This is a genomic window from Candidatus Pelagibacter sp. PS_43 (genome assembly GCF_059417795.1).
Genome location: NZ_CM182066.1, coordinates 57,672 through 114,572 on the forward strand (window position 1 = coordinate 57,672; position 56,901 = coordinate 114,572).

Annotated in this window: 65 protein-coding genes, 3 tRNA genes and 1 riboswitch (2 of these 69 running past the window's edge); of the genes, 37 read left to right on the forward strand and 31 right to left on the reverse strand. The window is 29.2% G+C overall.

The window, feature by feature from the left end:
• The 4 genes in view from AC5SLL_RS00280 to truA are tightly spaced (at most 26 nt apart) and all read left to right on the forward strand, a layout consistent with a single transcriptional unit that may run on beyond the window.
• On the forward strand, positions 1-237 hold the 3' portion of the coding sequence (locus tag AC5SLL_RS00280) for a hypothetical protein (protein ID WP_494586628.1). Its footprint begins 1,527 nt before the window's first position; 237 of the gene's 1,764 nt are visible here — the last part of the coding sequence; its start codon lies beyond the left edge, outside the window; it ends in the stop codon at positions 235-237.
• A gap of 26 nt (positions 238-263) precedes the next feature.
• Complete coding sequence (def, locus tag AC5SLL_RS00285; protein WP_494586629.1) at positions 264-782, forward strand: peptide deformylase; 519 nt, start codon at positions 264-266, stop codon at positions 780-782.
• Between the two features lie 2 nt (positions 783-784).
• Entirely contained in the window at positions 785-1,717 is a 933-nt protein-coding gene (gene fmt / locus AC5SLL_RS00290) for a methionyl-tRNA formyltransferase (RefSeq protein ID WP_494586630.1), read from the forward strand.
• Positions 1,710-2,450, forward strand: a complete 741-nt coding sequence (gene truA / locus AC5SLL_RS00295) for a tRNA pseudouridine(38-40) synthase TruA (RefSeq protein ID WP_271516934.1) — start codon at positions 1,710-1,712, stop codon at positions 2,448-2,450. Before fmt ends, truA begins: the two co-directional genes overlap by 8 nt.
• On the opposite strand, the gene AC5SLL_RS00300 is transcribed toward truA, so the two are convergent.
• The 11 genes from AC5SLL_RS00300 to rpmH are packed head-to-tail and all read right to left on the reverse strand — an operon-like array spanning position 2,440 to position 10,068.
• A complete protein-coding gene (locus tag AC5SLL_RS00300) occupies positions 2,440-2,919 on the reverse strand; it encodes an SET domain-containing protein (RefSeq protein WP_494586631.1) in 480 nt (159 codons plus the stop codon). The genes truA and AC5SLL_RS00300 overlap by 11 nt on opposite strands.
• 31 nt (positions 2,920-2,950) lie before the next feature.
• Entirely contained in the window at positions 2,951-3,880 is a 930-nt protein-coding gene (locus tag AC5SLL_RS00305; RefSeq protein WP_494586632.1) for a histone deacetylase family protein, read from the reverse strand.
• Entirely contained in the window at positions 3,881-4,075 is a 195-nt protein-coding gene (locus tag AC5SLL_RS00310; RefSeq protein ID WP_011281728.1) for a hypothetical protein, read from the reverse strand.
• Positions 4,075-5,229 (reverse strand): succinyl-diaminopimelate desuccinylase, encoded by a 1,155-nt coding sequence (gene dapE / locus AC5SLL_RS00315; protein ID WP_494586633.1) that lies wholly within the window; start codon positions 5,227-5,229, stop codon positions 4,075-4,077. Before dapE ends, AC5SLL_RS00310 begins: the two co-directional genes overlap by 1 nt.
• Positions 5,230-6,057: a 2,3,4,5-tetrahydropyridine-2,6-dicarboxylate N-succinyltransferase gene (dapD, locus tag AC5SLL_RS00320; protein ID WP_494586634.1), complete on the reverse strand. Its 828-nt coding sequence runs from the start codon at positions 6,055-6,057 to the stop codon at positions 5,230-5,232.
• 29 nt (positions 6,058-6,086) lie between these two features.
• Positions 6,087-6,758 carry a pyrimidine 5'-nucleotidase gene (locus tag AC5SLL_RS00325; RefSeq protein ID WP_494586635.1) on the reverse strand — a complete coding sequence of 224 codons (672 nt, stop codon included), beginning with the start codon at positions 6,756-6,758 and terminating at the stop codon, positions 6,087-6,089.
• Positions 6,755-7,621, reverse strand: a complete 867-nt coding sequence (gene argB, locus AC5SLL_RS00330; protein ID WP_494586636.1) for an acetylglutamate kinase — start codon at positions 7,619-7,621, stop codon at positions 6,755-6,757. The genes AC5SLL_RS00325 and argB overlap by 4 nt, the downstream gene beginning before the upstream one ends.
• Entirely contained in the window at positions 7,622-9,298 is a 1,677-nt protein-coding gene (gene yidC / locus AC5SLL_RS00335; protein WP_494586637.1) for a membrane protein insertase YidC, read from the reverse strand.
• Complete coding sequence (yidD, locus tag AC5SLL_RS00340; RefSeq protein WP_271516911.1) at positions 9,298-9,549, reverse strand: membrane protein insertion efficiency factor YidD; 252 nt, start codon at positions 9,547-9,549, stop codon at positions 9,298-9,300. The genes yidC and yidD overlap by 1 nt, the downstream gene beginning before the upstream one ends.
• Positions 9,549-9,893 carry a ribonuclease P protein component gene (rnpA, locus tag AC5SLL_RS00345; RefSeq protein WP_271516908.1) on the reverse strand — a complete coding sequence of 115 codons (345 nt, stop codon included), beginning with the start codon at positions 9,891-9,893 and terminating at the stop codon, positions 9,549-9,551. Before rnpA ends, yidD begins: the two co-directional genes overlap by 1 nt.
• A gap of 10 nt (positions 9,894-9,903) precedes the next feature.
• Positions 9,904-10,068: a 50S ribosomal protein L34 gene (gene rpmH / locus AC5SLL_RS00350; RefSeq protein WP_271516905.1), complete on the reverse strand. Its 165-nt coding sequence runs from the start codon at positions 10,066-10,068 to the stop codon at positions 9,904-9,906.
• A 92-nt stretch (positions 10,069-10,160) separates the two neighbouring features.
• On the opposite strand from rpmH, the gene AC5SLL_RS00355 reads away from it, so the two are divergent.
• Entirely contained in the window at positions 10,161-10,880 is a 720-nt protein-coding gene (locus AC5SLL_RS00355) for a TVP38/TMEM64 family protein (RefSeq protein ID WP_494586638.1), read from the forward strand.
• Positions 10,881-10,882: 2 nt separating this feature from the next.
• Here AC5SLL_RS00355 and AC5SLL_RS00360 read toward each other — a convergent pair.
• A tRNA-Thr gene (locus AC5SLL_RS00360) sits at positions 10,883-10,956 on the reverse strand.
• A gap of 103 nt (positions 10,957-11,059) precedes the next feature.
• Between AC5SLL_RS00360 and AC5SLL_RS00365 the strand changes: the two genes are divergently transcribed.
• The 16 genes from AC5SLL_RS00365 (at position 11,060) to AC5SLL_RS00440 (ending at position 22,706) form a co-directional block, all read left to right on the forward strand.
• Complete coding sequence (locus AC5SLL_RS00365; RefSeq protein WP_494580001.1) at positions 11,060-11,257, forward strand: hypothetical protein; 198 nt, start codon at positions 11,060-11,062, stop codon at positions 11,255-11,257.
• Between the two features lie 100 nt (positions 11,258-11,357).
• Positions 11,358-11,915 (forward strand): dCTP deaminase, encoded by a 558-nt coding sequence (gene dcd, locus AC5SLL_RS00370; RefSeq protein ID WP_271516584.1) that lies wholly within the window; start codon positions 11,358-11,360, stop codon positions 11,913-11,915.
• A 2-nt stretch (positions 11,916-11,917) separates the two neighbouring features.
• Positions 11,918-13,171: a UDP-N-acetylglucosamine 1-carboxyvinyltransferase gene (gene murA, locus AC5SLL_RS00375; RefSeq protein ID WP_494586639.1), complete on the forward strand. Its 1,254-nt coding sequence runs from the start codon at positions 11,918-11,920 to the stop codon at positions 13,169-13,171.
• Positions 13,171-13,566, forward strand: coding sequence for a DUF2948 family protein (locus tag AC5SLL_RS00380; protein ID WP_494573243.1), 396 nt, complete (start codon positions 13,171-13,173; stop codon positions 13,564-13,566). Before murA ends, AC5SLL_RS00380 begins: the two co-directional genes overlap by 1 nt.
• A complete protein-coding gene (gene hisD, locus AC5SLL_RS00385; protein ID WP_494586640.1) occupies positions 13,566-14,852 on the forward strand; it encodes a histidinol dehydrogenase in 1,287 nt (428 codons plus the stop codon). Before AC5SLL_RS00380 ends, hisD begins: the two co-directional genes overlap by 1 nt.
• A 2-nt stretch (positions 14,853-14,854) precedes the next feature.
• Positions 14,855-15,070: a translation initiation factor IF-1 gene (gene infA / locus AC5SLL_RS00390; RefSeq protein ID WP_006997427.1), complete on the forward strand. Its 216-nt coding sequence runs from the start codon at positions 14,855-14,857 to the stop codon at positions 15,068-15,070.
• A 6-nt stretch (positions 15,071-15,076) separates the two neighbouring features.
• Positions 15,077-15,151 (forward strand) — tRNA-Phe (locus tag AC5SLL_RS00395).
• A 92-nt stretch (positions 15,152-15,243) separates the two neighbouring features.
• Positions 15,244-15,456 (forward strand): cold-shock protein, encoded by a 213-nt coding sequence (locus AC5SLL_RS00400; protein ID WP_271516577.1) that lies wholly within the window; start codon positions 15,244-15,246, stop codon positions 15,454-15,456.
• A 235-nt stretch (positions 15,457-15,691) separates the two neighbouring features.
• Positions 15,692-15,766, forward strand: a tRNA-His gene (locus AC5SLL_RS00405).
• Positions 15,767-15,770: 4 nt separating this feature from the next.
• On the forward strand, positions 15,771-17,165 hold the full coding sequence (gene hisS / locus AC5SLL_RS00410) for a histidine--tRNA ligase (protein WP_494586641.1): 1,395 nt from the start codon (positions 15,771-15,773) through the stop codon (positions 17,163-17,165).
• A complete protein-coding gene (locus AC5SLL_RS00415) occupies positions 17,143-18,195 on the forward strand; it encodes an ATP phosphoribosyltransferase regulatory subunit (protein WP_494586642.1) in 1,053 nt (350 codons plus the stop codon). The genes hisS and AC5SLL_RS00415 overlap by 23 nt, the downstream gene beginning before the upstream one ends.
• Positions 18,195-18,887: an ATP phosphoribosyltransferase gene (hisG, locus tag AC5SLL_RS00420; protein WP_494580013.1), complete on the forward strand. Its 693-nt coding sequence runs from the start codon at positions 18,195-18,197 to the stop codon at positions 18,885-18,887. The genes AC5SLL_RS00415 and hisG overlap by 1 nt, the downstream gene beginning before the upstream one ends.
• Before the next feature lie 178 nt (positions 18,888-19,065).
• On the forward strand, positions 19,066-20,163 hold the full coding sequence (locus tag AC5SLL_RS00425; protein ID WP_494586643.1) for a DNA recombination protein RmuC: 1,098 nt from the start codon (positions 19,066-19,068) through the stop codon (positions 20,161-20,163).
• 37 nt (positions 20,164-20,200) lie between these two features.
• A complete protein-coding gene (locus AC5SLL_RS00430; protein ID WP_494586644.1) occupies positions 20,201-20,887 on the forward strand; it encodes a hypothetical protein in 687 nt (228 codons plus the stop codon).
• A gap of 1 nt (position 20,888) precedes the next feature.
• Positions 20,889-22,316: an exonuclease domain-containing protein gene (locus AC5SLL_RS00435; protein ID WP_494586645.1), complete on the forward strand. Its 1,428-nt coding sequence runs from the start codon at positions 20,889-20,891 to the stop codon at positions 22,314-22,316.
• Between the two features lie 72 nt (positions 22,317-22,388).
• On the forward strand, positions 22,389-22,706 hold the full coding sequence (locus AC5SLL_RS00440) for a thioredoxin family protein (RefSeq protein ID WP_494586646.1): 318 nt from the start codon (positions 22,389-22,391) through the stop codon (positions 22,704-22,706).
• Here AC5SLL_RS00440 and AC5SLL_RS00445 read toward each other — a convergent pair.
• The 14 genes from AC5SLL_RS00445 to AC5SLL_RS00510 are packed head-to-tail and all read right to left on the reverse strand — an operon-like array spanning position 22,703 to position 35,114.
• Complete coding sequence (locus tag AC5SLL_RS00445; RefSeq protein ID WP_494586647.1) at positions 22,703-23,968, reverse strand: bifunctional folylpolyglutamate synthase/dihydrofolate synthase; 1,266 nt, start codon at positions 23,966-23,968, stop codon at positions 22,703-22,705. The two genes, AC5SLL_RS00440 and AC5SLL_RS00445, sit on opposite strands and share 4 nt — an antisense overlap.
• On the reverse strand, positions 23,922-24,851 hold the full coding sequence (locus AC5SLL_RS00450; RefSeq protein WP_494586648.1) for an acetyl-CoA carboxylase carboxyltransferase subunit beta: 930 nt from the start codon (positions 24,849-24,851) through the stop codon (positions 23,922-23,924). The genes AC5SLL_RS00445 and AC5SLL_RS00450 overlap by 47 nt, the downstream gene beginning before the upstream one ends.
• A complete protein-coding gene (gene trpA, locus AC5SLL_RS00455) occupies positions 24,848-25,645 on the reverse strand; it encodes a tryptophan synthase subunit alpha (RefSeq protein WP_494586649.1) in 798 nt (265 codons plus the stop codon). Before trpA ends, AC5SLL_RS00450 begins: the two co-directional genes overlap by 4 nt.
• 1 nt (position 25,646) lies before the next feature.
• Positions 25,647-26,879, reverse strand: a complete 1,233-nt coding sequence (trpB, locus tag AC5SLL_RS00460; RefSeq protein WP_494586650.1) for a tryptophan synthase subunit beta — start codon at positions 26,877-26,879, stop codon at positions 25,647-25,649.
• Positions 26,869-27,492 carry a phosphoribosylanthranilate isomerase gene (locus tag AC5SLL_RS00465; protein ID WP_494586651.1) on the reverse strand — a complete coding sequence of 208 codons (624 nt, stop codon included), beginning with the start codon at positions 27,490-27,492 and terminating at the stop codon, positions 26,869-26,871. Before AC5SLL_RS00465 ends, trpB begins: the two co-directional genes overlap by 11 nt.
• Entirely contained in the window at positions 27,493-28,170 is a 678-nt protein-coding gene (gene pyrF / locus AC5SLL_RS00470; protein ID WP_494586652.1) for an orotidine-5'-phosphate decarboxylase, read from the reverse strand.
• A 3-nt stretch (positions 28,171-28,173) separates the two neighbouring features.
• Positions 28,174-28,449, reverse strand: a complete 276-nt coding sequence (locus AC5SLL_RS00475) for an HU family DNA-binding protein (RefSeq protein ID WP_494586653.1) — start codon at positions 28,447-28,449, stop codon at positions 28,174-28,176.
• 3 nt (positions 28,450-28,452) lie between these two features.
• A complete protein-coding gene (locus AC5SLL_RS00480) occupies positions 28,453-30,183 on the reverse strand; it encodes a S1 RNA-binding domain-containing protein (RefSeq protein WP_494586654.1) in 1,731 nt (576 codons plus the stop codon).
• The gene (locus AC5SLL_RS00485; protein ID WP_494586655.1) at positions 30,183-30,836 is read right to left on the reverse strand and encodes a (d)CMP kinase; all 654 of its coding nucleotides are present in this window, start codon (positions 30,834-30,836) and stop codon (positions 30,183-30,185) included. Before AC5SLL_RS00485 ends, AC5SLL_RS00480 begins: the two co-directional genes overlap by 1 nt.
• Positions 30,833-32,161, reverse strand: coding sequence for a 3-phosphoshikimate 1-carboxyvinyltransferase (gene aroA / locus AC5SLL_RS00490; RefSeq protein ID WP_494586656.1), 1,329 nt, complete (start codon positions 32,159-32,161; stop codon positions 30,833-30,835). The genes AC5SLL_RS00485 and aroA overlap by 4 nt, the downstream gene beginning before the upstream one ends.
• A 3-nt stretch (positions 32,162-32,164) precedes the next feature.
• Positions 32,165-32,941, reverse strand: coding sequence for an ATP-binding cassette domain-containing protein (locus AC5SLL_RS00495; RefSeq protein ID WP_494586657.1), 777 nt, complete (start codon positions 32,939-32,941; stop codon positions 32,165-32,167).
• Position 32,942: 1 nt separating this feature from the next.
• Complete coding sequence (gene lptC, locus AC5SLL_RS00500) at positions 32,943-33,530, reverse strand: LPS export ABC transporter periplasmic protein LptC (RefSeq protein ID WP_494586658.1); 588 nt, start codon at positions 33,528-33,530, stop codon at positions 32,943-32,945.
• Entirely contained in the window at positions 33,531-34,502 is a 972-nt protein-coding gene (locus AC5SLL_RS00505; RefSeq protein WP_494586659.1) for a KpsF/GutQ family sugar-phosphate isomerase, read from the reverse strand.
• Complete coding sequence (locus AC5SLL_RS00510; protein WP_494586660.1) at positions 34,503-35,114, reverse strand: ribonuclease D; 612 nt, start codon at positions 35,112-35,114, stop codon at positions 34,503-34,505.
• A gap of 16 nt (positions 35,115-35,130) precedes the next feature.
• Between AC5SLL_RS00510 and AC5SLL_RS00515 the strand changes: the two genes are divergently transcribed.
• A complete protein-coding gene (locus tag AC5SLL_RS00515) occupies positions 35,131-36,099 on the forward strand; it encodes a complex I NDUFA9 subunit family protein (protein ID WP_494586661.1) in 969 nt (322 codons plus the stop codon).
• A 160-nt stretch (positions 36,100-36,259) separates the two neighbouring features.
• Here the strand turns inward: AC5SLL_RS00515 and AC5SLL_RS00520 are convergent, their stop codons facing one another.
• Positions 36,260-36,760, reverse strand: coding sequence for a GcrA family cell cycle regulator (locus AC5SLL_RS00520; RefSeq protein WP_494586662.1), 501 nt, complete (start codon positions 36,758-36,760; stop codon positions 36,260-36,262).
• A 124-nt stretch (positions 36,761-36,884) separates the two neighbouring features.
• Here AC5SLL_RS00520 and AC5SLL_RS00525 point away from each other — a divergent pair, with 124 nt between their 5' ends.
• The 3 genes from AC5SLL_RS00525 to argF are packed head-to-tail and all read left to right on the forward strand — an operon-like array spanning position 36,885 to position 39,799.
• The gene (locus AC5SLL_RS00525) at positions 36,885-37,697 is read left to right on the forward strand and encodes an ABC transporter permease (RefSeq protein WP_494586663.1); all 813 of its coding nucleotides are present in this window, start codon (positions 36,885-36,887) and stop codon (positions 37,695-37,697) included.
• Positions 37,698-37,700: 3 nt separating this feature from the next.
• Positions 37,701-38,867, forward strand: coding sequence for an aspartate aminotransferase family protein (locus AC5SLL_RS00530; protein WP_494573269.1), 1,167 nt, complete (start codon positions 37,701-37,703; stop codon positions 38,865-38,867).
• A 2-nt stretch (positions 38,868-38,869) separates the two neighbouring features.
• Positions 38,870-39,799, forward strand: coding sequence for an ornithine carbamoyltransferase (gene argF / locus AC5SLL_RS00535; RefSeq protein ID WP_494586664.1), 930 nt, complete (start codon positions 38,870-38,872; stop codon positions 39,797-39,799).
• On the opposite strand, the gene AC5SLL_RS00540 is transcribed toward argF, so the two are convergent.
• Entirely contained in the window at positions 39,791-40,330 is a 540-nt protein-coding gene (locus tag AC5SLL_RS00540; RefSeq protein WP_494586665.1) for a c-type cytochrome, read from the reverse strand. The two genes, argF and AC5SLL_RS00540, sit on opposite strands and share 9 nt — an antisense overlap.
• A 104-nt stretch (positions 40,331-40,434) precedes the next feature.
• On the opposite strand from AC5SLL_RS00540, the gene kdsB reads away from it, so the two are divergent.
• The 5 genes from kdsB (at position 40,435) to recR (ending at position 44,767) form a co-directional block, all read left to right on the forward strand.
• Positions 40,435-41,178, forward strand: a complete 744-nt coding sequence (gene kdsB / locus AC5SLL_RS00545) for a 3-deoxy-manno-octulosonate cytidylyltransferase (protein ID WP_494586666.1) — start codon at positions 40,435-40,437, stop codon at positions 41,176-41,178.
• Position 41,179: 1 nt separating this feature from the next.
• Complete coding sequence (locus tag AC5SLL_RS00550) at positions 41,180-42,010, forward strand: prephenate dehydratase domain-containing protein (RefSeq protein WP_494586667.1); 831 nt, start codon at positions 41,180-41,182, stop codon at positions 42,008-42,010.
• Between the two features lie 142 nt (positions 42,011-42,152).
• Positions 42,153-43,841: a DNA polymerase III subunit gamma/tau gene (dnaX, locus tag AC5SLL_RS00555; RefSeq protein ID WP_494586668.1), complete on the forward strand. Its 1,689-nt coding sequence runs from the start codon at positions 42,153-42,155 to the stop codon at positions 43,839-43,841.
• Positions 43,834-44,151 carry a YbaB/EbfC family nucleoid-associated protein gene (locus tag AC5SLL_RS00560; protein ID WP_494573275.1) on the forward strand — a complete coding sequence of 106 codons (318 nt, stop codon included), beginning with the start codon at positions 43,834-43,836 and terminating at the stop codon, positions 44,149-44,151. The genes dnaX and AC5SLL_RS00560 overlap by 8 nt, the downstream gene beginning before the upstream one ends.
• Before the next feature lie 4 nt (positions 44,152-44,155).
• Positions 44,156-44,767: a recombination mediator RecR gene (gene recR / locus AC5SLL_RS00565; RefSeq protein WP_271516506.1), complete on the forward strand. Its 612-nt coding sequence runs from the start codon at positions 44,156-44,158 to the stop codon at positions 44,765-44,767.
• Here recR and AC5SLL_RS00570 read toward each other — a convergent pair.
• Positions 44,754-46,940 carry a malate synthase G gene (locus tag AC5SLL_RS00570; RefSeq protein WP_494586669.1) on the reverse strand — a complete coding sequence of 729 codons (2,187 nt, stop codon included), beginning with the start codon at positions 46,938-46,940 and terminating at the stop codon, positions 44,754-44,756. The two genes, recR and AC5SLL_RS00570, sit on opposite strands and share 14 nt — an antisense overlap.
• 83 nt (positions 46,941-47,023) lie before the next feature.
• A riboswitch (glycine riboswitch) is annotated at positions 47,024-47,110 on the reverse strand.
• A gap of 89 nt (positions 47,111-47,199) precedes the next feature.
• Here AC5SLL_RS00570 and AC5SLL_RS00575 point away from each other — a divergent pair.
• Positions 47,200-48,306, forward strand: coding sequence for an acetyl-CoA carboxylase carboxyltransferase subunit alpha (locus AC5SLL_RS00575; protein ID WP_494586670.1), 1,107 nt, complete (start codon positions 47,200-47,202; stop codon positions 48,304-48,306).
• Here the strand turns inward: AC5SLL_RS00575 and secA are convergent.
• Positions 48,301-50,865: a preprotein translocase subunit SecA gene (gene secA, locus AC5SLL_RS00580; protein WP_494586671.1), complete on the reverse strand. Its 2,565-nt coding sequence runs from the start codon at positions 50,863-50,865 to the stop codon at positions 48,301-48,303. The genes AC5SLL_RS00575 and secA overlap by 6 nt on opposite strands.
• Positions 50,866-50,930: 65 nt before the next feature.
• Between secA and argJ the strand changes: the two genes are divergently transcribed.
• Both argJ and AC5SLL_RS00590 read left to right on the forward strand, forming a co-directional pair.
• A complete protein-coding gene (argJ, locus tag AC5SLL_RS00585) occupies positions 50,931-52,232 on the forward strand; it encodes a bifunctional glutamate N-acetyltransferase/amino-acid acetyltransferase ArgJ (RefSeq protein WP_494586672.1) in 1,302 nt (433 codons plus the stop codon).
• Positions 52,233-52,273: 41 nt separating this feature from the next.
• Positions 52,274-52,702 carry a DUF1178 family protein gene (locus AC5SLL_RS00590; RefSeq protein WP_494586673.1) on the forward strand — a complete coding sequence of 143 codons (429 nt, stop codon included), beginning with the start codon at positions 52,274-52,276 and terminating at the stop codon, positions 52,700-52,702.
• Here AC5SLL_RS00590 and ubiG read toward each other — a convergent pair.
• A complete protein-coding gene (gene ubiG, locus AC5SLL_RS00595; protein ID WP_494586674.1) occupies positions 52,699-53,421 on the reverse strand; it encodes a bifunctional 2-polyprenyl-6-hydroxyphenol methylase/3-demethylubiquinol 3-O-methyltransferase UbiG in 723 nt (240 codons plus the stop codon). The two genes, AC5SLL_RS00590 and ubiG, sit on opposite strands and share 4 nt — an antisense overlap.
• A gap of 67 nt (positions 53,422-53,488) precedes the next feature.
• Between ubiG and AC5SLL_RS00600 the strand changes: the two genes are divergently transcribed.
• The 4 genes in view from AC5SLL_RS00600 to prmC are tightly spaced (at most 3 nt apart) and all read left to right on the forward strand, a layout consistent with a single transcriptional unit that may run on beyond the window.
• Positions 53,489-54,700, forward strand: coding sequence for an aspartate kinase (locus AC5SLL_RS00600; protein WP_494586675.1), 1,212 nt, complete (start codon positions 53,489-53,491; stop codon positions 54,698-54,700).
• A 3-nt stretch (positions 54,701-54,703) separates the two neighbouring features.
• The gene (gene ispG / locus AC5SLL_RS00605) at positions 54,704-55,804 is read left to right on the forward strand and encodes a flavodoxin-dependent (E)-4-hydroxy-3-methylbut-2-enyl-diphosphate synthase (RefSeq protein WP_494586676.1); all 1,101 of its coding nucleotides are present in this window, start codon (positions 54,704-54,706) and stop codon (positions 55,802-55,804) included.
• On the forward strand, positions 55,804-56,877 hold the full coding sequence (gene prfA / locus AC5SLL_RS00610) for a peptide chain release factor 1 (protein ID WP_494586677.1): 1,074 nt from the start codon (positions 55,804-55,806) through the stop codon (positions 56,875-56,877). Before ispG ends, prfA begins: the two co-directional genes overlap by 1 nt.
• A gap of 2 nt (positions 56,878-56,879) precedes the next feature.
• On the forward strand, positions 56,880-56,901 hold the 5' end (the start) of the coding sequence (gene prmC, locus AC5SLL_RS00615) for a peptide chain release factor N(5)-glutamine methyltransferase (protein WP_494586678.1). It continues 821 nt past the right edge of the window; only the first 22 of its 843 coding nucleotides appear in the window; its start codon is at positions 56,880-56,882; its stop codon lies off the right edge, out of view.

Genomic DNA, 56,901 nt, shown 5'->3' on the forward strand with positions numbered 1-56,901 from the left:
AAATTTAATACTTTATATGAACCCAATGACTATGAAATGCCATCAGATATTCAAATATTTATAAATAGTGGAGATATGGCAGCAACAATACTTAGAGTTATTGAAGTTATTGGACGAGATGAACTAAAAAATATTGATGATGATACATTATATTTTATAATTAGTGCTCTTAACCAGCTAGATATTGATCCAATAAGAAATAAGATTCTGCTTAAAGTTCTTCCTTTAAAAGTTTAAAAATTATACTAAAATAATAGATAATTATGGCAGTTAAACAAATCTTGACAGAACCAAATAAATTTTTGAGGCAAATTTCAAAGCCTGTTGAAAAGGTGGGTGATGAAGAAAGAAAGCTAATGGATGATATGCTTGATACAATGTATGCAGCACCCGGAATAGGCTTGGCGGCTATTCAAATTGGTATTCCTAAAAGAATTATTGTTATGGATATTAGTAGAGATGAAAATAAAAAAGAGCCACTGTATTTTGTAAACCCAGTTATAAAAAATAAAAATGAAAATAAATCTAGATATGAAGAGGGATGCTTATCAGTACCAGATCAATTTGCAGAAATAGAAAGACCAAAAACGTGTGAGGTTGAATATTTAGATTATTATGGAAAAAAACAAATATTAAAAGCAGAGGGTTTATTAGCAACATGTATTCAACACGAAATTGATCATTTAGAGGGTATTTTATTCATAGACTATTTATCAAAACTCAAAAAATCAATGATTATAAAAAAACTTTCTAAATTTAAATCTAAAAGAATTATTGTTTAGTAATGACAAGGAAGATTGTCTTTATGGGTACACCATCTTTTGCTGTACCTATACTAAAAGCACTTCATAAAAAAAAATATTTGATATCTGCAACTTATACGCAGCCACCACAAAAATCACAAAGAGGGCAAAGATACAATAAATCACCCATACATGTTATTTCAGAGGAATTAAATATTGAATGTAGGACCCCTAGAATTTTAAAAGGTAATAATGAAGAATTTAATTTTTTTAAAAAATTAGATGTTGATATAGTTATAGTAGTTGCATATGGACAAATAATTCCTAATGATTTTTTAGATTTATCCAAAAAAGGTTTTATTAATATACATGCATCATTATTACCAAAGTGGAGAGGAGCTGCCCCTATTCAAAGGTCAATCATAAATTTAGAAAAAGAAACAGGTATAAGTATTATGAAAATTGGAGAAAAACTTGATACTGGACCTGTTTGTAATTCATATAAAATAGATATTAAAGAAAATGACAATGCAGAAACAATATCAACAAAACTTTCAATTTTAGCCTCAGAAAAAATATCAGAAAATATTGATGGTATACTTGATAATACTGTAAGATTTAAAGAGCAAGATCATAACAATGCAACCTATGCATCTAAAATTAAAAAATCTGAGGGTGAAATAAAATGGAGTGATAATGCAGAAAATATAATTGGTAAAATAAACGGATTATACCCAAGCCCTGGGGCTTTTTTTATTTTTAAAGAAGAAAGATATAAAATTTTAAAAGCAGAATTAGGTACTAAAAGTGGTGAGATAGGTGAAGTAATGACTAGTGACTTAGAAATTAGCTGTGGAGATCAAAAATCTATAAAAGTTATTGAAATTCAAAGACAAGGAAAAAAGCCTCAAAATATTAATGAATTTGTTCTTGGTTCTCAAATAATAAAAGGCTCAAGATTAACAAATGTTTAGATATCAAATTTTGATAGAGTATATAGGAACAAGTTTTGTTGGTTGGCAAATACAATCTAAAGGAAAATCAATTCAAAAAGAAATACAAATCAAATTATCAAAACTTTTAAAAGAAAAAGTGGTTTTGATAGGATCTGGAAGAACAGACGCAGGCGTTCATGCGATAGAGCAGTCAGCTCATTTTGACTGCAAAAAAGAAATTCAAAATTTAGATAAGTTATTAAAATCAATTAATCATTTTATAAATGATAAAGGTATTTCTATTTTAAAAATTAAAAAAAGAAGTCTAAAATTTCATGCAAGACATTCAGCCAAACAAAGAATTTATAAATATATAATTTTTAATAGATTAAGTAAGCCTTCTCTTGAAAAAGAAAGAGGTTGGCACATAATAAAAAAATTAGATATTGAGTTAATGAAAAAAGGAGCAAAAAAACTTTTAGGTACTAAAGACTTTTCTACTTTTAGAGCATCAAGCTGTAATGCAAAAAGTCCAATTAAAACTATGGAATCTGTTTTGATTAAATCAAATGGTGGAAGAATTGAATTACAATTTAAATCACAATCATTTTTACAACAACAAGTACGATCAATGGTAGGTAGTTTAAAATACTTAGCTGAAAATAAATGGAATTTAAAAAAATTTGAATTTGTTATTAAATCAAAAAAAAGAATTCTTTGTGCACCACCTGCACCTGCTGAGGGATTATTTTTAGAAAAAGTTATTTACTAGTTTTTTGTTGGCCAATGCTAAATTTTTTATTAATTCTCCATCTAGACTCTGCTCTAACAATATAGCCACAACAATTTTTTGACTTACATTTGCATGGAAATTGTTTGTAATCTTCATCATAGCCAAAACCATAATCAGCTGTAATTTCTTCACCCTTTTTAATATCTCTTATAGCAACTACCCATAACTTTAAACCTGTCCCGTTATAATCACAATTATTAGAGCAAGAGTGATTTATTAAACGTGCGGTATTCCAAGAAACATCTCCATCCAAGTCGTATTTTTTATTTAAATTAAACAAATAGATGGGCTTTGCATTATCAAACTTTTGTGATTCTTCTGTTTGTTTCTTAGTAATAATTTTGCCAACATAATCAATAATTCTAGTGCCTTCTTTGATGTCTTTTGTAGCATATAGCCCACGACCTTTTTTATCGATGTTAGATTTTTTAATTTTGTAAAGTTTCATTGTGAGTTCTTTAATGTGTATTAAGAAATTATCAATTAAATTCTAGTAAAGCTTTTACATGCATCTCAGTACTTTCTTGAAGTGCTAGCAGATCGTATCCACCTTCTAAAATTGATACTACTTTTCCATCACAATATTGTTTTGATAGCTCAAGTGTTCTTTTGGTAATGTTATAAAAGTCTTTTGACTCTAATTGAAGTTGTGCCAATGGATCATCTTTATGGGCATCAAACCCTGCAGAAAGCAAGATGAATTCAGGTTTAAATTCTTTAATTTTATTAAGAACAGATTCATAGGCATTTAAATATTCTTCGGAGGTTGTTCCTGCTGGCAAAGGAATATTTAATATATTGTTATGTTTTCCTTTTTCATCATTAGTGCCTGAGCCTGGGTAATAAGGGTATTGATGAGTAGATATGTATAGAACTTTTTCATTATCATAAAAAATATCTTGAGTGCCATTTCCATGATGAACATCAAAATCAATAATTGCTACTTTTTTAAGTTTGTATTTGTTTATAAGATAATTGGCTCCAACAGCCACATTGTTATAGATGCAAAAACCCATAGCTTTATTTTTCTCTGCATGATGCCCTGGAGGCCTGACAGCACAAAATGCATTGTTAAAATTTTTATTTTGAACACCATCAATAGCTGTAATGATTGAACCTACTGCATCTAATGTGGCATCCTTACTTCCTGGGGAGACAATCGTGTCTCCATCTAAAAAGGATAATCCTTTTTCAGGAAAAGATTTTTCTACGAAATTTATATAATCGGAATTGTGAGTTATTTCTAAAAGTGATCGGTTAAATTTTGAAGGTTTTTTCCAAACTAAATTTTTATTATCCAATTTTTTGAAATTATCAATAACTACTGTAACTCTATCAATTTTCTCTGGATGACTGTCGCCCGTATTGTGATTTTGATAAGTATCAGAGGTTATTAAACCAGTTTTCATTTAAGATAGATATTCTTGGTAAATAGTTTCTCGTTCTACTTTTGGCATTCCTTTGGTTCTTTCTACAAACTCATTACGTTGCTCTCTATTTTTAAAAACAAAAAAACAAACTGTATCTTTAGAGTGATAAATAGCTTTTAATTCATCATCAATATCATTCAGTTCTTTAGGAATATCTGTTTTAATGCAAATCATTAAAAGTAATTTTTAAGAATTTCAGAATATATCTTTGTTAACTTTTTTAAGTCTGAAATAGATACTGCCTCATCTACTTTGTGCATTGTTTTGCCCACTAAACCAAATTCTAAACATGGAGCAATTTTTCTAATAAATCTTGCGTCTGAAGTTCCACCTGTTGTAGACAATTTAGGTTTAATTTTTGTAATTTTTTTTATTACATCTTGAATCATGTAAGTTGTTTTATTGGGCTTAGTTAAAAAAGCTTCACCTGATACACGATAATCTACTTTAAAATTAGATTTATCCTTTTTAGTAATTTTTTTGAAAATTTTATTTAATCTATTCTTTAAGTTAGAAGATGTATGTTTATTGTTAAATCTTATGTTAAATGTAGCTCTTGCGAGCCCTGGAATAACATTATCAGCTGTATTATTTATATTAATTTTAGTTACTTCTAAATTTGTTGGCTGAAAGTCTTTTGTTCCTTTATCAAATTTTATTTCTTTTATTTCATTTAGTATTTTAATTAAAGAAGTTGATGGATTTTTAGCACGATGCGGATAAGCAACATGACCTTGAGTTCCAATTATAGTTAATTCAGCATTGAGACTTCCTCTTCTACCAATTTTAATCATTTCACCAAGTTTATTTGGGTTTGTTGGCTCACCAACTAAACAAAAATCTATTTTTTCTTTTTTCTTTTTTAAATAATCAACTACTTTTTTAGTACCATTAATTGCAACACCTTCTTCATCACCAGTAATTAATAAACTAATTGATCCATTGATTTTTTTATTATTTGATAAAAAGTTATTTACAGCAACAACCCAGCTTGCTATTGCACTTTTCATGTCGTTAGCACCTCTACCAATAAGATGATTTTTTTTAATAGCTGGACTAAAAGGCCTAATCGTCCAATCTTTCATATTTCCAGGAGGAACAACATCTAAGTGACCAGCAAACATAAAGTTTGGTTGAGAATTACCTAATCTCGCATATAGGTTTTTAACTGGTTTAGAATTTTTATCTTTAAACTCTAAAATCTTACATTTAAATCCAATAGCAGTTAATTTTTTAGCTAAGAATTTCATTACTCCAGCATCAACTGGTGTAATGCTTGGAAATCTTATTAGCTCTTTAGCTAATGTAATTTCATTATAATTTGGCATTTAGTCTCTTAATAAGTCGTTAATAGAGGTTTTAGATCTAGTTTTTTCATCAACTTGTTTAATAATTACTGCACAATATAAAGCAGGACCTTTACCATCTTTACTTGGAATGCTGCCCGGTACTATTACTGAGTACGGCGGAATTTTTCCATAGATTACTTCACCAGTTTCTCGGTAAACAATTTTTGTAGATTGACCAATAAATACACCCATAGATAATACAGATCCTTCTCCAACAATTACTCCTTCAACTATCTCTGAACGAGCTCCAATAAAGCAGTTATCTTCGATGATAGTAGGGTTAGCTTGCATTGGTTCTAATACACCTCCAATTCCGGCACCACCTGATATGTGACAGTTCTTTCCTATTTGTGCACACGATCCTACAGAAGCCCAAGTATCGACCATGGTACCTTCATCTACATATGCTCCAATATTTACAAAGCAAGGCATAAGCACTGCATTTTTTCCAATAAAAGAACCTTTTCTAACAGGTGAATTAGGAACCATTCTAAAACCAGCTTTTATATGATCTTCTTTTGTCCAACCTGACGTTTTACCTTTTAGTAAATGAGATTTGTCATACCAACTGCTATATGGGCCACTCAATGAGTCCATATCATGGGTCCTAAAACTTAGCATTATTGCTTTTTTAACCCACTGATTGACTACCCACTCATTACCATTTTTTTCAGCAACTCTTAGTTCACCATTATCAACAAGTTCAATTGTTTGGTTGATGGCATCTAATATAGACTTATCAGATTGACCATTTATGGAATCTTTATTTTCCCAAGCTGTATTGATAATGTTTTCAAATTCTTTCATAGTTTTTTTTTATCGTTAGTAGGTTAGTTTTATTGTGCTTTTAATACATTAATTTCTTGAAGAAAAGAAGGCAAGTTCTTAATCTTATAATCAATATATGGTTTATCCGCATCTTTTTTTGCAAATACTTCATCATTCTCAAGCCAGCAAGTTTTCATTCCCAAGTTTTTAGCTTGTTCTAAATTATGAGCAATATCTTCGATTAATATTGATTTTGTTGGATCAAGATTAAATTTTTCAATTATTTTTTTATAAGGTTCAATTTTTGGTTTAGGTATAAAATTAGCATCAACAATATCAAATGCTCCATCAAACAAACCATCTATACCTAGTTGTTTAGTTACATTTTCAACATGAGCATGAGAACCATTAGTAAAAATATATTTTTTTTCTTTAATTTTAATTAATTCTTCCCGCAGCAACTTATCTTTAGGAAGCCAGCTAATATCAATGTCATGAACAAATTCCAGAAATTCATGTGGATCAATTTTATCGTGAGTCATTAATCCTGATAATGTTGTTCCATATTCATAGAAGTATTCTTTTTGAATTTCTTTTGCTTTAATTAAATCCACATTAAATTTCTTTGAAATAAAAGAAGACATTTTTTTATCAACTTCAGAAAAAACCTTAGTTTGTCCAGAATACAAAGTATTATCTAAGTCGAATAACCAGTATTTAGTATTAATTAAATTTTTCATTCTCTTATTAAAGTTCCTGAACCTTTATCAGACAATAGTTCAAAAAGGAGTGAGTGATTTTTTCTTCCATCAATTATTACAACTGCCTTAACTCCTTTACTGGCAACATCTAGACAATTCTTAATTTTAGGTATCATTCCACCAGAAATTACTTTTTGATCAATTAATTCATTAGCTTTTTTAGAATTAATTTCAGGGATTAGTTTTTTTTCACTGTCTAATACGCCCTCTACATCGCTGATAATCATTAATCTTCTAGCTTTTAACTCAATTGCTATTGATCCTGCAGCAGTATCAGCATTTATATTAAAAGTTTGATTGTTTTCATCTAATCCTAATGGTGCAACAACGGGAACTTCATTAACTTTAATAATTTCTTTTAAAACATTAGTTTTAATCTGAGTGGGAGTACCTACAAAACCTAATTTGTCACTTTCAAGTTTTACAGTTATTATATTGTATTCTTTTGAAGTAATTCCTTTTGTTTCACAAGATTGCTCATTTAAAGCATTAACAATTTCTTTATTAAATTCAATCAATACATCTTCAACTATATTAATAGTATTTTTATCTGTAACTCTTAGTCCATTAATAAAATCACTTTTAATGTTAAGCTCATCTAGTTTGCTGTTTATCCTTTTCCCACCACCGTGGATAACTATGGGATTAAAACCAAGTTTTTTTAAAACAGCAACATCTTCAATAAAAATTTTAAATAATTTTGGATCAATTAAAACACTACCCCCGCATTTAATGACAATAAATTCATCATTATACTTTTCTAAATATTTTTTTACCTCTTTAACTGTTGGGCCGTCTTTAGGTAGGATGTTTGTTAATTCTTCTTCTTTTGACGATGACATTTATGTTGTTTTGATAGTCATTTTTCTTTGAACAATATATTGTTGAATCATTGTGAAGATGTTGTTAAAGCTCCAGTAGATAACAAGACCCGCAGGAAATGGTGCAAGAATTACAGTTAGAAATACTGGAAAAAACATAAATATTTTAGCTTGTATAGGATCAGGTGGTGTTGGATTAAGTTTCTGCTGAATCCACATCGTGATTCCCATAATTATTGGCCAAGCACCTATTAACAAGAAAGAAGGTGGATCCCAAGGAATCAAACCAAAAACATTAAACAAAGATGTTGGGTCTCTATCGCTTAAGTCATGTATCCATCCATAAAATGGCATGTGTCTCATTTCAATGGTTACAAATAATACTTTATACAACGCAAAGAAAACAGGAATCTGAACCAGGATAGGTAGACAACCACTCATAGGATTAACTTTTTCTTTCTTATAAAGAGCCATCATCGCTTGTTGCAATTTCATTTTATCATCCTTATGCAATTCTTTCAGACGAGCCATTTCAGGCGCTAATAACTTCATTTTCCCCATGGACTTAAAACTAAAGTTGGCAAGAGGGAAGAAAGCTAGTCTAATACAAATAGTGACAGCAATAATTGCTAAACCATAATTACCAAGTAATTTAAAGAAGTAATCCAATACAAAGAATAGAGGTTTTGTAATGAAATACATAAAGCCCCAGTCAATCGCTAGATCAAATTTATTGATATCTAAATTTTCAGCATAACCATCAATGACACTTACTCTTTTAGCTGCAACTATAATTTGAATTTTTTCTTCAATAGAGCTGTTTGCTTTAACTTCTATACCTTTAGTTGATATGTAGTTGGCTCTGAATTTATTTTTATAATCAAAAGTTGTTTTAAACTCTTTTCCTTTTGGTGGTATAACTGATGTAACCCAAAATTTATCTGAAATAGCAACAAATCCATCTTGTGCAATTTGAGTAAATTTCTTTTCTTGGATATCATCGTAATCTTCTTCAATTAATTGATCATCAAGTACAGATAAAAACCCTTCATGCAAAATATAAAAGCCAGATATCTCTGGTATTTTGTTTCTAATTATTTGCCCGTAGGAGTAAAAATTATAAGATTTATCTGATGAATTAATAATTTTTTCTTTTACAGTAAATAAAAATTGGTCATCTAGACTTATATGTTTTTCAAATGTGATGCCTTGAGAGTTGCTCCATGTTAGTTTCACAGGATTATTGTTAGTTAATCTTTTATTTCCAGAAATCTCCCAGACGGTAGAAGCATCAGGGATATCAATATTTTTATTAGTGCTTACAAAGCCACTTTCAATTAAGTAACCATCTTCAACATTTCTTGGGTTTAATAAGACTATTTTTTCATTTTTATTAAGTTCAACATTATATTCTTTAAAAGTTAAGTCATCTATTGTTGCACCTTTTAAAGAAATTGATCCAATAACACTTTCATTTTCAAATTGTATTCTATCATTTTCTTTTAAAGCATCTGTTCTTGATAGTTTTGCAAAGTTTTCATTTTTATCTAAGCTTGGAGTATCTGTATTGTTTTCAATTTTTTTTTGTTCAGCTAGATTTTGTTTTATAGCTGCAGGATCAGGCTGAAAAAAAAGAGAGTATAAAACAATTACAGCTGCTGATAAGGATATAGCTGCAATTACGTTTTTTGTATCCATTATTTCTTACCCTTTAATTCTTTAATTACTGGATCAAACCCTTCACCACCACCCAACATTTTAATGGGATGACACGAAAATATTCGTTTAGTACTTTTTGAGATCCCTTTAATAAGCCCATATGTTCTTAAACATTCAATTGTATATTCTGAGCAGGTTGGTAGATATCTACACGAAGGAGTTAAATAAGGACTAATAACTATTTTATAAAATTTGATCAGGCCAATTAAAATATTTGATATAATGTTCATTACTTAATCTTTTCTATGTCTTGGAATAAAGTATCTTTTATTATCGCATATTCATTGTTTAGCATAGTTATTTTCGCAATCACAAGGTAAGAATAATTAAAGTTTATAGACACTTTTTTTACAGCTTCGTTCATTATATTTCTTAATCTTCTTTTAATTTTATTTCTCTTTACAGCACCACGGATAAGTTTTTTTTTAACTACAAAGCTAATATTTAGTTTTTTATTATCCTTATCTGCGAGAGGACCAAAAAAAAGAGTGATATACTTATTTGAGACTTTCTTTTTCTTAAGTAAATTTTTGAAATCTTCGTTTTTAGAAAGAGCAACAATTTTGCTTTTCATTTAGTTTGAATTATTTACCCTGAGGTTTTTTTTGGGTAGATGATACTGTAAGATTCTTACGTCCCTTAGCTCTTCTTCTCTTTAGAAGTTTTTTTCCACCTTTAGTTGCCATCTTTGATCTGAAACCATGTTTCTTAAGACGTTTTCCAACTTTAGGCTGATATGTTCTTTTCATAGGATATATTTAATTTTTAATAAATTTCGCCCTTTATAGTAATTAAATGTATAAATAGCAAATAGAAGATTTTATATTACTTTAAGTAAATTATGGAAAAATCAAAAAAAGTTAAGATAACTTTAGGTTTATTTTATCTTCTAGTAGTTTCATCATTTTTATACTTTTTCTTATCAAAATTTACCCTTGAAGAATTAACAAGCTATGAATTTATTAAAAATAATAGAGATTATTTTTTTGGATTAAAACAAACCAATTTATTTTTAATTTCTTTAATATTTTTAATAGCCACAATAGTTTGGGTTGTTATGGCTGGATTTGGTTTACCAGCTGCGTTCTTAGCAGGTTTTATTTTTGGTAAGTGGCTTGGAACTTTTATTCTATTAATTGGAATGACTATTGGAGCAACAATTCTTTACATTATTGGAAATTATTTTTTTAAAGAAATTATTAAAGAAAAGTTTTTAAATCGATTTAAAAATTTAGAAGCTAAATTTAAAAAATCAGAATTTATTTATCTTTTAGCTTATAGATTTATCGGAGGGATTCCTTTTGCATTATCAAATGTGCTACCTTGTATTTTCAATGTTAAGACAAGTAATTTTTTTTGGGCGACATTAATAGGGTTAACACCACCTCTATTTTTAGTTGTATCCATTGGAAGTGGCCTTGAAAAAATTATAGAACAAAATTTAGAGGCTCCCAGTGTGACTGATCTGATATATTCACCAGACATCTACATACCATTGATTGCTTTTGGAGTTTTATTAATAGCCGCAATTATTGCTAGAAAAATATTTTATAAAAAATAATCTGGTGCCCCCACCAAGAATCGAACTTGAAATTTATCCTTACCATGGACACGTTATGCCATTTAACTATAGGGGCTATTTTGGTATTTATTGAGTATTTTTATAATAAATCATTTTTTTCAAAATATTGCCTTAATTTTTTTCATATAATGATTTATACCTAGTGAAGGAAAAATTTTATGGGAATTCATTACGATTATAAATCCACTAAAGGAAACAAGCTCATGGAAAAGCAAGCTAAGAGAGAAAAAAAGCTTGCAGAAAAAAGAGCAAAAAGAGAAGCTAAAGAAGGTCCAAAAGCTCAACAAGAGCCAGAGAAGGTTTTGGATGCTTCAAAACCTATCACATTAGATTTTCTAACTAATCCAGATAAATAATGAATGATAAAGAAAAAAATGAGAAGTTAAGTCTTGCTCTTAAAAAAAATTTAAAAAAAAGAAAAATTTTTCAAAAAAAAAATAAGAAGAAAAGTAAATAATGTCAGTACTTTCCGACAAATCTATAAGGAAGTTGGCAGTTGAAGAGGCAATGATTTCTCCCTTTATAGACAAACAGGTCAGAGAGGGTAAAATTTCTTATGGTCTAAGTTCATTTGGTTATGATGCGAGAGTAGGAGATGAATTTAAAATTTTTCACAATGTTAACTCCTCAATTGTTGATCCTAAAGAATTTACACCAGATAATTTTGTAACTAAAAAAAGCTCTGATTATATCATTATTCCACCTAACTCTTTTGCTCTAGGAACTACTATAGAGGTTTTTAAAATACCAAGAAACATCATGTGTATTGTTGTTGGCAAGAGTACTTATGCTAGAACAGGAATTATAGTGAACGTAACCCCTATTGAATCTGAATTTTTTGGAACTGTTACCCTTGAATTTTCAAATACCACACCGCTCCCAGCAAAGATTTATGCAAATGAAGGTGTTGCTCAATTTTTATTTTTGAAAGGAGATCAATCTCCTGAAACTTCGTACGCTGACCGTAAAGGAAAATATATGGGTCAAACTGGAGTAACTTTACCAAAAGTATAATCATGAAAAAATTGGAAGTCTTTGGAGCAGCAAAGCTCAAAGGACAAGTTAAAATTTCTGGCTCAAAAAATGCATCTCTTCCTATTTTAGCAGCCACATTGTTATCAAATAGAAAAGTATCTTTATCAAACCTACCAAAAGTAAAAGATATTGAAACCATGATACTTTTATTAAAATCTCTTGGTTCAGCTATTAATTATAATAAAAAAAATTTGATTATTAAAAATAAGAAGCAAAATAAAACTTTTGCATCTTACAATTTAGTTAAAACTATGAGAGCAGGAATTTTGGTTCTAGGTCCTTTACTTGCAAAATTTGGAAAAGCAAAAGTCTCGTTACCAGGTGGCTGTGCAATTGGAACTAGACCTGTTGATATACATTTACACGCTCTTTCAAAACTTGGGGTCAATTATAAAATCATTCAAGGCTATGTTTATGCTAATGCCCCAAAAGGATTAATAGGTGCAAACATAAAATTTCCAAAAGTATCAGTTGGTGCTACGGAAAATTTAATCATAGCCTCATGTTTAGCAAAAGGAAAAACTATTTTATCAAATTGTGCAATTGAGCCAGAAATTAAAGATTTAGTTAATTTTTTAATCACGATGGGATGTAATATTAAATGGATTGCAAAGAGAACTGTCAAAATTGAGGGCGTAAATATACTTAAAGATTTAAGTTATAAAATAATGCCTGACAGAATAGAAGCAGGCACTTATTTGATAGCTGCTGCATTGACTGAAGGAAATTTAAAAGTTATTGGAATTAATCCTGAAATAATTAATACTGAAATTAATGTTTTAAAGAAAATAGGATCAAAAATTATATTAAGAAAAAATGAAATTTTAATTAATGGAAGTAAGAAAATTAAAAGTATAAACATTAAAACATCTCCTTATCCAGGATTTCCAACAGATCTCCAAGCTCAAATGATGGTCTTATTATGCAAAGCTAATAAAAAGTCCTATATTAAAGAAGAAATATTTGAAAATAGATTTATGCACGTTGCAGAATTAAATAGAATGGGTGCTAAAATTTCTATTAATGGAAACAAAGCAATAATAGAAGGAAATATTAAGTTTGAAGCAGCTGAATTAATGGCGACTGACCTAAGAGCTTCTGTATCGTTAATTCTTGCAGCACTTGCTTCTAAAGGAAAGTCTATAATTAATAGAATTTATCACCTTGATAGAGGATATGAAGATATTGAAAAAAAATTAAAAAAGGTAGGGGTAAAAATAAGAAGGATTAATTAATGGATAAAAAATATTTATCAAAAATAATAGCCACAGATAATGAGGGATTACAGTTGATATCTGCATGTTGTTCTGGGGCCAAAGTTAAGATTGACAATATAAAATACCTTCCATTAAACAAAGTTTTTTTACTCTCGCTAAATAGATTAAAAATAGAAACAGATGAAAAAGATAAAAAAGTTAACAGTATTTGTAAGTTTGAATTTGTAGATAAAGTTAAGTCTAAAAATATAAAACAAAATAATTCAGATGAAGAATTAGAGTTAATTGGCATAGATTATTTAAAAAATAATGACAATTATGAAATAAATTTAATTTTTGAAAATAATGCATATATTGCATTGTCAGCTGAGATAATTGAAGTAACTCTAGACGACCAAAATAAAGCTAATTAATGATTAAAATATTAGACAGTAAAAATAAAAACTTTGATAATATTTTAGATAATTTATTATTTAAAAGAAAAAATAAAATTCAACTTAGTTCAGCTTCAGTTATTAAAATTATAAAAGATGTTAAAGCAAATGGTGATAAAGCTATTTTAAAATATGAAAAAAGATTTAATAAAAATAGTATAATTGCCCCAAATAAAGAAAAGATTAATCGACTTATTAAATCTCTAGATCCAAAAGTGAAGAGAGCAATTGATCTTGCTTATGATAGAATTTATAAATTCCATTCATTACAAAAATTTAAAAACATTTCTTATACAGACAAACTAAAAAATAAATTAGAGTATAAATACGTGCCTATTGAAGCGGTTGCTATTTATGTGCCTGGCTCTACAGCATCATACCCCTCAAGTGTTTTAATGAATGCGGTGCCAGCAATTGTTGCTGGGGTAAAAAGACTTGTCATGATTAATCCTGGACAAAAAGGGGTTCAAAATCCTGCAGTATTATATGCTGCAAAAAAATGTAAAATTAGAGAGATTTATTCCATAGGTGGACCTTCTGCTATAGCAGCTTTGGCATATGGCACTAAGAAAATTAAAAAAGTTGATAAAATCGTTGGCCCAGGAAACTCTTATGTTGCGGCAGCTAAGAAAGAAGTTTTTGGAGATGTTGGAATTGAAGGTATGATTGCAGGCCCTTCAGAAGTTACAATTGTTTGTGATAAGTTTTCAAATCCTGAATGGGTTGCAAGTGATTTAATAGGCCAAGCAGAGCACGATAGTCTTGCCCAATGCATATTAATTTCAAAAGATAAAAAAATTATTAAAAGGGTTAATGATGAAATTATTAAACAATTAAAAAAGTTGCCTAGATCTCAAATTGCAAAAAATAGTTTACGCAACAATGGAATTTTAATTCACATGCAGTCAGATCAAAAAATTATTGATACAGTAAATAAAATTGCGCCCGAACATTTAGAATTAAATATTAAGAGCTATAAAAAAATGGTAGGAAAAATTAGAAATTCAGGATCTATTTGCTTAGGTGAATATGCAGTCATGGCTATGACAGATTATAACGCAGGCTCCAACCACGTTTTGCCAACTAATTCTTCAGCAAGATATTCCAGTGGTATTAGTGTTAATGAATTTTATAAAAGAATTTCATATATAAACCTATCAAAAAAAGGGATTGAAACCCTTGGACCATCAGTTATAACACTTGCAAACTACGAAGGTTTAGTGGGACACGCTAAGTCAGTAGAAAAAAGAATTAGGAGAAAATAAATTTGTCAAAACAAGAAATGCTATCGTTCTCAGGAATTGTTGAGGATTTATTACCAAATGCAATGTTTAGAGTAAAGTTAGAGAACGGCCATATTGTAACAGCTCATGCGGCAGGCAAATTGCGTAAGAACAGAATTAGAGTACTTCAAGGTGATAAGGTTCAAGTCGAAATGACACCTTACGACTTAACTAAAGGTCGGATCACTTTTAGAGGGTAAACAAATGCCTCGGTAGCTCAGGAGTAGAGCAGAGCCCTGAAAAGGCTTGTGTCGCATGTGCGAATCATGCTCGAGGCACCATACCTTGAATATCCATTTTTTAATTTCCTATTGAAATGATTAAAAAAATAAAATAATTTTTTTCATATAAATAATAAAAGGATAAGTAAAAAATGAGCACGCTAAAAGGAACAGTAAAGTGGTTTAATGGCAAAAAAGGCTATGGCTTTATTGAAAGAGACGACAAAGAAAAAGATGCATTTGTTCATGCATCAGCTGTCAAAAATGCTGGTATGCGTTTTCTTAACGAAGGTGATAAGCTAGAATTTGAGATGGAGGATGGCCCAAAAGGCCCTTCAGCTATAAATCTAAAAAAAATAGATTAGTTCTTTAATTTCACATATTTAAAAGGGCGTTTTATCTTTGAAAAATAAGATAACGTCCTTTTTGTATTTAGGTATTGAAAATTATAATTTATTGTCTAAAAGATGCTCATGATTATAAATATTACATATAGAGAGACTTCAAGAAGTACTCATAGAATCTGTTTCCATAGCCTGTAGGTTATTTATTTATAATATAATTTTTAATCCACACAAAAATAATATAAAAACAAGGAATGCCTGGGTGGTGTAACGGTTAGCACGAAAGTTTGTGGAACTTTAAGTTTGAGTTCGATTCTCAGCCCGGGTACCAAAAAATGAATAAAGAAAATAAATTAGTTCCTGGATTACCTTCAGGATTTGAAGATCGTTGGGATAAAAAACTTCTTCTCAAAAAAAAGCTATTAAAAGCTATTGAGAATAATTTTATTAAGTTTGGAGCAGAAGCTCTTGAAACCCCTTCGTTTGAAATTAGTGAAAACATAGGATCTTTTCTTGCAGAAGACGATAGCAATCCTATGTCTGATGTATTCTCGTTCCAAGATGGTGAAAAAAGTATCACGCTTCGATATGATTTATCAAGCCCACTTGCAAGATTTGTAGCTGAAAACAATCAAGAACTTCCATCCATTTTTAAGCGGTATCAAATCCAAAATGTATTTCGTAATGAAAAAGCTGGAAATGGCCGTTACAGAGAATTTATGCAAGCAGACTTTGATATTGTTGGAAACGTTAATCCTGCTCAAGCTAATGCAGAACTTTGTAATTTAATATCAAGCACATTATCAGATTGTGGTTTAAACAAAGATCAATTTACAATCAATGTGAGTAATAGAAAAATTGTACAAGGTTTAATTGATGAATTAAAAATTTCTGAAGAAAAACAAATAAAAGTTATCAGAGCAATCGATAAATTAGATAAACCAGGGTTTGGCTTAAAGGGAGTTGAAGATTTATTAAAAAAAGAGAGAAAAGATCAAAGTGGCGCCATTACTAAAGGAGCTGAGTTATCTGATGATCAAGCAGCACAAATATTAAATTTTCTAAAAATAAAAGATTTAAAAGAACTAAAACAAACTTTAAAAAATCCATTATCCCAAGAAGGAATAAGTGAGTTAGAAAATGTATTTGAAGTACTTGGATATGGATCAAATTTAAATCGGGTTAAAACTAATTTTACAATCGTTAGAGGCCTTGCTTATTATTCTGACTTTATTGTAGAGACTAATTTAAATTTTAAAGTCTCAAACAATAAAGGCAAAGAAGTAGATATTGGAAGCATATGTTCAGGGGGAGCTTATGCAAAATTGATATCAAGATTTAGAGGTGTTGATATTCCAGGAACAGGAATAAGTTTTGGTGTTGACAGATTATTATTTGCTTTAATGCAACTAGATCAAATTAAAATAGAGGATCAAAAACCAGTTTTAGTCTGTGTAATGGATGAAAAATACCTAAAAAATTATTATGAATTAGTTGATCAGTTAAGAGATAATAATATTAATGCTGAAATTTTTTTAGATAGCAAAAAAAATCTAGGTAAACAATTAACCTTTGCAAATAAACGTAAATTACCAGTTGCGATAATTTGTGGAGAAAATGAGTTTAATGACAACACAGTCACTATTAAAAACCTTAAAGGTGTTAAAGGTGAAAATAATCGAACAATTCCAAAAGCTGATTTAATTAATGAAGTCAAAAAACTTATCTGAAAATATCCTTAGATCAGTAAAATCTAAAGGATTTAAGTATATTGATTTACCTTCAGTAATTGAAGCTAACCATATTGTTCAAAGATCAGGTGAAAACTTTAGAAAATTTATATTTTCATTCATAGATCAAAATGGAAGTGAACTTTGTTTAAGACCTGATTTAACCATTGCATCATGTCTTAGATATTTAGAAAATAATTTAAAGGGAAAAGAGAAGATTTTTTACAGTGGCCAAGCTTATAGAAAATCACAGAATAAAAAAGACTCTATAATTAGAGATCAAGTTGGATTTGAAATCATTGGGTCAAAAAATGAAAAGAATGATGACAAAGATATCATTAATACATCCTTAAAATCACTTCAAAATATAAAATATATATCAGGTACATTAACAATTGGCAATGTTGAAATTTTTAATTTGTTAATTTCAAAACTAGATATTCCAAAGCGATGGAAGTTAAGATTATCAAGGCATTTTTGGAGGGAGAAATATTTTAATGATCTTTTAAAAAGATTAGAGACTAACTCAGATGTTGATCCCACAATCGTTGAGATTGACAAAAAAAGATATTTTAAAATGGTAAAAGAGGGTCAGTCTAAAGTTATTGCAGGTCGATCAATTAATGAAATTTTAAAAAGGTTTGATAATAAAATTAGAGACCCGAGAGGAGCTAGTAAGGGTAAAAATATATCAAAGATTATAAAAGAGTTTCTTAAAATCAAATGTCCAATTAATAAAGCTGCAAATGAACTAAATAAATTTTTTAAAAAAAACAAGATTAATTTAGCAGTTGATCAAAAATATTTTCCAACTTCAAAAAATAAAATTTCAAAACTAAATGTAGTTTTTTCTGCTTCATTTGGAAGACAACTAGAATATTACACGGGCATGGTATTTAAAATTGATATTAAGTCTAAGTCAAAGAATAGAAATATAATTAACGGTGGAAGATACGATAAATTAATTTCTGATTTAGGTTCAAAAAATCAAGTAGCTGCAGTAGGAGCTGCCTTAAATTTAAATTACTAATGAAAAAAAATATAATTAATATTGGTATTCCAAGTAAAGGTAGACTTAGAAAAGATGTTCTAAAAATATTTAAAAAGAATAAATTTAATCTGATTTCTGAACGAGGAGAAAGAGATTTATTAGGATCGATAAAACAATTGTCTCACGTTAAAGCTTTATATTTACATGCACGAGAGATTATAGAGAGACTTGCAGATGGTTCATTAGACCTTGGATTTTCAGGTTATGATTTATTAAAAGAGAGTGAAGTAAATATTCAAAATAAAGTTAGCGTATCTAAAAAGTATAATTTTGGAAAAGCAACTTTAGTTGTTGCAATACCAGACCCATGGATAGATGTTCAAACCGTTGCAGATTTAGAAGAAATTGCATTTGAGTTTAAAGATAAGAAAAAGAAAAGACTAAGAGTAGCAACAAAATATCCAAATTTAACTAGAGAATTTTTATTTTCAAAAGGAGTTACTCAATTTAAGTTAGTTGGAAGTTTAGGGGCAACCGAAGCTTATCCTTTCACAGGATCAAGCGAAATTATTACAGATATATCTTCAACTGGTGAGACTTTAAAAGCTAATAACTTACGTATTTTAAAAGATGGTGAAATTTTAGAATCTGTAGCTTGCATGATGATATCTAAATCATCTGTAAAAAAACCAGAAGTTAAAAAACTAGTTAAACTACTTTCGAAGAATTAGATCTTTCCAATAAATCAAAATAATCTTAATAATATCAAGATTTCTAATTACAGCATAGGATGCAACGATAATTGCAATAATAAATATTATTTTGAATGCTAAGATTAAGTCCATAATTTAATTGTAAATATTTAAATATATTAATCAAATTTTTACTATAAAATAATATAAAAGAATCATGGATATAATCTTAGTAATTTTACTGATCATATTAGTTGGCATAGCATCTTCAATTCTTTACCTAAATTTAAGATCAAAACCTGATGATATAAGTGAAAATAAGGAAAATGAAGAAATAGCAAATTTAAAAACTGAAATCACCTCATTAAAAGATACCTTAAATACTACTATTAATACTTCACTAGGATCTATGTCGACCTCGTTTAACAATCTATCAACTGGGGTTACTAAAGATATGACAGAAGCTTTAACAAAAGTTGATGAAAAAGTTGGTAACTTCAATAACCAAGTAGAGTTATTAAATAAAAGCCAAGAAGGTATAACAAAAATTTTGGCTGGTGTTAAAAAATATGGTGTTTTGGCAGAATTCAGTTTGGATGCTTTGATAAGAGACTTATTGCCTGCTTCTCAATTCATGACCAATGTTAAGATGAAAGAGGACACAAGTGAAAATGTTGAATTTGCAATTAAGCTTCAAGGCGATGTTCTAGTTCCAGTGGATAGTCATTTCCCAGTAGAAAAATTTAAAGCTATTACCGATGGTTATGATGCTGATGATAAAAGAGCTGTTGCAGATGCTAGAGCAAAATTAGCCACTGCTTTTAAAGCTAAAGCTAAAAGTGTTAATGAGAAATATATTGTTCCTCCTAAGACCACAGATTTTGCAATTGTTTATGCACCAACTGAAAGTTTATATAAAGAACTAACTGAATACCAAGACCCAACTAGCAAAGAATTATTAACTCAAGAGTTAATGAAAAAACATAAAGTTGTAATTTGTGGACCAAATACACTTTCAGCATATCTGCAATCACTACATATGGGCTTTCAATCTCTAAAGGTTCAAAAAGGTGCAACAGAAATTTATGATCATTTAAAAACAATTAGCTCAAGATTTGGAAAACATTTTGAAAATATAGTTGCTTTAAGAAAAAAGTTAGAAGAAGCAATGATGGTTGTTGACAAGTTTGGGACAGACGCAAGATCAATTACTAGAACGTTAGAGAATATTAAAGATCCTGAACAAATCGAAAAAGCAATTCAAACAGAAAATGTAGAAAAATTTGTTGACCACTCAAAACAAGCCAAAAATTAATTTCTTTTTTTTCTAAATAACGCTTATAACAAAATATATGCAATGGAATAATAAATTTACTTATCCAAAATCTATGAGATCAATTGTAAGTGGTTCAAGAATGTATTCAGTTAATCAAGAAAAACTTCCATCGGTAACTTCCATATTACAAGCAACACAAAGTGAAGAAAAAAAAGCATCCCTTGCAAATTGGAAAGCAAGAGTAGGAGCTGTTGAAGCAAATAGAATTAAAAATGATGCTTCAAGTAGAGGCACATCGATGCATTCTTATTTAGAAAAATATTTATTAGGTCAATTAAATTTAGAACTATTAGAAGAAGAAAATAAATCTAAAAAAATGGCAGACGAAATTATTGAACAAGGAATTAAAAATAAATTGTCAGAGATTTGGGGTACAGAAGCTACGTTGTACTATCCAGGTAAATATGCTGGAACGTGTGATGCTTGTGGAGTGTATGAGGGGCAAGAAACTATCATTGATTTTAAACAGTCCAATAAACCGAAAAAAGAAGAGTGGATTGAAGACTATTATCTGCAATTAGGGGCTTATTCATTAGCTCATAACGTTGTTCATAACTCAAATATCACTCAAGGAATTGTCCTGTTATGCACGGTTGATAATTTATTTCAAGATTTTAGAATTCAAGGTGTTAAACTAGAGGAATATCAAAATAAGTTTTTAGAAAAAGTCGAACAGTACTATCACCAAAGGAATATGAACTAATATGAACCTTGCAATATGGGATATCGAATCTAGTAGCGCTAATACTTCATGGGGAAGCATTATTGAAGTAGGTGGCATTTTAGTTGACCCAAATTTTAAAGAATTAGATCGTTTTAATTTTAGATGTAGATTACCAGAGGGAGAGGTTCCTCAAGCAATGGCTTTAATAGTTAACAAAACTAGCGTTGATTTATTAACTAAGGGAAATTTAAGTCACTACCAAATGTTATCTCAGTTAGAAGCAACATTTAAAAAATGGAGTCCAGCAATGTTTATGGGTTGGTCAAATATTGGCTTTGATGATGAAATGATAAGAAATGAATTCTTTAGAGGAATTAGATATCCTTATATTACAAATGCTACTCCTAATAAAAGACATGATGGTTTAAACATTGCAAGAGGTGCTCATGCAGTCGATGAAAGTGTTGTAAAAACAGAAATAAATGCAAAAGGTAATCCAGTAATGAAACTAGAATCGCTAGCTAGAATGAATGGCTTTGAATCAAGTGGTGCCCATAGTGCTTTATTCGATGCAGAACTAACAGTTAAGGTTTTAGGATTAATTAAAAAAAATCAACCTCAGACTTGGAATACATTTTTAAGAACAGCAAACAAGAGTGATACTGAGACAATATTTAAAACTGAAAAAATGTTTACATTAGCTGAATATCATTTTGGTAAAAACTATAGATTTGTAGTTGCACCACTCCACCCAAAACATTGTATTCATCCAATCTATCAGTGGGGTCAAGCGTTTGATCTTAAAATTGATCCGATCCCATTATTTAATATGTCAATTTCTGAACTTAAAAGTGCTATTAAAAAATTAAAATTTCTAAGAACTATACGATCAAATAAAGCTCCTATAATTTTAGATGCAAGTTATGGACTGCAAGTTGAACCATATAGCAATCTTGATCCCGATCTAATTAAAGAGCGTGCAAAATTAGTAAATAGTAATGAAAAATTCTCTCAAAATGTTTTAACCGCATTACGAGAAGCTGCTGAAGAAAAAGCTCAATTTGACTCACAGGTTGATTTACTAGCTGAAGAAACTATTTATAAAAAATTTACACCTCAAAAAGATACAGCTTTATTTCCAAAATGGCATGCAGCATCATGGAAGGATAAATTAATATTATTAGATAAATTTGAGGATGAGAGAATGGTGAGTTTTGGAAAAAAAATAATATATCAAGAGTCACCAGAAACGTTACCACCAGATATGTATAAAGTGATTAAAAGAGGAATAGCTGAAAGAATTTTAAGCGATGAAAAAGAGAAATGGTGGACTTGCAAAGAATTTTATTATGAATGTGATAATTTAAGGGAAAGATATACAAATGAAAAAGATGAGGAAAAACTTAAGTTTTTGGATGAAATTAACGAATTTGTTGAAGGAATACAGAAAAAATATGAACAAGCATAACTATTTTGTGAATTAAACAAAAAAATACCTTTTTGATATTGAATTAATAGAATAAAAATTTATAAAACTAATATGCTAATTGACTTTCAAGACGAACAATTTGAAACTAAAATAAAAAATGAAGACGTTTCTATTGTGCAATTTTCTGCAGAATGGTGCCAACCTTGCAAAGCTTTAAAACCTGTAATGGAAAAGTTATCTGAAAATTATAAAGATAAAGCTAGTTTCTATTATGCCGATATCGAAAATGGTGGAATTAACACAGGTTCGGCTGCTGGAATAAGAGGAGTACCTACCGTTATTGTTTATAAAAAGGGTGTAGAAATCGACAGGAAGGTTGGAGGAGTGGCCGAAAGTCAAATGAAAGAGTTTTTAGATAAAAATATCTAATTTAAATTTAATACTTCAGCGGCACCATACAAAGATCCTGTAATTAATAAAAGATCACCTTCTTTTAAATCAATTGATTTAATAGCTTGCTTAATATCTGGTTGATATTGAATATTAGGCATATTTTTAAATTTCTCTTTTAAATCTTTTCCACTAATAGAGTTTGGTTGAGTTTTTAAATCTATGGTGGTTACAGATGAAACATCTTTAAAGTAACTGATGTATTTTTTGTGTTCTTTGTTTGCCATCATTCCAATAATAACATGTTTGTTACAATTTAAGGTTTGAAGATATTCATTTAATGCTCTAGCACCACCTTCATTATGGCTTCCATCAACTATTAATTTATTGTTTTTAACTAACTCTTTTAATTTACCAGATTTAATTTCCTGAAGTCTTGCTAAGCAAGATATTTTTGTAAGGCCTCTTTGGATATGTTCGTCTTTGATATCAATATCTAAAGTTCTTAAGGTCGCTATTGCAGTTGAAATATTTTCTAATTGATATTGACCAAGAACATTAGGCTTTGGAAGTTTTAATCCACCTAATTTATCCTCATAATAGAAGAAATCATTTTCATTAATTGAGTAACTAAAATCATCATTAAAAAATACTTTACTAGATAGGTTTTGAGAGATGGTTTTTTTAATACAATTCATCGTCTCTTTAGCGCTTTGTTTAGCCACAATAATATTTGAATTTAAAAGTGTAGATGTTTTTTCAAATATAATTTTTTCAATTGTTCTTTCATCTTTTGGTAACCAATCTGTGTGGTCAATAGAACACGAACATACAACACTAGCTAAGTTTTCTTTTAGTATATTAGTTGCATCAAACCGGTGAAATAAACCAGCTTCTATAAGGTTAATATTATCTGGGTATTGGACAGCTTTATAAAAATAAGATGCTGTTAATATTTCAAAAAATGTAATGGGTTTATTTTCATTGATACTTTCTACTTCTTCAAATAAATCAGCTAACTCATCATCACTCAATTGCTCATTATTGAAGACAAATCTTTCATTTATTTTTAGAATATGAGGACTTGTGTAAACATTACATTTGAAATTAGCTTCTTTTAAAATAGAAAAGATTGCATTAATTGTGCTGTTCTTACCATTGGTACCCACCACAGATATAGCTTTGATTTTGTCTTGGGGATTACCTAATTTTTTACAGAGTTCTTTAACACGATCTAAACTAAGATCTATTTCTTTAGGATGCAGCTTTTGTAAGTGTTCTACTATCTTCTGAAGTTTCATTTGTAGCTGAATTTATAGCAGAATTTTTCTTTAACAATATTGATAATAATACTCTAATTTTTTCTCTTAAATCTTTTCTTTCAACTATTAAATCTACAAAACCAGTTTTTTCAACATATTCACTTCTTTGAAAGCCAACCGGCAATTCTTCACGAACGGTTCCTTGGATTACACGAGCTCCAGCAAAAGCTATTAAAGCACCTGGTTCAGCGATATGTATATCACCGAGCATTGCATATGATGCTGTTATACCTCCAGCAGTTGGGTCCGTTAATACAACTATATAAGGAAGATTATTCTTTTTAAGTTCATTAATTGCCAAAGTTGTTCGAGTCATTTGACTTAACGAAATAAGACTTTCCATCATTCTCATCCCGCCACCAGAAGTAAAAACTACAAAAGGTTGTTGATTCTCGATAGCATGCTGAATACCATATAAAAAAGCTTCACCTTCAGCAGCGCCAATAGATCCACCTACAAAATCAAAATCAGATGCTATAACTGTCACTTTTATACTTTGAATGTTTGTGTTAATAACCATCATTCCACATTCCATTCCCGTTTTTTTTCTTGCGGATTTTAACCTATCTTTATATGGCTTTGAGTCATTCCATCCTAAAGGATCATCTTGAGGTATTGGAGTTTTTAAAACTTCATAATTATTTTTTCCAAAAATTATATCAAATCTTTGACGGGGGCTAATTCTATGATGTTTATTACAAGATGGACAAACCCATAAATTATCTTCTAAATCTTTTTTTAAAATTGGCCCTTTACAACATGAGGTCCAATCACTATTAGCAATTTCAGCTTTACTGGCACGTTGCTTAATAATTGTTTTTATTTTTTCACCAAAACGTAAAGTTTTTTTTATCCAATTCATAATATTTTATTCTTTAATCTTTTTACAATATTAGTTACATTTGTGACAGGATTTTGTCTTTTTTTTATTGAATTTGATATTTCCTTACATAAAGCGCTACCCACAACTAATCCATCGGCTTTTCGGAGAGATGCTATTGTTTTTTCAGTAATTCCAAATCCGATTACAATATTTTTATTTTTATTTAATTTTTTAATTTTATTATATCTATCTAGAATAGTTTTTGGTGAAACTTTAAGCTTGCCACCTGTTGTTGATAGCATACTTATATAATAGACCATATCATGTGAGTCTTTGACAATTTTTTTCATTCTGTTGGGAGATGTAGTTGGAGATACTAATTGAATAAAGCTAATTCCTTTTTTCTTACATTTTTTTGCAAATTCTTTATTTTCAGGATAGGGAAGGTCAACAACAATTAATCCATCAACACCAACTTTTTTACAAATATTTATAAAGTTGCTATCTCCATATTGATAGATCATATTATAGTAACCCATCAATATTACAGGTTTAGTTTTATTAAATTTTTTAAAGTCTTTTACAATTGAAAAAACATCTTTAATTTTAATTCCATTTTTTAAAGCTCTATAAGCACTAGATTGTATTTGACCCCCATCAGCAATTGGAGTGTTGTGTGGAAACCCTATCTCACAAATATCAGCATAAGCTGCAATTGACTTTAGTATCTCAAGAGATTTCTTTTTAGTGTTATCTCCAGCTACCGTATAAGTTAGTAATGCAGGTCTTTTTTCATTTTTAATTTTTTTAAATGCATGATTAATTAAAGACATACTATTTAATTCTCCCCAATCTTGCTTTTAAAATATCACGATCTTTTTTTGCATCCCCACACGAGTTTACTATAATAATTGTATCTTTACTTAATTTAGGAGCAATTTTTATAGCTTCTGCAAAAGCATGACTTGGTTCTAAACTAGGATTTATTTTTTCAAGTTTTGTGACTAATTGATAAGCATTTAATGCAGCCTCATCAGTTGCTGATGTGTATCTAGCTCTCTTGGTATCTTTTAAAAAACAGTGAATAGGTGATACGCCAGGGTAATCTAGTCCAGCAGAAATAGACGCAGTATCGTTAATCTGACCTTCATTGTTTTGACAAACATAAGCAGCCGCACCATGTAAAATACCAAGTTTAGCTCCGTTTGTTAAAGGAGCGGCATGTAGCTTTGATTTTTTTGGTCCACCAGCTTCAACACCTATTAACTCAATTTGTTTTTTATCATAGTCAATAAACTCACTCCAAAATCCATAAGCTGAACTTCCGCCTCCCACACAATTAATTAGTTTAATTTTCTTTGGAATTTTTTTGAATTCTGATTTAATTTGAATTTTAAGCTCTCTTGAAATTTGAGCAGTACTCCAACCACAAATTTTAACAAATATATTTGGACCAACAGTTGAACCAACACACATATGAGTATTATCACAATTTGAAACCCAGTAGCGCATACACTCACTTACAGCATCAACCAAAGTTTGACTTCCAGAGTAAACAGGCACCACCTCTGCACCGTTTTTTTTCATTGCATCGACATTTGGTTTTTGTCTTTTTATATCTTTTGCACCCATGAATATTTTACATTTAAGACCAAATTTTTTTGCTGCCATACTTAGCATTTTCCCAGCATAGCCCGCTCCAGTATCACCAACGACGTATTTTTTTCCTGCCTTTTTGGCAATTAGGCAGTGAACTGTTGCATTATAGATTTTATGCGCACCTCCGTTCGCCTCAGATACCATTTTAGCGTATATTTGAGCGCCTCTCAGATGATTAGATAAGTTTTCAAGTTTTACAAATGAAGTAGGTGAGCCTATATAATTTTTAAAATATAGATCTCTTTGTTTAAGAAACTGCTTATTATGTCTTAGTTTTTGAAATAATATCGTTAAGTCTTCAACAGGCTTTTTTAAAGTTTCAGGTATAAAGTTTCCACCAAATTTTCTTCCCCAAAATCCATTTTTATCATGTTGGTCTATTAAAGGAATTTTCTTTTTAAGTTTCATTATTAATTCGTTTTATTTTATCTAAAAAATTATTTATTTTTGAAATATCTTTTATTCCAGATGTTTCTAGGCCACCAGAAATATCTATAATATCAGCTATTTTTTTATATTTTTCAAGGTTATCCTCAACTTGAATATTTCCAGCTAACATCAATTCTTTTTTGATTTTAATATCTTGAATTAATTGATGATCAAAAGACAAGCTTTTTTCATAACCCTTGCTATCAAATAAAATTATATCCGCAATATCATAGTAGTCTAAATATTTCATCACATCTTCTTTACTGTTAATGGTTAGAGAAACAATAATTTTTTTTCTATATGTTTGTTTAATTAAATTAATTTCAGATGGGGTGGCGTCATAAATTTGGTAATAATCAAAAGGTAAATTTTTTATTTCTTCTAGAATATTTTCATTTGGTTTAACTAATACAGCTACATATTTTGATTTTTTTTTATCTACATTTAAAATTTGCTTAAGCTTTTCGTAGGGAACAAATCTTTTAGATTTTGGGTAATTGACAATAAAACCAATATATTGAGGAGGGTAAGAGTGATTTGTTAAATGAATTAATGTTTTAGAATCTGAGACTCCGCAAATTTTAGACTTCATTTATTTAATTGATGAAAGGATATTTTTTAAATTTTCTTTTGGGTTGCCTTTAGTAATAGGTCTGCCAATAATTAAGCAGTCACTACCTTCTTTGATTGCTTCATTAGCAGTAAGAGTTCTTTTTTGATCATCTTTTAAGTCATCCATTCTAATTCCTGGGGTAAAGCATTTAAGTTTTGGTGCAATAGATTTAATCATTTTTATTTCAAGTGGACTACAAATGACTCCATATAAATTTGCATCCATTGCAATTTTAACTAAAGTTTTTACTTGATCCTCAACTTTATTATTAAAACCTAATTTAGATAGGTCTTCATCTCCAAAACTTGTTAAAACTGAAACACCTAAAAGGTTTATATTAATATTTTTAGCAGCTAGATTTGCAGCTTTAAGAGCATCTAATCCATTCAACAAATGTACTGTTGCATATTTTACATTAAGTTCCTGAAGAGACTTAATAGACTCAACTAGTGTGTTCTTAATGTCAAAAAATTTACCATCATAAAATATAGGTTTATTAAATTTTGAAAGCTCTCTTATTTCATTGGGACTTCTTTGGGTGATATATTGAAGCCCAATTTTTATGCCAGATATATCTTCGTGAATTGATTCTAATAAATCTAATATTTCTTTTTGACTTGATACATCACAGGCTACAAAAATATTTTTATTCTTCATCGTTTAATTTTTTAAACATATCTTTTGCCATTTTAAAGTGAATTGTTTTTTTTTTGGGGTATTTACTTTTTCACCAGTCTTAGGATTTCTAGATATTCTTGCTTTTTGAATATTGGTAGAAAAAACCCCAAAACCTCTCAACTCAACTCGATCACCTCGTTTAAGAGCAAATTTAATCTCGTTAAGAATTATGTTAGTAAATTTTTCTAAGTCTTTTTTTAAAAAATTTGGGTAGTTTTTTGCTAGTTGTTTTAGAAGTTTTGATTTTACAATAGCCAATTTTTATTCGTCTTCTTTTTTCTTTTTCTCTAAGTCATCAGAAAGAGAAGAGAAGGGAAGATTTTTTCCTGATCCTTCAGCACCATATTTTTCTAATGCATCTTTTCTTTCGATTTCTTCAAGTAATTTGATACTAAGTGTTGCTTTTCTTTTCTCTAAATCTAGCTCCGCTATTGCGCAATCAATTCTTTCTCCACCAGTAAATCTAGCTGGTCTAGCGTCTGCAGCATTAATAGCTATTGCAGATTTTTTGATGATGAAATCCATTTCACAACCTTCGGGTCTTACAATAAGCCCTTTATTATCAGTTGAAATAATCTTAACTGTAATAGCTTGTTTAATTTTTTTATCATTAAACCAATCAAATGGGTCTGGCTGAGTTTGTCTTAGACCAACTCTAACTTTTTGTTCTGCAGCTTTTACTTCTAGAACTTTAACCTTTAATTTATCACCAATTTTATATTTAGCTAATTCCTCTTCACCATTATTTAAATATGTTAGGTCGTTGCAGTGAAGAAATGCATCAATATCTAATCCATTAATTTTTAAGAAAATTGAGTACTCATTTTTACTTGCCACTTCTCCTTCAACCTCAGATCCAATAGGATATTTATTTTCAAAAGTTTCAAATGGATTTTCAGTAGTTAAACGATGTGAAATCGCAACTCTTCTTTTTTCTTTATCAATTTCAGTAATTACACAATCTATCTCGTCACCCACTTTAAACATTTTTTTTGCAGATATATTTTTTTTAGTCCAACTTAATTCACTTGAGTGTAGTAAAGTTGATAAACCTTTTTCAAGTTCACAGAATGCACCAAAATCCATTAATTTAACTACTTTAACTTTATAAACTTTGTTTAGTTCATAGTTAGAAATATTTTCAAATGGATCTGGCGAAAGTTGTTTTACTGAACAACCAACTTGTAATTTTTCTTTATCAACTGAAATGACTAATAAATCATGTTTTTCACCTATTGTGAAAACTTCATCAGGATGATTTACTCTTGAATAAGATATTTCTTGCAAGTGAACTAGGACATCTAATTCTCCGTTAACACTGAAGAAACATCCAAATGAGCTATAGCCTTTTACTTCTGCACCTTTAATAATATCCCCAACTTTGAATTTTTCTATGATTTTAATTTTATCCTCTTTTTTGAAAGAAGAAATAATTTCTCTTCTTGAAACGCAAGCATTTCCTCTAACTTTATCTAATTTAATAAGAGCAAACTTTTGTGGCTCATTCATTAAGTGACTAATATCTTTTAGGGGTTTATCTGATATTTGTGAACCAGGTAAAAACATTAAAGACCCTGTATCTATGTGTTCAACGATACACCCACCTTTAACACGTCCTGTAATTTTTCCCATTATGGGCTCGTTTTTTTCATAAGCCTCAACAAGCTTATCCCATCCCTGAATTTTTTGTGCTTTAGAAGCAGAAACTAAGACTTCACCTTTTTTATCTTCTAATCTCTCAAGAAGTACAGAGATTTTTTCGCCTACTTTTGCCTTATCAAGCATACCCATGCTTTTTAATTCATTTATGTCTAGGATTGGTTCAGATTTTAAACCAGGCACTTCAAGAAAAACAAAGTTTTCAGTTACTTTGTTTACTACACCTGTGATTATTTTTCCCTCTTCAAGGTTTGCTGTTTTGGTAAACTGTGAGTTAAGTAGTTGTTCGAATTCTTTTGACGCGGGGTTTGAAAGGTCTTTATAAATTTCCATTAAGCTTTGAGTTTCCTATCCATAATTTGTTTAATTTTTAAAAAGCATGCTCTTTTAGTTAAATTTGTAGTATTAATCAAGATCGAATCTTGCGTTTTCTTTAATGGTGATATTCTCCTATTATAATCACTTTTATCACGTTTTTTAATGCTTTTTAATATGTCATTAAAAGATATTTTCTTATTAGAGCCCTTTAGCTCTTTATATCTTCTTAGCGCTCTTGTATTTGAATTTGCTGTTATAAAAAATTTAAAATCTGCGTCTGGAATTATTTTATAGGTAATATCTCTTCCATCTAAACATGAACCATTATACTTTTTTGGGGGATGATAAGCGCTCTTAATTTGAAAAGCATGAACAAGTTTTCTTATTTTCTTATCTTTGGATATAATAGAAGCTATAGTACCAACTTCATCAGATAAAAGTTTTTTGTTTTGTAAATCCTTCATTGTTAATTGGTTCATTTTTTTTTTAATTAATATGTGTCCATATTTTTTAGGCTGAGTTAATTTCATATTAGCAATTAATCTATAAATCTTTCCTGTGTCTAAATAAAACAAATTAAAATGTTTAGAAATTAATTTTGCCTGGGTGCCAGCTCCAGCAGCTGCTGGAGAGTCAATTGCAACTTTAATCTTTTTTTTTAATTTCATAGAGATTTACTATTTATATTTTTGATTAATTTTAAGAAAGATGGAAAAGATGTATTTATAGAGTCTTTATTATGAATTTTCCATATACCCCCACATGTTAAAGCTGCAATAGTACTCATCATAAAAATTCTATGATCTTTTAAATAATTCTTAATAACAATTTTTTTTGTAATTTTTAAATTTGGCTGTCCATAAATTTTTATTGAACTTTCAGTTAGCTTAGTTTTTACACCCATCATATTCAAAATTTTAGATCCCAAATTTAATCTTGGACTTTCTTTTTGATTAAGTTCAGATATATCCTTGAAATAAGATATCCCTTTTGCTTTAGCTGCAGCAATAAAAATAATTAGAAACTCATCTATAGTACTACTATTTAATTCTGATGGACAATTTATCCCTTTAAGGTTTTTTGAACTTCGTATTAGAATATCAGAAATTTTTTCACCTTTATAATTTCTTTTATTCTTTAATAAAATTTTAGCACCCATCTTTTTTAAAATAGTAATCACTCCTAATCTAGAGGGGTTAATATTTATATCTTTAATTAAAAGTTTTGAATTTTCAGACAGCATTGCAAGGACCATAAAAAAAGCACTAGAGCTTATGTCTCCTGGAATATTATAATTAAAAGCATTAATTTTTTTTGGTTTGATTATATTTATGAAATCATATTTTTTTGTTCTTTTTATTTTGATAGGCACTTTAAGATATTTAAAAAGTAATTCTGTATGATTTCTTGATTTTTTTGCCTTTATGCGTGTCGTTCCTGATGAGTTAAGCGCCGCCAACATAACACTACTTTTACACTGTGCAGATCCTTTGTTTTCTACATAATATATACCTTTTGAATTATTAGACCCTATAATTGATAAAGGGAGTTTATTTTTTACTTTATATTGAAACTTGGCACCAAATTTTTTAAGCGGTTCAGTTACTCTTGAAAAATCTCTTTTAGAAAGACTTTTATCACCTATTAACTTTATTTTTTTAGTTGATTTGATTAATAAGCCCAATATTAATCTTCCAAGTGTTCCAGAGTTTTTAGCATCTATTACTAAGCCATTTTTGTACGTAAAATTATTTAGACCTTTTCCAAATATTTCACAATATTTTTTTTTAATTATTACTTTTATTCCTAATTTTTTTATAGCATTTAAAGCAGCAACAACATCTTCAGACATCAATAAATTATAAGCTTTAGATTTTCCAATAGCTTGTGATGCTAAAAGAACCCATCTAATGCTTAAACTTTTATCTCCACTAACAGTTATTTTTTTATTAAATGAATTAATCTTTTTTTTAATTAATAGTGTTTTTGACATTGATTAATTAAATTTAAAAGAATCACCAAAGTAAGCATTTTTTGCCTCTAAATTATTTATTAAATCATTAGGAGATCCTTTAGCTACAATTTTACAATTAGATAAAATTATTCCTACATCAACACAAGAAAGTAAATCTCTAGCTTGGTGATCACAAATACAAATTGTTATATTATTTTCCGTTTGTAAGTTTACAATAACTTCTTGGAGCATTTTAATTGTAAGTACATCTAGTGCTGCAAAACACTCATCTAATAAAAGCACTTTTGGATCACTTAATAAAGAGAGAGCTATTACTAATTTTTTTTTTTGACCACCGGACAAGAACTTTGCTTTAATATCTCGTATGGCATCAAGTTCAAACTTAGCAATTAACTGATCAATTTTATGATAAATTAAATTTTTATCTTGAATTACTATTTCTCCAATTGCTTTGAGGTTTTCAAACAGTGTCAGATCACTAAAATATCCACCATATTGTGGAACATAACCTATTTTAAACTTAGTAGTTCTCAAATAAATTGGGTAATCAACCGCATCTATTCCATTAAATTTAATTTTACCATAATCAGGTTTTATTAAACCAGTAATTAAATTAAAGATTGTTGATTTTCCTACACCATTAGGTCCTAACATGCCTAAAATTTGTCCTTGATTTATCTTAAAGCTTACATTGTCTAAAATTTTTCGATTACCAAATGACAAAGATATATTTTCTAATGAAATAATAGGTTGAGGGTTTTTAAATGATTTTATCCGAAATTTTTTTATTACACCCATATTATTTTGCACCTTCTACTAAAACTTTTTTATTTTTATCATCCATAAAAATTTTTGTATCTTTTGTAGTAAGATTTATTTCAACTCTATCAGCAAATAAACTTGTTTTTTCTCCTTTATAAATAACATCTTTAGAGATAGTTCCAAGGTTTTTTAAAAATGAAAGATCTAAATATTCTCCTGTTATTTTGTGACCTGGATAGAGAATTATTACATTTTCAGAAAAAATAGTATCATAATTTTTTGAATTATATACGCCAAAATTTGAAGCAATCATAATAGTGTCAGAGTCTTTAGCAAAAATGTAAGCAACCACATTTTCTAACAACATAATATCTGGGTTTTCAATTTTAATTTCAGCTTGCCCTGCAGTAATTTGATATCTATTTCCCCTCGTGTCAGAAGATATATAATTTATGTTATCTATATAGGTCGAGTTATCATTTTGACTGGTGATAATTTGTTTATCCTCTTTTGGAATATTTTCTGAAATTTTTTGACTATTTTTAAAATATTTTAAATAAAATAATATTGAAAATAAAAAAATAAGAAAAATTAATAATGCCTGAATTGCAGTTTTTTTATTCATTTAATGAATATTTGACTTCAATATGCTGTGTATATGTATAATTCCAATAGTTTTTTTTGTTTTCTTTTGGTTGTGAACACATAGTGAAGTAATTTTTTTTGCATTCATTACCGATAATGCTTTTTCTGCAAGAGTATCTTTTTCAATGCTTATAGGATTTTTTGTCATTACTTTTTTAACTGTTAAATCTTGAAGATTTGTATTTGTTTCATTAAATCTACGAATTTGACCATCCGTAATAATTCCTACTGTTATTTTTTTATTATTTTGAACAATTAAAGTTCCAAGTTTTTTATTTGATATTATCTGTAAAGCTTTTTTCATTTTCAAGTTTTCATCAACAAATGGTATTTTTTTTCCTACAATCATTAGTTCCTCCACTGCTCTCAACTGCACCCCAAGATTGCCAGATGGATGAAATTTTTTAAAATCTTTCTTGCTTATTTTTTTTTTATTTAAGGCTGCTACAGCCAAAGCATCTCCAATACTAAGTTGATTAATAGTACTTGAAGTTGGCACTATTCCAAGACCAGCCTCAGTCACTTCTGGTATAAGTAGTTTTATGTCAGACGCTTTATACAGTATAGAATTTCTTTTTGACATTATGCCAATTAAGAGAATCTTATTTCTATTAGCATATTTTATAATATTTTTAAGCTCTTCTGTAGATCCTGAGTAGCTAATTAAAATTAAAATATCTTTTTTAGATATGCTTCCAAGATCTCCGTGAGAACAGTCATTAGCAGATAATGAAAAAGAAGGAGTTCCAACAGAAGAAAGTGTCGCAGAAATTTTTGCTGCTATTAAACCACTTTTTCCTACACCACAGAGTATCACTTTAGATTGACATTTTGCTATTGCATCAACGGCCTCATTAAATGATTGGTTGATTGAATTTTTAAGTTTTTTTAGGGCTTTTATTTCTAAATCTATTACCTCTTTTGCAATTTTTTTATAATTCTTTTTTTCCATTTAGTGAGCCCATATATCATCTTTGAATAAAGCTAAATCAAGATCAACTCTTGTTTTTAAAAATTTTAAGCAATTATTGTATAAATCAATTCGCTTTTCTCTAACTAGTATTTTATTTAATTCCGCATGTATTTCATGCAAATAAATAACATCGTTAGCACAATATTTAAGTTGAGCAGGTGATAATTCGCCACCAAAATCTGAACTTTGAAATTGTTTGCTAACATCAATATTCATGAATTCTTTAATTAAAGTTTTAAGAGAGTGACTATCTGAATAAGATCTAGCTAGTTTTGATGCAATTTTTGTATCTAGAATATTTTTAGTTTCCGTTTTTAGATAATGTTTAATGTGTGCTATATCAGCCCTTCCGTAATGAAATATTTTTGTAATCTTTTCATCTGATAGAACTTTATTTAAGTTTGGGGCAATATAATTTTTTCTATCTAGCTGGATTATATGAGCATCTGAATTGCCAGTTGATATTTGTATCAGACATAAGGGATCACGCTTAACGTTAAGCCCCATAAACTCTCCATCAACTGCAATAATATTGCCTAAATCTAAATCTTCTGGTAGATCCCCTTTGTGAAGTTTAATATCAATATTCATTTTTAAATATATATATATGAAAGCAAAAAATTGTCTAATCTTTGGCGGCAGCGGTCAAATAGGCAGACATTTAATCAGAAAGTTAACTAAAAATAATTATAAAGTAACTATTGTTACTAGAAACCTTCATCAAAAGGGCTACACAATTAAAACCCAAGCCAATGCTGGATACATTGATATTGTTGAAGCTAATATTTTTGATGAAAACAAAATAAGAAAATTATTTTCTAAAGCTGACATTTGTATAAATTTAATAGGCATTTTATATGAAAGTGGAAAAGGCAATTCATTTAAAAATATTCATTCTATTTTTCCATCTATTTTAGCTAAGCTTTGTAAGGAATATAAAGTTAATCAATTTATTCATTTATCAGCATTGGGAATTAATAAAGCGACAGACTCAGAATATGCAAAAAGTAAATTAGAGGGTGAGCTGAATATTCAAAAAAATTTTCCTTTGGCTACCATATTAAGACCTTCAGTCGTTTATTCAGTTGACGATAACTTTACAACAAGTTTTATGACTTTATTAAGCAGACTTCCATTTTTCCCACTTTATTACAATGGTGACACTAAATTTACTCCAATACATTGTTCTGATTTAACAGATATAATTTATTATATTATTTCAAAAAATATTCATTCAAAGATAGTGGAATGTGTTGGGCCTGAAACTTTTACTTTAAAAGAAATTCTCAATCAACTATTAGTACTAATTAATAAAAAGAGGCTCTTAATACCCATGCCTTTATTTGCGGCCAAAATATCAGCAAAATTTTTTCAATTATTCCCAAAACCATTATTGACAATAGATCAATTGACTCTTTTAAAATATGACAATATTCCTTCAAGTAAATATCAAACTAATTTTGATTTAGGAGTGCCAAGTTCAAAAATATTTGGCCAAGAAGTTGAAAAGTATTGTTATATGTGGAGAGAAGGTGGTCAATTTTCTACAAAAAAATATAGAACTAGTAATTCTTAATAGAAATTAAAACACTAAAACGTTATAATTTATTGGTCGTGATCAAAATAATTTATTTATTAATATTTTTAATTTTTTCGTTCTTAATCTATTTAATTATTAAATCTCTTATTAGAGGTTTAGAGGGTAAAAAAAAAAATAAAAAAAATTTTAAAATACGCTAAGCTGTATTTATTTTCTTTTCTATATATTGAGGAGTCTCTTCATCTTTATCACTCACAGGCTCTTCCTTCTTTCCTTTTGGCTGATAGGCATAAAGTAAGTGAAGTTTACAGTATGAAAAATCTTTTAAAGAAGATCTGCCACAGAAATAAAAACTCTCTTCTTCTGGGTGCCCAATAGGCCACTTACATGAACTTTCGTCTAGCTCTTCTAATTTTTTTGGATTTTCAGGCTCAAAGTCTTTTTCAATTATTAATGATTTAAATTTACTTTTTCTTCCTCTTTTTTGCTTTGAGTTATTTTCTTCTGAGTTATTATCATAATTTTGAATTGAAGAAGCATTACGAGTTTTGATTTTCGACGATAGGTTAAGTCTGTGCGCTTTACCAATAACAGCATTTCTGCTGATACCCCCAATTATTTCTGCAATTTGACTTGCTGTACTTCCTTTGCCCCAAAGCTCTTTTAATTTTGCAACTTTTTCTTCTGTCCAACTCATAATCTATATTTAGTATGTTATTTAATTTTAATAACTATATACAGATTTCACGATAATTAAAAAAAAACAATAAATATTTTTGTTTTGTACACAAATTATTTTTAAAACTTATAAATGATTACTTATGGTTGAATTGAATAAAAAATATCATATTGGTGTAAAGAAATTTGGTCTTGTTAATTGGATTGGTTTTATAAGCTTGTGGCTTAAAGAATGCAATAGGTTCATGGCAGTTTGGCAACAAACATTACTATCTCCACTTGTATCCAGTCTTTTATTTTTATCAGTATTATCTTTGGCGCTAGGAAATAATAGGGGAGACGTTCTTGGTTACTCATTTATTAGTTTTCTAGCCCCGGGATTAATTGCTATGAGCATTTTAACCCAATCATTTAGTCATTCAGTTTCATCATTAATGATAGGAAAAATTCAAGGAAATATCGTGGATATGCTTTACGCACCCTTATCTGCATTTGAGGTTTCAATGGCAATAATACTTGCAGCCTTGACTAGAAGTTTCTTGATTGCAATCATTTCAATTGGAGTTTTTTCTTTGATAGTTGAAATACCTATTAATAATTTTTTATATATTTTTATATTTGGTTTTTTAAGTGCATTTATTTTAGGAAGCTTGGGCTTTATAACAGGACTATGGGCTGAAAAGTTTGATCATACAGCTACAGTAACTAACTTTGTTATTACCCCTTTAAGTTTTTTATCAGGAGTTTTTTATTCAATTGATAAGCTTCCACAATTTTTTCAAACCATAAGTCATCTTAATCCTTTTTTTTATATGATTGATGGTTTTAGGTATGGTTTTTTAGGAAGGTCTGATGGATCAATAAGTATAGGTTTAATATATTTATTAATACTAAGTATTTTAATATGGTATGTAGCTTTTTTTCTTTACAAAAAAGGTTATAAAATTAAATCTTAATAAATGAGCGCTTTAGCAAAAAACTATAACAGAAGACCTATTTCATTTAAATATGGAAAAGGTAGTTTTTTATATTCAACTAATGGAAAAAAATACTTAGATTTTGTTCAAGGCATCGCAGTTAATTCTTTAGGACATGCTAATCCATATTTAATAAAAGCAATAAACAAACAATCAAAAAAATTATGGCATATATCAAATGCATTTATAATTCCAGAGGGAGAAAGATTGGCTGAAAGATTAACAAAAAAAACTTTTGCTGATTTTGTTATTTTTCAAAATAGTGGAGCTGAAGCAACAGAAGCAGCAATCAAGGCTGCCAGAAGGTATTTTTACTCAATAGGGCAACCTTCAAAAAACAGAATTCTTTGTATTAAAAATTCATTTCATGGCAGAACATTAGCAGCAATATATGCTAGTGGATCAAAAAAAATGACTGAAGGGTTTGGTCCTAAAGTTGATGGATTTGATCATTTTGAATTTGGAAATCACAAAAGTTTAATAAATTCTATCACAAAAAAAACAGCAGCTATAATGATTGAAACTGTTATGGGTGAAGGAGGAATCAAAGCAATACCAGACTGGTGCCTAAAAGAGTTGAGAAAAATCTGTAATAAGAAAAAAATTTTATTAATTTTAGATGAGGTTCAGTGTGGCATAGGAAGATCTGGAAATTTTTTTGCTTTTGAAAATTCAAAAATTAAACCAGATATAGTACCAATAGCTAAAGGCATAGGAGGGGGATTCCCGCTTGGCGCACTTTTGATGAATAAAAAAGTTGCATCAGGAATGACAGTGGGTACTCATGGATCAACCTTTGGAGGAAATCCACTGGCAATGTCTGTTGGGAATGCGGTATTAGATCAAATATTTAAAAAAGGATTCCTTAATAATGTTAAAAAATTATCAAAATATTTTAATAAAGAATTAAATGAAATTAAAAAAAAATTCCCTAATGTCATTAAAGAGGTAAGAGGAGTTGGTTTACTTATTGGATTACAACTGCATGGGGATCAGACAAAATTTATTCAAAAGTTAATGGATAATAAGCTTTTAACAATCAGGGCTGGAGAAAATGTAGTAAGAATATTACCACCACTCAATGTTAAGAAACAAGAAATAGATTTAGCTATAAATATCATTAAAAAAGTTTGTTCAACTTTTAAATAACAATGAAACATTTTATTACTCTTAAAGATATTCCAGCAGCAGATCTTAGAAAAATTATTACTGATGCAAAAAAAAGAAAATTAAAAAGAAAAAAATTTAACACTTTAGATGTAGATAAAGACCAACCTCTAAAGGGTAAATTACTCATTCAAATGTTTGAAAAAGCAAGTTTAAGAACAAGATTAAGTTTTTATCTAGCAATAAAACAATTAGGTGGAGGAACCATAACTCTTAGAGCAAATGAGTTGCATCTTGGAAAAGGTGGTGAAAGTTTAGCAGATACAGCAAAAATTTTATCAACCTATGGAGATGGTTTTATGTTGAGAACTGATAGTGATAAAAAAATTGAAGAATTTAGTAAATATTTAACAATGCCGGTTATCAATGGTTTGAGCCCCTCATCTCATCCAACTCAAGTTCTTTCAGACATTTTTACAGTCGAAGAGATAAAGAAAAAATCAATCTCAAAATTAAATATTTGTTGGGTTGGAGATTCAAACAATGTTTTGAATAGTTTAATTGCAGCATCAGTTAAGTTTTCATTTAAATTAAACATTGCTTGTCCAAAAAATTATGAACCTAAAAAATTTGTAATTGATTGGGCAAAAAACAACAAAGGTAAAATTTTCATTTTTAATGATGCTAAAAAAGCTGTTAAAAATGTAGATGTGATTTTTTCAGATAAGGTTATCTCACTAAATGACAATGTAAATAAAACAAATAAGATTAGAGCTTTTAACAATTTTAAGATTAATTCTAAATTAATTAGTTTTGCAAAAAAAGATGCAACTTTTTTACATTGTCTTCCTCGAGGTGAAGAAGTTACTGATGAAGTTTTTTTAGGGAAAAATTCAGAGGTTTGGTTACAAGCACTCAATAGAGTTCATGTTCAAAAAAGTATTCTTTTATATTGTTTTGAAAAATTAAGGTAAAGGAATTGGGTTATCACTATTTTGATTTAGGTATTTGATAACAGAAGCTCTATCTGTTTCTTTTCTTAAACCAGCATAGGACATTTTTGTTCCCTTAAGGTAAGAGGCTGGTTTTGTTAAAAAACCATTTAGTTCTTTAAATGACCATTGTTTTCCATACGTCGCTAACGCTTTAGAATATTTATAATCTGACACATGACCAACTTTACTTCCAACTACACCATAAAGTGCAGGTCCAATTTTGTTAGCTCCACCTTTTTCAATAGAATGACAAGCTGCACATTTTTTGAATATTTTTTCTCCAGCTGCCACGTCTCCTAGTGCCATGATAGCAACTATATCAATTTTTTCTTTCACTTCAGAAACTTGTGTTACTAAAGAAGTAGACTGGTTTTCAATCTCGACTTGATACCCTGGATTTTTTGGTTGTTTTACATGAAAAACACCATCGGCAAGTTTACCTAAGCCAATGACCAAAAGAGCAACCAATAGAATTGAGGCAATTATTTTATTTAACTCAAACGAATCCATATATATTTAATTAATTTTGCAGATATAACATGATAATAAAAAAAAAACTCAAATTTTAATTTTTAATTTTGCGTCTAACAGACGCACAAGTTACAGGTTTTATAATGGTTAAAACATTAATTTTAATTCCTTCAAGAATGTCAGCATCCAGATTACCTGGAAAGCCTCTTTTAAAAATTAATAATTTATCAATTATTTCTCATGTTTTTAAAAGAGCTGTGGAGGCCAATATTGGTGATGTGGTAGTTGCAACAGAAGATCAGGAAATATTAGAGGATGTAACCAAGAATGGTGGAAAGGCAATTTTAACTGGCAGTCATCATAAAACTGGTACAGATAGAATTTTTGAAGCTTATAAAAAACTTAATCTAAAAAATATTGATTACATATTGAATCTTCAGGGAGATGAACCTGATATTAATAAAAATGATATCGTAAATTTAAATAATTTTATGATTAACAATAATTCAGCAATTGGAACATTGGCTGCAAAATTAAAAGATGATGCTATGCTCGAAAATGAAAATGTTGTTAAAGTTTTTACAGAAAAAGAGATAGTAAATGATAATTTTCCATTAGCAATAAACTTTAGTAGAAAAAGTATGCCTTCAAGTAATTTAAATGTTTATCATCATATTGGAATATATTCATATAAGACAAATATATTAGAAAAATTTATAGATTTAGATCAAACTATAAATGAAAAAAAAAATAGATTAGAACAATTAAGAGCGCTTGATAATAATATAAAAATTAATGTAGCTTTAGCAAAATATTCTCCTATTGGAATCGATACAGAAGAGGATTATCTGGCTATAAAAAAAATTATGGAATATAAATCACAATAGAATGAAAAAAATATATTTTCAGGGAACTTTTGGAGCTTACTCACATTTGGCAGCATTAGAAATAGATCCAAATTCAAAAATTATTCCATGTAAAACATTTGATGAATGTTTTTTAAAAGCCTCATCAGAGACAAATTCTAGAATAGTAATACCAGAATCAAATCGCATTACAGGAAATATTGGAATAGAGTACTTAATCTTTAAATACAGACTAAATATTTACGCTGAACATTTTCAAAAGATTGAACATAATTTATTAGGACAGCCTGATAGTAAGCTAAGTGATATTAAAGATGTGTTTTCTCATGCTCAGGCGTTATCTCAATGTTCAAAATTTATAAAAAAGAATAACTTTGTTGAGCATGTTCGAGCTGACACAGCGGGATCTGCTGAAAATATTTCAAAGAATAAAATTAAAAGCGAAGCAGCAATAGCATCATCATTGAGTGCAGAAATTTATAATTTAAAAATACTTGCTCCCAATATTGAAAATGAAAGTGGAAATGCAACTCGGTTCTTAATTATGGGAAAGGAAGTTTCACAGCCTAATTTTGAAAATAAAAAATACATAACCTCTTTTTTATTTAAACTTAAAAGCAAACCTGCTGCCCTCTATCAGTCGTTGGGAGGTTTTGCTATTAATGGTGTTAATCTTACAAAGCTTCAAAGTTATCCAGAGCAGAATTCATTCGAATCTTATTTTTTTCTATGTGATTTAGATGGCCACATAGAAGATACAAAAGTTCAAAAATCTTTGGAGGAATTGGGACTTCATTGTCAAGACTTTCACGTGCTAGGTGTTTTTGAGGCTGATAAATTTAGAGAAAAATAACCTAGAAACTTTTCTTGTAGATTAGAAAACATTACTGCTATAATAGTTTTGGAGGCTAGAGGTGAATGCTGCTTGAACCCGACCAGATCTTAACGGAAGCAGTCGTAGAGACAGTTTTTCAGGTTCTAGTCTCCTTAAAAAAATGAATAAAAATACAAAAGTTTTAGCTTTAAAATATAGACCTCAAACATTTGATGACCTTATAGGTCAAGATGTGGTGGCAGAAACTATATCTAATTCAATTAAGGCTAATAAAGTTCCAAATGCTTACCTTTTCACAGGAATTAGAGGAATTGGAAAAACTACCACAGCAAGAATAGTTGCAAAGTCTTTAAATTGTTCAAATGGCACTGATAACCCATGCAAAGAAAATTTTTGTGAAAATTGTACTGCAATTTCAAATTCAAATCATATTGATGTGTTAGAAATGGATGCAGCAAGTAAGACGGGAGTTGATGATGTAAGGGACCTTATTGAATTCTCAAGGTATGGTCCAACTACAGCTAAATATAAAATATTCATAATAGATGAAGTTCACATGCTCAGCAAACAAGCATTTAATGCTTTGTTAAAAACATTAGAGGAGCCACCAGAATATTTAAAATTTATTTTTGCAACAACTGAAATAAAAAAAATTCCAATTACAGTAGTATCGCGATGTCAAAGATTTGACCTATCTAGGATTAAATCATTTGAATTATTTAATTTTATTAAAGAAATTAAAAATAAAGAAAATGGCAATGCATCAGATGATGCACTTAAATTGATTGTTAAAATTTCTGAAGGATCAGTTAGAGATGCCTTATCATTGCTTGATAGAGCATTACTGACATTAGATAAAAATAGAGAATTAGATTTAAGTGCTGCTCAAAAAATATTTGGTTATTTCGATAAATCACAACTAATTACTTTGTTTGAACTTATATTTGAAGGCAAAGAAAAAAAAGTTTTAAACACTTACAGGAAAATATATAATCAGGGAGTTGAGCCTAAAATATTTATAAATGATTTCCTAGAATTACTTTATTATTTTAAAAATATTAATTCATTAGATATTGATGGAACAAATTTTTCTTTAAATGATGAAGAATTTAAAAAGATTCAAGAAATCTCAGGAAAAGTTAATAATGAAACTTTAATATTATTTTGGCAATTTACAATTAAGACTTTGGAAGAGCTAGATATTGTTTCTAATCAACATTTATCTATGGAAATGTTTTTAATTAGACTGACTCATTTAAAAGAAATGAATAAGCAAGTATTAGATATTGATGACGAAGAAGCATCTCAAAAAACTGAAAAAGTTAATTATGCCTCTTCTTTACAAACAAAAGATGATGATGATTTGTTTGGGATAAAAGACAAAGCAGAAACAATAGGTCAAATGAAAAATATTGTTCAAGAAAAAGATATGAAAATAAAAGATGAGGGGAAAGAAATTAAACTACAGACAAAACTTTTAAATTCATTTGATGATCTATTGGAATTATGTTCATCTAAAAAAGAAATTAAATTAAAATATGAATTAGAAAAGAATGTTAACCTTGTAAGTTTTGAAAACAAAAGAATAGAAATTTCTTTTAATGAAGATCTTGATAAAGATTTTATCAAAGACTTGTCTTTAAAACTTTATGAGTGGACAAACGAAAGGTGGATAATAACATTAAGTAAAACAAAGGGTCAGCCATCTAAAAAAGAAGAGGAAGTAAATTTAAAAAAAGAGTTAATTGACTCTGTAAAAAAATCTTCAATTTATAGGGATATTTTACAAAAATTTCCTGATGCTGAGCTAATTGATATTAAGCAAAGAGATAACAAAAAAAATGACTGATTTTACAAAAATTTTAAATAAAGCTAAGGAATTAGAAGCCAAAATGAAAGAGAGCCAGGAAAAAATTAAAAATATTCAGGCTGAGGGAACTTCAGGTTCCAACTCTGTAAAAGTTATACTAAATGGTGAAAACGAAATGATTAAAATAAATTTATCTGATGAAGTTATGAAAGAGGATAAAGTTATAATAGAAGACTTAATCGTAGCGGCTCACAATAATGCAAAATCAGAACTAAAGTCTAAAACATCTGAGGAACTTTCAAAATCCACAAGTGGATTTGACATTCCTGGTTTTAAATGGCCACTTTAATTCAATGCAAAATATTAGTGAAATAGATGAATTAATTAAATTAATTGCTAAGCTTCCAGGCTTAGGTCCTAAATCTGCAAAAAGAATTGTGCTAAAACTTATAAACAATAGAGATGAGTTGGTTAAACCAATGGCCAATACATTAGCCCAGGTTTATAAAAATGTAATTAGATGTCAATCTTGTGGAACTTTAAAATCAAACTCTGACGGTTGTAATAATTGTGAAAATACAAAAGAGAAATATAACAAAATATGTGTTGTTGAAGACATAGCTGACCAATGGTCTATAGAAAATTCAAATATTTTTAAAGGATACTTCCATATTCTTGGTGGAACAATTTCATCCGCTGGTCAGAGAAAAGAAGACCTTTTAATTAATTCATTGGTGGAGAGAGTTATTAGAGAAAATATAGAGGAAGTTATATTAGCCACAAGTGCAACTGTCGAAGGTCAAACAACAGCTTATTATATCCAAGATAGTCTTAAGCAAACTAAAACAAAAATAACGAAACTAGCACAAGGTCTGCCAGTTGGGGGTGAGATAGAAAGTCTGGATGATGGAACTTTATATTCTGCCTTTAAAAATAGATCAGGAATTAAAACTAATTCTGACTAGATTTTTTTAATAATCTATTTAGATGTAGTAAGGGCTCTGTATATCCAGAAGGCTGTTCTTTTCCTTTAAAAATTAAATCACAAGCTGTTTTAAACGCAACCGATTGATCAAAATTATCAGACATCATTTCATAGCTACCTCTTCCAGATCGAGTATAAGCGCCATCATTCTTATTTTGATCATCTACAATCTTTGCCATGTTTTTCATAATTTTTATTACTTGTTCCTTGGAACAAACACCATGATGAACCCAATTAGCAATGTGTTGAGATGAAATTCTTAAAGTAGCTCGATCTTCCATTAATCCAATATTATTAATATCAGGTACCTTTGAACAACCAACGCCATGATCAATCCATCTCACAACATATCCCAATAGAGTTTGTGCAGAGTTTGCAATTTCAGAATTTATTTCATCAACAGACCAGTTTGGTCTATCAGCTACTGGAATTGTTAAAAGATCATCTAACTTTGCAGCCTGTCTTTTCTGCAATTCTTTTTGTTGATCAAAAATATTTATTTCGTGATAATGAAGAGCATGAAGAGCTGCTGCTGTAGGAGAAGGTACCCAGGCACAATTAGCTCCGGCTTTAAGATGGCCAGTTTTTTGCTCCATCATATCTTTCATCCTATCTGGCATGGCCCACATACCTTTACCAATTTGTGCTACACCCGAAAAACCACACGCAAGTCCTACATCCACATTGTTATTTTCATATGCATTAATCCATTTTGAAGACTTCATATCTCCTTTTTTTATCATTGGACCTGCTTCCATTGATGTATGCATTTCATCACCAGTTCTATCTAAAAAACCTGTATTGATAAAAAATACTCTATTTTTCAGAGTTCTGATGCACTCTTTAAGATTAGACGATGTTCTTCTTTCCTCATCCATTATTCCAATTTTACATGTGTATTTTTCCAATCCTAAAACTTCTTCAACTTTAGTAAAAATTAAATTTGTAAATGAAGTTTCATCGGGACCATGCATTTTTGGTTTAACGATATAAATGGAACCTTTTCTAGAATTACTTTTTTTTTTGATATCGTGAAGGCAAGCTGCTGAAGTTATAAAGGCATCCATAATACCTTCTGGTATTTCAGAACCATCTTTTAAAGTGATTGCTGAGTTAGTCATAAGGTGTCCGACATTTCTTATTAATAACAAACTCCTTCCATGTAGTTTTAATCCTTTTCCATCTTTAGAAATATAACTTCTGTCAGGATTTAATTTACGTTCATATGTCTTTCCATTTTTTTCGAAAGTTGATTTTAAATCACCCTTCATAAGTCCAAGCCAATTACGATAGCAAATAACTTTGTCATCAGCATCAACCGCAGCAACACTATCTTCATTATCACAAATAGTTGAAACTGCAGCTTCAACAATAATATCGCTAATTTTAGCAGGATCTTGTTTAGAACTAAAAGCATTTGGATCTATAATTATTTCTATATGAAGATTATTATTTTTTAATATTATTGCTGAAGGATCATTAGCCTCTCCTCTATGACCAATAAATTTATCTTTATTTTTTAAAGATGTTTCAGCATTATCTTTTAATATTGTTAAAGAACCATTATCAATTTTAAACCCTGTAATATTATGCCATTCAAAATCTTCTAGAGGAAAATATTTTTTTAAAAAGTCTCTTCCATATTTTATAACCATTTCCCCTCTTAAAGGATCATATCTTTGATGGGCACTATCTTCAGATTGTTCAATTATGTCTGTGCCATACAAACTATCATATAAACTCATCCATCTAGCATTTGCAGCGTTCAATGCATATCTTTCATTCATGATTGGAACCACTAATTGTGGTCCAGCAATACTAGTTATTTCTTCATCAACGTTATTTGTTTGAATTTTAAAATCTGGACCTACTTCTTTTAGATAATCAATTTCCTTTAAAAATTTTTTATATTCCTCTAAATTTATTTCATTGCCTTTATTAGCAATATGCCAATTGTCTATTTTTTTTTGTAAATCCTCTCTTATTTTTAATAGTTCTTTATTTTTTGGGGCTAGCTCATGAACTGCTTTGTCAAAGCCTTCCCAGAATTTTTCAGAAGAAATATTTGTATCTTTAAGCAATTCTTCATTAATGAAGTTAAGTAATTGATTAGAAACTGATAGATTGTGTATTTTTGTATTTTGTTCTTTCATAGCACCCTTAATAATTACCCCATCTGTATTTTTGCCTGAGAGTTTTGCTCCATCGGCGAGATTTAATCTCTTTCCAGAGTGTTATGTTTTTATCGGTCCTTTTGCCTGAGAGTTTCCGGGGTGGTTGCTCCTTCGGCGCTATTATTATTAGTCTCTCCCGATTTATTTAAGAGTACATTTAAACAAGATTATGTCAAATATAAATTATTTAAAACATTTTATTGCCTTTTTTGTTAATTAAATATTAATAAAGTTGTTTATGAAAAATTATTTAAACTTTGAAACAGATATAAAAAATCTTGAAAATGAATTGGAAAAACTAAAGGATCCATATAATCAAGATGGGCTATCAGAAGTAGACACAAAAAAAATCTTACAATCACAAAAAGAAATAGATGAAAAGTTACAAGAGATTTATTCAAATTTAGATCCTTGGCAAACAACTTTAGTTGCAAGACATGAAGATAGACCTAAAGCAAAATTTTTTATAGATAATTTATTTGAAGATTTTATTTCATTGTCTGGAGACAGGTTTTATGGGGAAGATAAATCAGTAATAGCTGGGTTTGCAAAGTTTAATGAAAAATCAGTTTTGGTTATTGGACAAGAGAAAGGTGACACTCTTGAAACTAGGATGGAAAGAAATTTTGGAATGATGAGACCTGAAGGATATAGAAAAACAATTAGATTAATGAATCTGGCAAACAAATTTAATATCCCAATAATTTCATTTGTTGATACTCCTGGGGCTTATCCTGGTGTTGGAGCCGAGGAAAGAGGGCAGGCAGAGGCAATCGCAAAATCAATTGAATGTTGTATGTCATTAAATGTTCCAACTTTAGCCGTTGTAATTGGTGAAGGTGGGTCAGGAGGAGCAATAGCACTAGCCTCATCTAACAAAGTTATTATGTTAGAAAATGCAATCTATTCAGTCATATCTCCAGAAGGATGTGCAACCATTTTATGGAGAGATCCAAAGAGAACCTTAGAGGCTGCAAAAGCAATGAAATTATCATCAAAAGATCTCCTTGAGCTAAAGGTAATTGATGAGATCGTTGCAGAACCAATTGGTGGTGCCCACCGAGATAGAGATTTAATTTTGGATAACGTTAGAAGGTCAATCACAAATAATTTGAATGAATTTGAAAGTATGAGTGGAGAAGAAATTTTTAACCATAGAAAAAATAAATTTTTAAGCATTGGAAGAACAAAGGGCTTTGTAAGTCAACCAGATAATCTAAGTGTACTAAATATGCAAAAAAATAAGCTTCGTAGCTTTATTGAAAAATTTTTTAACGCTAAGATTTTTTTATCAATATTTGTTGCAGCAATTGTTTTGTTTTCTTATTTAGTTTTTTTTCTATAAAGCGCCACAGCAATTTTTAAATTTTTTACCAGTGGCCTCACACTTTTCGTTTCTTGATAGTTTTTGATCTTTTTTTTGTATCAATAAACATTTGGGGTCATTCGAAATTTGCTTCTTAATACGTTTAATTGTATTTTCATTTGGTTCTTGAACTATTTTTAGATTCATTAAAATTGTAACAAAATCAATTTTTAATTTATTTAGTAAATTTTCAAAAAGATAAAAGGCCTCTTTTTTATATTCAACCAGGGGATCTCTTTGACCATAAGACCTTAGGCCAATTACTTGTCTTAATTGTTCAAGATATTGGATATGAGATTTCCAATTTAAATCAATGCATTGAAGTAAAATTCTTTTTTCAATTTCTTTAGCTTTTTCTTCATTAAGCATATTAATTCTTTCATTTCTGGCTTCGATAAATTTAGAGGCTATCTTTTCCTTAAATTCTTTATCATTTAAATTTATAAGATTTTCAAATTCATCATCATCTACACTTTTTCCAACTAGAATTTTTAGTTGATTGTTGAATTCATTATTTTTAGTTTTTGATATTTTTTGGGATTTTAAAGAAATAAGATGATTTGTAATCTCTGATAAAAATTCATCAGAATAATCAAAAACTTTTTCATTATTCATCACATTATTTCTTTGAGAAAAAATAACATGTCTTTGATCATTCAAAACATCGTCAAATTTTAATAAGTTTTTTCTTATATCAAAGTTTCTCGCTTCAACTTTTTGTTGCGCACGCTCAAGGGCTTTATTTATCCAGGGATGATCGATACTTTCACCATCTTTTAGCCCAAGTTTTTGAAGAATATTATTCATAGACTCAGAACCAAAAATTCGCATAAGATCATCTTCTAAACTAACGTAAAATATTGAGCTACCTTCATCACCTTGTCTCCCAGATCTACCTCTTGCTTGGTTATCGACTCTTCTTGACTCCATTCTTTCAGTACCAATTACAAATAGTCCACCAAGTGATTTAATTTTATTTTTATTTTGCAGTAATTCTTCATCAGGCTGACTACCTTTCTTGCCACCCAACTGAATATCAACACCTCTTCCTGAAATACTTGTTGTAATTATAACTGAGTTCATTTTTCCAGCATTTGCAATGATTTCAGCTTCATTTTCATGATTTTTTGCATTTAATACTACATGTTTAATTTTTTTTTCATCTAATAGTTTAGAATAGATTTCAGACTTGTTGATGCTTGAAGTGAAAACTAAAATTGGCTGACCTTTTTCATGACATTCTAAAACTTTATCTATAATTGCTTTATTTTTTTCTAATTCAGTTCGAAAAATTTGATCATTCCAATCTTTTCTGATCATTTCTTTATTAGTAGGGATAACAACTACCATTAAATTATATATTTCATAAAATTCTTGAGATTCTGTTGCAGCTGTTCCTGTACATCCAGAAATTTTCTCATAAAGCTTAAAATAGTTTTGATAAGTTATTGATGCAAGGGTTTGATTTTCTGCCTGTACATCTATTCTTTCTTTTGCTTCAAGTGCTTGATGAAGTCCATCACCATATCTTCTGCCTTCTAATATTCTACCTGTCAATTCATCAATGATTTTTAAGGAGCCATCTCTTACAATATAATCTCTTCCTTTTTCAAATAAATGATTAGCCCTCAAAGATTGATTTACATGATGTACGAGACTTAGGTTTTCAGGATCATAGAAATTATTATTTTTTAATATTCCAGCATTTGAAAATATTTTTTCAACATTATTAATTCCTTCATTTGTTAATAATATATTTTTATCTTTTTCATCTATCTCATAATTTTCAGGAGTAAGTTTTTTAACCAATTTATCAATAGCAAGATATTGTTCAGTTTTATCCTCTGCAGCACCTGAAATTACAAGTGGCGTCCTAGCTTCATCAATTAAACAAGAGTCAACTTCATCAACAATTGTATACACATGACCTCTTTGAACCATTTGATCCTTAGAGAATTTCATATTATCCCTCAAGTAATCAAAGCCAAGCTCGCTATTAGTTGCATAAGTTATGTCAAAATTATAATTCTTTTTTCTTTCATGATCATCTTGGTCATTATTAATGTATCCAGATGTTAATCCAAGAAATTGATAGATTTCCCCCATTTCTTGAGAATCTCTTTTTGCCAAATAGTCATTTACAGTAACAATGTGCACACCTTTACCGCGTAAAGCATTTAGATAAGCTGCCAAACTGATAGTTAATGTTTTTCCCTCTCCAGTTCTCATTTCAGCTATCTTGCCTTCATGAAGAACAATACCCCCTATTATTTGAACATCATAATGCTTTTCATTTCTTGTTCTTTTAGATGCCTCACGCACAAGTGCAAAAGCTTCAGGTAAAAGACCATTTATATCTTCTCCATCACTTAGCCGTTTTTTAAGTTCTATTGTTTTTTTAGGAAAGTCTTCATCAGGAATGTCTTTAATCTTGTCTTCAAAAGAATTAACATTTTCAACAATCTTTGCAACTCTATCAAGCTCTTTTTGATTGCTTGATTTAATGAATTTTGAGATAAAATTTAAAGGATTAAGCATCTTATTTTTTGATATATAATTAATTACAGCTTTTAATATAAGTATTAAATATATATTTTAAACATATGCCATTAAATTTAAAAAACTTCGCAATCTCATTGGCCTCAATGTCAAAAATGCAAGACTTTCAAGATTTAGATCATATAGATGGACTTTCAATCTCAACAATTTGTGCAAATTTATATAACAAACCCAGAGATGATCTGGTTATGTTTTATTTTAGAGATGGAGCAAATTATGCATCTGTTTTCACACAATCTAAAATAATATCAGAAAACATAAAATGGAACTTAAATATAAAATGTAAAAAAATAAAGTCACTTTTGGTAAATACTAGAAATGCCAATGCATTTACAGGACCTGAAGGTTATAAGGCTCTAAAAGAAATAGCAGAGGAACTTTCAATACAGCTTTCAAAAAAACAAAATGAAGACGAAGATTTCCCCAAAAAAGTATTGGCAAATGAGATACTTTTTGGTTGCACTGGCACAATAGGTGAAAAATATCCTACAAAAAAAATAAAAGGCAATATTTCAGATTTAATAAAAAAAATTAGATACACACAGAATAAATCAATTTGGGTAAAAGCAGCCTTAGGAATAATGACAACAGATTTAAAACCAAAGCTTGCAATGGAAGAGTGTAAAATTGGTGATAAAAAAATAAAGATATATGGAATTGCAAAAGGTTCAGGAATGATTTTTCCAAATATGGCTACAACACTAGGCTATATTTTTACAGATGCAGATCTTTCAAATGATGTCTTAAGCAAATTGTTAAAAAAAAATATTGATACAACATTTAATGCAATTACATGTGATGGTGATACCAGCACAAATGATATGGTTTCAATATTTTCAACTGGTAAAGTAAAAAATCCAATAATTAAGAATATTACAGATAAAAAACTTTATAATTTTGATAAAGCTTTACACTCAGTATTATTAAATTTATCCAAAAGAATAGTTGCAGATGGAGAGGGTGCTACTAAATTTATATCAATAAGTGTTTTAAAATCAAAAACTCAGAGTGATGCAAAATCTGTAGCTTTTTCCATTGCAAATTCTAATTTAGTTAAAACAGCTATTGCTGGAGAAGACCCAAACTGGGGAAGAATAATAATGGCAATTGGCAAATCAGGAATAAATTTTGATACAAATAAATTATCAATTAATTTTGGCGATATAAAAGTTGTAGAAAATGGAAAAATTTTTAGTAATTATAATGAAAGTCAAGTTGCAACATACATGAAGAGCCCATCAATAGATATCTCGGTTAGCCTGAATTCAGGATCAAAATATTTCACAGCCTACACTATGGATTTAACAAAAAAATATATAGAAATTAATGCCGATTATAGAAGTTAATTTAATATTGAATTAAATAGTTATGTTATTATCTATAAAGCATGATCAAATATAAGCTTGTATGTAAAGATTGTGAAATAACTTTTGATAGTTGGTTTTCAACGTCTAAAGAGTATGAAAAACTCAAAAAGAAAAAATTTCTCAATTGTCATATTTGCAACTCACTCAATGTTGAAAAGACTTTGATGTCACCGAATATACTAATGTCCAAAAAAGATGTTGGTATTGATACATCAAGCCAAAAATATAAAAATATCAAAAAAACAATAAATAAATATCAAGATTTTATAAAAAAAAATTTTCAATATGTTGGTGAAAATTTTGCATATGAGGCTAGATCTATCCACTATAAAGATAAAAAATTTTCAAAGGGAATTTATGGCACTGCTACAAAGGAAGATATAAAGGAATTGAGAGAAGAGGGAATAGAGGCCGAGTTAATTCCCTGGATAAAAGAAAATACTAATTAAGTTTTAATAAATTTTGTAATATAATTAACTGAAGTATCATTACTGACCTTCCAGCTATTATTTAATATATTAAATTGCATACCATCTAATTTTTTTAACAATAGTTTATTTCTTTTTGAAATCTCTGTTAAATCCTCAGGCTTTACAAATTTTTCCCAATCATGTGTCCCTATTGGAAGCCATTTTAAAACATATTCAGCACCAATAATTGCAAAAATATATGATTTTAATGTTTTATTTAATGTAGCAATAAACATTATACCATTTTTTTTTAATAATTTAGAACTCTCTTTAATAAAAAAATCTATATCATTAACATGTTCAACTATTTCCATATTCAAAATTACATCAAATTTATTTGTAGTTTTTAATTTTTCAGGTGAACTAACTCTATAATCAATTTTAAGTTTATTTTTTTTTGCATGAAATTTAGCAACTTCTATATTTTGTTTCGAAGCATCTATCGCAGTTACATCAGCACCTAATCTTCGCATTGGCTCAGATAACAAGCCACCCCCACAACCAATATCTAACAGTTTAATATTTTTTAAAGGTTTAGCTAAGTCTTTAATTTTGAAATCTTTAATAATATTTTCTTTTATATATTTAATTCTTATAGGATTAAAATTGTGCAAAGGTTTAAATTTTCCATCAGGATTCCACCATTCTTCTGCAATTCTTGAAAATTTTTCTATTTCTTTTTTATTTATTGAATTCATAATAGATGACTTGTGGACATAACAATTAAGATGTATTTTATCAAACAAAAATTAAACAAAATTATCAATGAAAATTGTAGTATTAAAGTTTGGTGGAACGTCTGTTGGAAATATAGATAGAATTAAAAAAGTAGCAAAAATAATTGCCTCATATAAAAGAAAAAAACTTAATGTTATTGTGGTTTCTTCTGCAATGAGCGGAACCACTAATGATCTTATTAGAAAAACAGAAGAATTAAGCAATAATTTTGACTCTGCAGAGTATGATGTTTTACTTTCATCAGGTGAGCAAGCTGCATGTGCATTAATTGCTGGTAGACTTAAACATTTAGGTTTGAAAGCAAGATCATGGATATCTTGGCAACTTCCAATAATTACTGAAGGTCCTTATAGTGCTTCACGTATAAGTAAAATCAATAAAACTAAAATACTAACTTTTATGAAAACAGGTGGTATTCCTATCATAACTGGTTTTCAGGGAATTAATTTAGATAGTAGAATAACAACACTAGGTAGAGGAGGAACAGATGCTTCAGCCATAATGCTTGCAAAATTCTTCAATGCAGATGCATGTGATATTTATACCGATGTAGATGGTGTATATACAACAGATCCAAGAAATCATTCAAAAGCAAAAAAGATCTCTAAAATTTCATACGATGAGATGTTAGAGATGGCATCACTTGGGGCAAAGGTTATGCAGCCAACTTCAGTACAAGATGCTAAATTAAATAATATAAATTTTTCAGTAAAATCATCTTTTGAAAAAAAAAGAGGAACATTAATTACAGGAACTAAAAAAATATTTAGTAATCAAATAATTACAGGAATTACATCTACAAAAAATGATGCAAAGGTTACAATAGTAGGTGTTAAAGATAAACCAGGTGTAGCAGCAGCTGTTTTTAAACCATTATCACTAAATCAAATTAATGTTGATATGGTTGTTCAAAATATATCATTAAATGGCAAAGAAACAGATCTAACATTTACCATTAAATCTGAGGATTTGAAAAAGACTGAAAAAATAATTAAAAAAAATAAAAGAATTTCTTTTAGAAAATTCTCATATGATAATAATGTTTCTAAGGTTTCCATTGTTGGTGTGGGCATGATTACCACTCCTGGAATTACTTATCGAATGTTTCAAGCATTAGCTTCTAAAAAAATTAATATTATGGTCATTTCAACATCTGAAATTAAAATCTCAGTTTTAATTTCTAATAAACAGATAAAAAAAGCTGTAGCAGCACTTCATAAAGAATTTAAATTAGATTAATTAATGAGCCTTAGACCATTTAGAGATATCCATCGAAAAAAAACTAAAATCATCAATGTAGGTGAAGTTAAGGTTGGTGGAGACAATCCTATATCCGTTCAATCAATGACCAATACTTTAACGACTGATATTAAGGCCACCATAAAACAAATAAATGACATTCATGAAGAAGGAGCCGATCTTGTAAGAGTTTCTTGCCCAGATCAAGAATCTTCAATGGCACTTAAAGAAATTACCAAACATGTTTCTGTACCCATTATAGCCGACATTCACTTTCATTATAAAAGAGCAATAGAAGCAGCTGAAAATGGAGCAAAATGTTTAAGAATTAATCCAGGAAATATTGGAGACAAATTAAAAATTCACGATGTTTTAAGTGCTGCCAAAAATAATGGCTGCTCCATTCGAATTGGTGTCAATGCTGGATCTCTTGAAAAAGATATTCTAGATAAATATAAAGAACCATGTCCAGAAGCTTTAGTTGAAAGTGCTCAGAGAAATATAAAAATATTAGAAGATCAAGATTTTTTTAATTTTAAGATTAGTGTTAAGTCTTCAGATATCTTTTTATCTATGGCGGCATACCGACAACTCTCAAAAGTTACAGATTATCCTTTACATTTAGGAATTACCGAAGCAGGTGGATTTGTTTCGGGAAGTATTAAATCATCTATAGGCCTAGGTTCACTTTTATTAGATGGTATAGGTGATACTATAAGGATATCTCTTTCCGATGACCCAGTTAAAGAAATTAAAATAGGCAATGAAATACTTAAATCATTAAATTTGAGAAATAGGGGAGTAAAGATTATTTCTTGTCCATCTTGCGCAAGACAGGCATTTCAAGTAATTGATACAGTCAAAATCTTAGAAGAAAAACTTTCACATATAAAAACTCCTCTAACTTTATCAATTATTGGATGTGTGGTTAATGGGCCGGGTGAGGCTGCAATGACTGATATAGGAATAACGGGTGGTGGCAAAGGAAACAATATGCTTTATTTATCTGGCATTCAAAGTGAAAAAGTTTTATCAGAAGACATAATATCAAGAGTTGTTAAAGAAGTTGAAAAAAAAGCTGCTGAACTTGATAAAAAATTGTAATGATACCTCTAAAAACAATTGAAGATTTAATCTCAAAACATTCTGCTCTGGAAAAAGAGTTGTCAACAGGTGAAGTTGATAAAAAACTATTTGCTGAAAAATCTAAAGAGTACTCTGATTTAAATGATGTAATTGATGATGCTAAAAAATATTTTTCATATGAAGTAGAAAGAAAAGATTTAGAAAAAATTCTAGAAGATCCAAGTAGTGATAACGACTTTATAGGAATGGCAGAAAAAGAGTTGAAAGATCTTAAGTTAGAAAATGAAACAATTGAAAAAAAATTAAAATTATTTTTATTACCAAAAGACGAAGCTGATAAAAAAAATGCTATTATAGAAATTAGAGCTGGTACAGGCGGTCTAGAGGCTAGTTTATTTGCTTCAGATCTTTTTAAGATGTACGAAAAAGTTAGTAATAAAAAAAAATGGGAATTAGAATTAATTAGCATGTCTCAGAGTGAAGCAGGAGGTCTTAAAGAAGTTATCGCCTCTATTAGAGGAAAGAATATATACTCAACTCTAAAGTATGAGAGTGGAGTACACCGTGTTCAAAGAGTGCCAGATACAGAAACACAAGGAAGAGTTCATACTTCTGCTGCAACAGTAGCCGTCTTACCAGAAGCTGAAGAAGTTGATGTAAAAATCAATGATTCCGATTTGAGAATTGATGTCTTTAGAGCCGGAGGACCAGGGGGACAATCTGTTAATACAACTGATAGTGCAGTGAGAATAACCCATATTCCAACAGGTTTATCAGTTTCTCAACAGGATGAAAAATCTCAACATAAAAATAAAGCTAAAGGAATGAAAATTTTAAGATCGAGACTTTATGATTTAGAAAGATCAAGAATAGACCAAGAAAGATCGCAGGATAGAAAAAGTAAAATAGGTACTGGAGACAGATCAGAGAGAATTAGAACTTATAATTTTCCTCAAGGAAGGGTTACTGATCATCGTATCAATTTAACACTACATAAACTTGAAGAATTTTTAGAAGGAGAAGCTTTTGATGAAATGATTGAAACTTTAACTCTCCAAGCACAGGAAGAAAAACTAAGCAATCTTACATAGAAATGAATATAGAAAATATTCTAA

Bases quoted from the DNA above. Each gene is read 5' to 3' on its own strand.
- def (WP_494586629.1), top strand. From the start codon at position 264: ATGGCAGTTAAACAAATCTTGACAGAACCAAATAAATTTTTGAGGCAA.
- fmt (WP_494586630.1), top strand. From the start codon at position 785: ATGACAAGGAAGATTGTCTTTATGGGTACACCATCTTTTGCTGTACCT.
- truA (WP_271516934.1), top strand. From the start codon at position 1,710: ATGTTTAGATATCAAATTTTGATAGAGTATATAGGAACAAGTTTTGTT.
- AC5SLL_RS00300 (WP_494586631.1), bottom strand. From the start codon at position 2,919: ATGAAACTTTACAAAATTAAAAAATCTAACATCGATAAAAAAGGTCGT.
- AC5SLL_RS00305 (WP_494586632.1), bottom strand. From the start codon at position 3,880: ATGAAAACTGGTTTAATAACCTCTGATACTTATCAAAATCACAATACG.
- AC5SLL_RS00310 (WP_011281728.1), bottom strand. From the start codon at position 4,075: ATGATTTGCATTAAAACAGATATTCCTAAAGAACTGAATGATATTGAT.
- dapE (WP_494586633.1), bottom strand. From the start codon at position 5,229: ATGCCAAATTATAATGAAATTACATTAGCTAAAGAGCTAATAAGATTT.
- dapD (WP_494586634.1), bottom strand. From the start codon at position 6,057: ATGAAAGAATTTGAAAACATTATCAATACAGCTTGGGAAAATAAAGAT.
- AC5SLL_RS00325 (WP_494586635.1), bottom strand. From the start codon at position 6,758: ATGAAAAATTTAATTAATACTAAATACTGGTTATTCGACTTAGATAAT.
- argB (WP_494586636.1), bottom strand. From the start codon at position 7,621: ATGTCATCGTCAAAAGAAGAAGAATTAACAAACATCCTACCTAAAGAC.
- yidC (WP_494586637.1), bottom strand. From the start codon at position 9,298: ATGGATACAAAAAACGTAATTGCAGCTATATCCTTATCAGCAGCTGTA.
- yidD (WP_271516911.1), bottom strand. From the start codon at position 9,549: ATGAACATTATATCAAATATTTTAATTGGCCTGATCAAATTTTATAAA.
- rnpA (WP_271516908.1), bottom strand. From the start codon at position 9,893: ATGAAAAGCAAAATTGTTGCTCTTTCTAAAAACGAAGATTTCAAAAAT.
- rpmH (WP_271516905.1), bottom strand. From the start codon at position 10,068: ATGAAAAGAACATATCAGCCTAAAGTTGGAAAACGTCTTAAGAAACAT.
- AC5SLL_RS00355 (WP_494586638.1), top strand. From the start codon at position 10,161: ATGGAAAAATCAAAAAAAGTTAAGATAACTTTAGGTTTATTTTATCTT.
- AC5SLL_RS00365 (WP_494580001.1), top strand. From the start codon at position 11,060: ATGGGAATTCATTACGATTATAAATCCACTAAAGGAAACAAGCTCATG.
- dcd (WP_271516584.1), top strand. From the start codon at position 11,358: ATGTCAGTACTTTCCGACAAATCTATAAGGAAGTTGGCAGTTGAAGAG.
- murA (WP_494586639.1), top strand. From the start codon at position 11,918: ATGAAAAAATTGGAAGTCTTTGGAGCAGCAAAGCTCAAAGGACAAGTT.
- AC5SLL_RS00380 (WP_494573243.1), top strand. From the start codon at position 13,171: ATGGATAAAAAATATTTATCAAAAATAATAGCCACAGATAATGAGGGA.
- hisD (WP_494586640.1), top strand. From the start codon at position 13,566: ATGATTAAAATATTAGACAGTAAAAATAAAAACTTTGATAATATTTTA.
- AC5SLL_RS00400 (WP_271516577.1), top strand. From the start codon at position 15,244: ATGAGCACGCTAAAAGGAACAGTAAAGTGGTTTAATGGCAAAAAAGGC.
- hisS (WP_494586641.1), top strand. From the start codon at position 15,771: ATGAATAAAGAAAATAAATTAGTTCCTGGATTACCTTCAGGATTTGAA.
- AC5SLL_RS00415 (WP_494586642.1), top strand. From the start codon at position 17,143: ATGAAGTCAAAAAACTTATCTGAAAATATCCTTAGATCAGTAAAATCT.
- hisG (WP_494580013.1), top strand. From the start codon at position 18,195: ATGAAAAAAAATATAATTAATATTGGTATTCCAAGTAAAGGTAGACTT.
- AC5SLL_RS00425 (WP_494586643.1), top strand. From the start codon at position 19,066: ATGGATATAATCTTAGTAATTTTACTGATCATATTAGTTGGCATAGCA.
- AC5SLL_RS00430 (WP_494586644.1), top strand. From the start codon at position 20,201: ATGCAATGGAATAATAAATTTACTTATCCAAAATCTATGAGATCAATT.
- AC5SLL_RS00435 (WP_494586645.1), top strand. From the start codon at position 20,889: ATGAACCTTGCAATATGGGATATCGAATCTAGTAGCGCTAATACTTCA.
- AC5SLL_RS00440 (WP_494586646.1), top strand. From the start codon at position 22,389: ATGCTAATTGACTTTCAAGACGAACAATTTGAAACTAAAATAAAAAAT.
- AC5SLL_RS00445 (WP_494586647.1), bottom strand. From the start codon at position 23,968: ATGAAACTTCAGAAGATAGTAGAACACTTACAAAAGCTGCATCCTAAA.
- AC5SLL_RS00450 (WP_494586648.1), bottom strand. From the start codon at position 24,851: ATGAATTGGATAAAAAAAACTTTACGTTTTGGTGAAAAAATAAAAACA.
- trpA (WP_494586649.1), bottom strand. From the start codon at position 25,645: ATGTCTTTAATTAATCATGCATTTAAAAAAATTAAAAATGAAAAAAGA.
- trpB (WP_494586650.1), bottom strand. From the start codon at position 26,879: ATGAAACTTAAAAAGAAAATTCCTTTAATAGACCAACATGATAAAAAT.
- AC5SLL_RS00465 (WP_494586651.1), bottom strand. From the start codon at position 27,492: ATGAAGTCTAAAATTTGCGGAGTCTCAGATTCTAAAACATTAATTCAT.
- pyrF (WP_494586652.1), bottom strand. From the start codon at position 28,170: ATGAAGAATAAAAATATTTTTGTAGCCTGTGATGTATCAAGTCAAAAA.
- AC5SLL_RS00480 (WP_494586654.1), bottom strand. From the start codon at position 30,183: ATGGAAATTTATAAAGACCTTTCAAACCCCGCGTCAAAAGAATTCGAA.
- AC5SLL_RS00485 (WP_494586655.1), bottom strand. From the start codon at position 30,836: ATGAAATTAAAAAAAAAGATTAAAGTTGCAATTGACTCTCCAGCAGCT.
- aroA (WP_494586656.1), bottom strand. From the start codon at position 32,161: ATGTCAAAAACACTATTAATTAAAAAAAAGATTAATTCATTTAATAAA.
- AC5SLL_RS00495 (WP_494586657.1), bottom strand. From the start codon at position 32,941: ATGGGTGTAATAAAAAAATTTCGGATAAAATCATTTAAAAACCCTCAA.
- lptC (WP_494586658.1), bottom strand. From the start codon at position 33,530: ATGAATAAAAAAACTGCAATTCAGGCATTATTAATTTTTCTTATTTTT.
- AC5SLL_RS00505 (WP_494586659.1), bottom strand. From the start codon at position 34,502: ATGGAAAAAAAGAATTATAAAAAAATTGCAAAAGAGGTAATAGATTTA.
- AC5SLL_RS00510 (WP_494586660.1), bottom strand. From the start codon at position 35,114: ATGAATATTGATATTAAACTTCACAAAGGGGATCTACCAGAAGATTTA.
- AC5SLL_RS00515 (WP_494586661.1), top strand. From the start codon at position 35,131: ATGAAAGCAAAAAATTGTCTAATCTTTGGCGGCAGCGGTCAAATAGGC.
- AC5SLL_RS00520 (WP_494586662.1), bottom strand. From the start codon at position 36,760: ATGAGTTGGACAGAAGAAAAAGTTGCAAAATTAAAAGAGCTTTGGGGC.
- AC5SLL_RS00525 (WP_494586663.1), top strand. From the start codon at position 36,885: ATGGTTGAATTGAATAAAAAATATCATATTGGTGTAAAGAAATTTGGT.
- AC5SLL_RS00530 (WP_494573269.1), top strand. From the start codon at position 37,701: ATGAGCGCTTTAGCAAAAAACTATAACAGAAGACCTATTTCATTTAAA.
- argF (WP_494586664.1), top strand. From the start codon at position 38,870: ATGAAACATTTTATTACTCTTAAAGATATTCCAGCAGCAGATCTTAGA.
- AC5SLL_RS00540 (WP_494586665.1), bottom strand. From the start codon at position 40,330: ATGGATTCGTTTGAGTTAAATAAAATAATTGCCTCAATTCTATTGGTT.
- kdsB (WP_494586666.1), top strand. From the start codon at position 40,435: ATGGTTAAAACATTAATTTTAATTCCTTCAAGAATGTCAGCATCCAGA.
- AC5SLL_RS00550 (WP_494586667.1), top strand. From the start codon at position 41,180: ATGAAAAAAATATATTTTCAGGGAACTTTTGGAGCTTACTCACATTTG.
- dnaX (WP_494586668.1), top strand. From the start codon at position 42,153: ATGAATAAAAATACAAAAGTTTTAGCTTTAAAATATAGACCTCAAACA.
- AC5SLL_RS00560 (WP_494573275.1), top strand. From the start codon at position 43,834: ATGACTGATTTTACAAAAATTTTAAATAAAGCTAAGGAATTAGAAGCC.
- recR (WP_271516506.1), top strand. From the start codon at position 44,156: ATGCAAAATATTAGTGAAATAGATGAATTAATTAAATTAATTGCTAAG.
- AC5SLL_RS00570 (WP_494586669.1), bottom strand. From the start codon at position 46,940: ATGAAAGAACAAAATACAAAAATACACAATCTATCAGTTTCTAATCAA.
- AC5SLL_RS00575 (WP_494586670.1), top strand. From the start codon at position 47,200: ATGAAAAATTATTTAAACTTTGAAACAGATATAAAAAATCTTGAAAAT.
- secA (WP_494586671.1), bottom strand. From the start codon at position 50,865: ATGCTTAATCCTTTAAATTTTATCTCAAAATTCATTAAATCAAGCAAT.
- argJ (WP_494586672.1), top strand. From the start codon at position 50,931: ATGCCATTAAATTTAAAAAACTTCGCAATCTCATTGGCCTCAATGTCA.
- AC5SLL_RS00590 (WP_494586673.1), top strand. From the start codon at position 52,274: ATGATCAAATATAAGCTTGTATGTAAAGATTGTGAAATAACTTTTGAT.
- ubiG (WP_494586674.1), bottom strand. From the start codon at position 53,421: ATGAATTCAATAAATAAAAAAGAAATAGAAAAATTTTCAAGAATTGCA.
- AC5SLL_RS00600 (WP_494586675.1), top strand. From the start codon at position 53,489: ATGAAAATTGTAGTATTAAAGTTTGGTGGAACGTCTGTTGGAAATATA.
- ispG (WP_494586676.1), top strand. From the start codon at position 54,704: ATGAGCCTTAGACCATTTAGAGATATCCATCGAAAAAAAACTAAAATC.
- prfA (WP_494586677.1), top strand. From the start codon at position 55,804: ATGATACCTCTAAAAACAATTGAAGATTTAATCTCAAAACATTCTGCT.